The sequence below is a fragment of the Vibrio sp. Isolate22 genome (assembly GCF_022398115.1).
In the GTDB taxonomy this organism is placed as follows: domain Bacteria; phylum Pseudomonadota; class Gammaproteobacteria; order Enterobacterales; family Vibrionaceae; genus Vibrio.
Window position 1 is genome coordinate 1 of the sequence record NZ_JAKEUW010000011.1, and the last position, 57,671, is coordinate 57,671.

Sequence of the window (57,671 nt, forward strand, 5' to 3'; positions counted from 1 at the left end):
ATACTCATGGATAGCCTCGGCTTCAAGACCGCAAAGGCATTTAGCCTCAGAGTTAGGTTTAAGAGTCAGTGTAATAAGTGATGCTGTCTGGTGAGACTTTACTATTTTAAAGCCTTCCCAGAATGAAGATAGGAAAGTATGATTCGGCATGAAAACGGTAGTTTGTGTATGATTTTTGTTTGGCGACTAAACCATATCACTTACTACCGTTTTTGTTTTTAGTTCCCGCTAATCCGCGATGAACCTTTTAAAATTGTATCGTTAGAAGTCTGGCTAAACCATTTTCAGTGCGTGATGTCGAGTGAGTTGCTTGTGTAGCGCGTCTTTGAGCTCCATGCGTTCTACTTTGAGGTTGTGCATGCTGTCGTCATCAATCGGACTGCCTGATATTTCTAATTCACGGATGTCGTAATCAAGCTGATGGTACTTTTGCATGTCTGCTTTGAACTTTTCGTCGTCGTGGTTGAGTTGAACAATGTCTAATTTTAGCTCTGGGAAATCTAAGATAAAGGCATGGTTTTCATTGAGCATTGGCACTTCCTCTTTCATTAAATTAACTTCAGTATAGAACCTATTTTTGAAGATAAATGTGGTTCAAAACACAAAGCGAGATTAGGATCAAAAAAGGGCATTAGCGTGCCCAATTGGATTCGCTGATGCCCTTTGTTCTATCAGTTGCGTTGACCGCTATAACGTTTCTCCTAGGAGATTATTTCGCTTTTTTGCCAGAGCGTTGTTGCTCTTTGTATGCCAACTTTTCTTTCTTACGTTGCTCGATTAGGTGAGCAGCATCACCACCTACGTGAGTTTCGCCGCGTGCATTTGATAGCTGAACTTGTTTTTCACGTTCACGGAAACGCGCTTTCTGCTCGTCCGTGTGTTTATCAAAACACTTAGGGCAGCTTACGCCTTTCTCAAAGTGTTCAGAGGCTTTGTCTTCCTCTGTGATTGGTAGACGACAAGCGTTACATACATCGTAGCCACTCTTTTCTAGCTGGTGGTTAACGGCAACACGGCCATCAAACACGTAGCAATCGCCTTCCCACATACTCTCTTCTTCAGGTACTTCTTCTAGGTACTTTAGAATGCCGCCTTCAAGGTGGTAAACCTCCTCAAAGCCTTGCTCTTTCATGTAGGCCGTTGATTTTTCGCAACGAATACCACCTGTACAGAACATCGCGACTTTCTTGTGCTTCTTAGGATCTAGGTTGTCTTCAACGTACTGAGGGAATTCACGGAAAGTTTCCGTGTTTGGGTTTACCGCGTTTTTGAATGTACCGATGTCTACTTCGTAATCGTTACGAGTATCAACCAAGATCACATCTGGATCTGAGATAAGGTCGTTCCATTCGTTTGGCTTAACGTAAGTACCGACAACATGGCGAGGGTCGATGCTTTCGACACCCATGGTTACGATCTCTTTCTTTAGCTTTACCTTGGTGCGGTTGAATGGTTGTTCGTCGTTGAACGACTCTTTGTAAACAACATCAGCTAAGCGAGTGTCTTGCTTGAACCATTGAAGAAGAGCGTTGATAGATTCGCGCTTACCTGCAACGGTACCGTTGATACCTTCACTTGCGAGTAACAAAGTACCGCGAATGTTATTGGCTTCTAGAAGCTCAGTTAGCGGTTGGCGAATTTCTTGGTAATTATCAAGTGCTACGAATTTATACAGAGCACATACAACATATTGAGACATGGTTTTTCCTTTCTGCGAGCTGGAACGTAAATCCAGAGCGGTTGCCTATTCTGATCATAGCTGGACATTGAAGCCTAGCTCGTCATGATGGCTTATTAAAATCCGCCGCAGTATAACTAAGGCGATGTAGGACAAAAACCAACCAAGTGTAGGGCTATTTATCACCTGTTTTATTGTGGATTTATGGTTTGAGGAACGAAAAAGCCCTGCTGTACAAATACAGCAGGGCTTGGTATCGAATCTGTCTTACTTTATCAGCGATTACGCTTGGTTAAGTACTTCCGCTAAGCGTTTCACCGCTTCAGTCAGCTCTTCAGGGTTAGCGTTAGTGAAGTTTAAGCGCAGTGCAGCTTTTGCTCCCTCCGGCTTTGGATAGAATACTGGGCTTGGTACAACCGCCACACCATTTGAAAGTAGGGTCTTAGCCAGTTCAAAAGTATCGCACTCTGGAATCTCAACCCAAATGAACATCCCGCCATCTACTGCTTTTAATACACAGTCAGCAGGCAGCTGTTTTTCTAGTTCTGAAAACAGCACTTCATAGCGAGACTTGTACAGTGAGCGGATGCTTTCCATGTGTACGTTAAAGTCTTGGTGTTTTAGAAGGCCAAGCAGTAGGGCTTGCATCGGAACGCTTGAGTGCAAATCTGCGCCTTGCTTCACTTTGATCAGTGGCTCAAGGTAGCTGCGCTTGCCCGTTACCGCACCGATACGTAAACCAGGTGATGCAATCTTAGAGAATGAACGAAGAACGATAGAGTTATCAGGGCAGAAAGACGAAACCAACGGCAGCTCAGTGCCAGTGAAACGCAACTCTCGGTATGGTGCATCCTCGATGAACGCGACGTTGTATTTGATACACAGCTCAGCCACTTTTTGGCGAGCCTCTGTGGTCCAACATACGCCCGTTGGGTTATGGAAATCTGGCACCGCGTAGAACATTTTTGGTGATTGCTCAGCAAAGCACGTTTCTAGTTCATCTAGGTTAGGTCCAAATTCAGTTTGAGACACAGTCACAATGTTTGCTTGAACCAAGCCAAACACTTGCATCGCACCTAAGTAGCTCGGCGCTTCCATTACCACTACATCATTCGGATCAACATATGCACGAGCAATCAAATCTAGACCTTGCTGAGAGCCTGTACAGATCATCGCTGTGTGAGTTTCTGGCAATTGGTAGCTTTGTGTTAGGTGATCAAGTAATGGGCCGTAACCCGCTGTTGAGCCGTATTGGAAAACTTCAGGCATGTTCGCTAGGTTTTCTAGCGTTGGCTTCATTAAATCGATCGGGAAGGTTTTCTCATCCGGCAGGCCACCTGCTAGTGAGATGACGTTTGGATCGCTTGCTGCAGCGAGGATCTCTCGAATATATGAAGATTGAATTTGTTGTAATGACTGTGCGATTTCCATGTGTTGTGTCTCGTCGTTTTTCGTTTTTATTCTATCGCTTGATATTATACGGCAATTGTAAAAACTAGCGTGTCCATTTATGCTCTTGAACATGTCCATTTATGCTATTTAAACGATGTCACGTCAACATATATCTAGAATCAATGATGTTCTTTTCCATATTCATCAAGACATCAGCCAGCCGTTGTCTGCTAAAGAGCTCTCTGAGATAGCAGCCTACTCAGAGCAACACTTTCATCGCACCTTCAAAAGTGTGGTGGGGGAGTCGCTGCACCAATATATCCGACGCACTCGGATGGAGTATGCCGCTAATCAGTTGATGTTCGATACCAGCTCGTCGGTGGTTGAGATAGCCAATAAATGTGGTTTCAGTTCGGTGTCTTCGTTTAGCCGAGCGTTCAAAGCGACCTTTAATATGTCTCCGGGCGAGTGGCGCAAACACGATTTGCAGATCGCCGAAAAGCCTTATTTGAAAGATCCTGAGGTGGCGGCTGGTTATCAAAATGTCGCACAGCGCAAGCTGCCCGAGCCTAAAATAGTGGAAACACCAGAGCGCATGGCAGCCTATGTTCGACACACTGGCTATAACCGTTCTATTCGTAATGCGTGGTTGATATTGAAAGCGTGGGCGAATGCCGAACAGCGTGATTTTTCGACCCAGTTTGGTTTGCACCATTCAAATCCTGCTTGGGTTGAGATGGATCAGTGTCGCTATGTGGCGTGTATCGCGATCAGTGAACCGATCAAGTATCGCAGTGTGGTTAATCAGATGGTGATTCCCAGCGGTTTGCATGCTGTGTTTCGACTCAATGGCCGCTATGGAGAGTTGCTACCACAGATCAGCATGGTATTAGAAAAATGGTTACCTACATCAGGTTTCAAGCAGCGTTCAACACCAGCCTATGTGCACTATCATCAGAATCATTTCTTGAATAGTGATGAAGTGTTCGAACTCGATTTCTATCTTCCGGTGAGTTTTTACTGATCGATGGTTGTGCTGTTTTGTTGAACCAGACTTTGCTCTTTTGTTGAGACAAATTAGCACGACTAATAGCTGCCAACGATTCTATGCAGGTGGGCTAAGATAGACACGCTTTGTTGATAATGTACCCCATTAAAAGATGACAACGTACGGATTAAACGATAGCATCACTTTCTTATTGCAAATAGTTCTTAATATCACCTGCTAGTAAACATGACTATTACTCACAAAGATTATCTGAAAATCGCTTTTCCTTTCATTATCTCAACGGTTACTCAGCCTCTACTCGGTGCGGTGGATACTGCTGTCATTGGGCAACTTGGTATTGCTGAGTTGATCGGTGGCGTCGCGATTGGCACCATCATCATGAACACCATGTATTGGTTGTTTGGCTTTTTTCGTGTCAGCACCACAGGGCAAAGCGCGATGGCGTTGGGCAAAGGGGATCGTTCGGAACTCGCGGGCAGTTTGATGCGCCCATTTGTGCTGTCTGGTTTGGTGGGTTTGATCTTTATTTTGATACAACCTCTGATCTGGCAAGGGGCGATGTGGGTGATAGAGCCTGAAGTGAACGTGGCTGAACAAGCGCATATCTACTTCAGTATTTTGATTTATGGCGCGCCTTTTGTGCTGCTCAACTACACCATTATTGGATGGTTGATGGGGCAGGCGAAAGCCAAAGAGGTCCTTTACACACAAGTGTTTGGCAACGTGTTAAACATTGTTTTGGATGCGGTGTTCGTCCTGTATTTCGATTTAGGTGTTGCGGGGGTGGCATACGCAAGTTTGATTGCACAAATCACCACCTTTGCGATTGGTATGACGCTGGTTATGAATACGAGCAATATCTCGATCTCTGAGTTCTTGCAAGGTTCGAAGATGACCAAGAAAGACCTATCGACAATCATCTCATCGAATACCGACTTATTGTTACGCACTATCTGCATCTTGGTGTTCTTCAATATGATGGCGCGCACCGGTTCTAAACTGGGTACTGATGTTCTCGCAGCAAACGCGATTTTGATGCAGGTAACTTTTATTGTTAGTTACATGTTCGACGGCATTGCCAATGCATCGAGCGTGTTTGCGGGTAAAGCTGTGGGGCAGAAAAATGCTTCCATGCTTGATCGTGTGTTAAGGCTAAACTTCCAATGGACTGCGGGTTTTATTGCTGTACTAACGCTACTGACTTTGTTGTTTAAAGATCTGATCGTTTTCTTGTTTACCGATATTCCGGCGCTAGTTGCTTTATACTATGAGATGGCACCGTGGCTGATTGCGTTTCCGCTGTTGGCTGGGTTTGGTTTGACGGTTTACGGCATCTTTACTGGAACAGGCACAACCCGTCCGGTTCGTGACTCGAGTATTGCTACTTTGTTGGTGTTCTTGGTTGTCCAGGCACTAGCAGTTGGTGCATGGGGCAATCATGGTTTGTGGTTAGCGTTTACTCTGTTCTACCTTGGGCGTATTGCTTTCCTGTACCCGTTCATCACTCAGGTTAAACAGAAGTGTTACTCGGCAAAAGAGAGCCTTAATGGGGCGATGAATTAACTCTATCTAAAGTCACTTCAAAAACTTTATGAAGGCGCTTGTCTATCTTTACACAGTAAAATTAGACGGCGCTTTTTTGTACCTGATAGATAGTTAAAATTGGTCAATCAAACAGCAAAAAAACTGCGATACAGTTCAATGTTCTCTTTCCATCACCTTAGCTAAATGATAAGGTTGTTATGTTATAACATCTGTCTATGAGTATTTGCGTGAACGCCCCACTTTTGTCTGTTGACCAGTTAACAATCAAAACTTCTTCGAGAACCCTTTTCCAAGATATCTGCTTCGATGTATATCGAGGTGAATTGTTAGCGATCATGGGACCTTCAGGAATCGGTAAGTCGATGCTTTCGCGTGCGATTGCGGGGTTCTTGCCCGAGACTGTTGAGGCGGATGGTCATATTACTTTTGCTGGTGAGAGTGTGTGTGATTTACCGATGTTGCAAAGAACTGCAGCACAGAGACCAGCGGTTATCTTCCAAGATGCCCTTCAAGCGCTCAATCCTCTTGTCTCCATTGAAGGTCAGCTTACGTTGGCACTAACGGGAACTCGTACTAAGCCCAAGTCAAAAGACAAAACCAAGATCACCGAATTGTTGATTCAGTTGGGCTTTCCAAACCCAGAAACTATTTTGCCGTTATACCCAAGCCAAATCTCCGGAGGCCAGCGCCAGCGTGTGTGTATTGCGATTGGCTTGTTGAGTAACGCCGATATCATCATTGCCGATGAACCGACTAGTGCGTTAGACCCGGTAACAGAGCAAGAGATACTTAAGCTGATTCGTGAGAATGTTAAGCAGCGCCAGATTGGCGGCTTGCTTATTACTCATGATCTACACAGCGCGTTAGCGTGTGACAAGTTATTGGTGATCGATGATGGCGGTGTGGTGGCTTATGGAGCACCGAAACATGCGCTTGAATCGAGTTCTCACGCGTTCTGTTGTTCATTGAGAGATCTCATCGAATGAGCTCGACCTTTTCACTAAACTCAGAAGTCTCGCCATCAATGCCTGTGATTGATTCAGAAACACTTACACCGATTGAGATTAAGTTCGAGAACGTCGGAGTGCACTATTACTCCATTCCTCGTTGGTTAGGTGGTCAGGCGTTCAAAGCGCTACAAAATGTCGACCTTAATGTTGAAGACAAAAGCCTAGCTATTGTTGGACGTTCTGGGGCGGGTAAATCGACACTGATTGAACTGCTATTTGGGCTGAAATCGCCGACCGTTGGTGATATCAGCCTATTTGGGCATTCATTGCCGATTCGAAATAGCAAAGTGCAAGCGGCGGTATGTCGCCTTATCCAATTGGTGCCACAAGAGCCACACACTAGCCTCAACCCTTACTATACCGTTCGACAGATCTTAGCCGAGCCGCTGAGCAATCTAGATGTTTCTGGCAATCATCAAAGCATCATTGAAGAGACGCTGTTGGACGTTGGCTTACCTGCGTCTTTGTTATCGCTCAAGCCAAATCAGCTCTCTACGGGCCAAGCTCAACGTGTTGCGATTGCTCGGGCGCTTGTCGTTAGACCCGCAGTATTAGTTGCCGATGAGCCAACTAGCAGCCTTGATCCGGTGAATCGCCAGAGGCTACTCGACTTATTGAATTCATTGAAAAAGAAACGCGATATGCGCCTAATTTTGGTGACACATGATCTAGGCGCAGCACAAGCGCTTTGCGAAGAAATTCTGGTCCTTGACCATGGCCAAATGGTCGAGCATGGACCGACACCTCAAGTGATGAGCACACCTGCTCATCCAGTGACTCAGATGCTGATCGAATCTCAGCCTCTATCGAAATCTACTTGTTAAACACAACCTCATTAATTAATAAAATACAGCTATAGAGAAAAACAACTATGCGTTTTAATTCAATCAAATTGGCTTGCGCACTTGCGCTAGCGCTGCCTTTGACAGGCTGTTTTGACTCTCAACCAGAGTCGAGCGAAGCTGCGGTCAAATCTGAAATCCGTGTTGCGATGATGCAGCCACCAAGAACGGGCCTATCGCCACTTTCTGATGATGCGTTTAAGTTATCGCGTTGGAGTACGGCTGAAACGCTAGTTAACCTGAGCCCAACTTCAGAAGCTGAGCCAATGCTGGCTACGGACTGGAAACAGGTAGACCCCCTGACGTGGCAATTCACGATTCGTCAGGACGTTAAATTTCACGATGGCTCTACATTAACCGCAGAGTCTGTTGTGAACTCGCTGCAGAAAGCACTTGAAGCTGCGCCTAAGCCTCGCATTCTTGATGGTGTAGACCTGGAAGTGAAAGCGTTGGACAACTACCGCGTTGAGATCAAAACCAGCTTTGATGATCCTCTTTTACCAAGCCGTCTATCAAGTCCTCAGCTCGCGATTCTTGCAGCAAGCGCTTACCAAGAAGATGGTCGTGTAATCCCAACTGGTGCAGGTACTGGCCCATTTGAGTTGACTGAAATTAACGGAACAACAAGTGCTAAACTCCAACGATTTGATGGCTACTGGGGCGAAAAGGCGAGAATTGAATCTGTGATTGCAGAGTATGTTCCAAATGGCTTTGCACGTGCTGCTGCTCTAAGAACAGGTACTGCAGACGTCGTTGAAGCCGTGCCAGTTTCACAAATCGCGACCATTGACTCGAGCCTGCTTTATGAAGTGGCAATGCCTCGTACCAACACGCTTTACCTGAACAACAAGTCGGGTGTATTTAGCGATATCAACCTACGTAAAGTTGCAGCAGCGGCTGTGGACCGTGAGCAAATCGTGAAGACTGTGTACGAAAATCACGCGGACATCGCACAAGGTCTTCTAGGTCCCGCTCTTGCTTGGGCCGCGCCGATTCGACCTGAAGGTCAGGCAGTAGACAAAACGCTAAAAGCTAACGGTGAGAGCATTGTTATCGGTACCTTTACTGACCGTGCCGAGCTTCCAGAAGTAGCTGCACTACTTAAACAGCAACTTGAAGCGGCTGGTTTTAAAGTTGAGCTGGATATCCGTGAATACGCTCAGATTGAAAACGATGCATTGTCTGGCAAGTTTGATGCGTTCATCCTTTCTCGTGCAACCGTTTTGGATTCTGGTGACCCAGTGGCTTACATGATGAGTGACTTTGGCTGTAAGGGTTCATTTAACCTTGGTCAGTTCTGCTCTCAAGAAGTAGACAAAGCATTGACTCACGCAGACCTGCAACCACTAGGTGCACTGCGTCAGCAAGCGATCATCGAAGCTGAGCAAAAAATACTTAATGACTTCGCAGCTATTCCACTGCTTCACGAACGTGTGATTCAAGGTGAGAGCGAACGTGTAAGCAATGTAGTTCGTGACCCAAGTGAGCGTCGCTTAGTTGATCAAACGACTCAAGTTAACGCGGCAACACAGGTTAACTAAATAAATGTTATCTGCTGAAACTCTGCGTCGAACCTTGTTTATCTTGACGCCTTGGCTATCAAGAATCGCTTCACTGATTGTGGTGGTGATTCTTGTTGGCTTGATGCCTGACATTGCCGGCATCGACCCAAGTCAATCCATCCTGCGAGCGAGGGCGGGGCAACAACACCTGCTTACGCCTGAAGCTTTAGCCGCAGTGCGAGCTGATTTACAGCTGGACCGTTCGGCAAGTGAGCGCCTAATCGACTGGGTTGGCAGTGCCTTCTCTGGAGATTTAGGTACATCATGGATAGATGGTTCTTCGGTTGCATTAGGCCTACAAAAAACAGCGGCTACGTCTCTGTTTTTGATGTCTAGCGCACTGGTGATGACTTTCGTACTGTGTGGTGCAGGCCTACTTGCTACCTTGCGCAGTTGGAAGAAGGGCAAATTAGGGCAGAGTTACAGCAGTTTAAGCACCGTATTAATATCCTTGCCAGAGTACGTGGTGGCTTCGGTATTAATACTGGTGTTCTCAATCTGGTTAGGTTGGCTACCACCTTATGGTTGGCAAGGCTGGCAAGACATCTGGCTACCGAGTTTAGCGCTCGCACTGCCTGCTAGCGGCCTGTTTAGTCGTTTACTCAGAGACAGTTTACAACGCGTTCTTAATGAACCTTGGGTGATCACTTGGCTCAGTGCTAATGTTCACTCCAACCAAATTATTCGCTTTGCGCTGAAAAGAGCGTTGAGCAGCTTAATCCCACAAATAGCGATGATCGTGATTGGTTTAACTGGTGGCGCAGTCGCGGTTGAGCTGATCTTTTCGATTCCCGGTATCGGACGCATGATTCTTGGTGCTGCTAAAGCGCAAGATCTACCAATGCTGCAAGGCGGCTTATTAGTATTGTTGCTGTTTTCGATTGCAGTAAGCAGCATCAGCCTGTTTGTTCAGCAATTGATTCTGGGCCATAGCCTGAAAAGCGGCAAGCTCATCAGCAGCCACTCTTCGTTTCGTTTTACCGAGAGCCGCGCCAAGCGTGTCACTGCTTTTGCGATCTTCTCATTCCTAATTGCTATCGTGATTTGGGCTGCATTCCGAGATCCATACACCAGTCAATTTGCACGTTTGGCATCACCGAGCTGGCAAGCACCTTTGGGGGCCGATGGCATTGGGCGAGACCTGTTAGCGAGAATCGGTTCTGGTATGGTCGCAACCTTCCAAGCGGGTATTTTGGCAACCTTCTTGAGCTTAGTGACCGGCATTATCATGGGCTTCAATACTCGCTTTAGCCAAGGCCTTATCGAGATCACTAAGGGTATTCCTTACATCATTGCTGGCCTGTTGGTTGCTGGCTTAACAGGGATGAATCCAAACAGCGCATTAATTGCGATTGTACTGGTGTCTTGGGCGCCATTAGCGGCGCACTGTTCTAGTTTAATCGTGGAAGCTAAGGCTCAGCCCTATACGCACCTCGCGCCATTGTGGGGCACCAGCAAGCTGAGAATCTTCCGCTTCTACTTGCTTCCTTATGTGTTACCGCCGCTACTAAGACATGCGTTGTTGAGGTTACCAGTCATCACTCTAAGCTTGACCTCACTGAGCTTCATCGGACTTGGGGCAAAACCACCAACACCGGAATGGGGTTTAATGATTGCAGAGAACTTGCCATATATTGAACGTGCACCACTAGCGGTAATGGGACCAATTATTGGGCTTATCCTGCTGGGTGCGGCTATCAACATGATGTTTGATGACTAAAGAGTCAGCAAGGGGCTTGAGTTTTCGGTTGGGTATTTATGTTGTAACCTTAGGCCTGCTTTTAGAACTGCTCGAAAGTTCAATAGACCCTATTAAAGTGTAAAGGATTCAACATGTATCTCGTTTTGTATTGCCACAATATTGGTATGACCGACTTTTCTTTCTTTGAGACGGAAGATTTCGACAAAGAAGAGGGTTATATCGTGCGAGGAAAATGGCCGAACGAAAAAGCGTTCCGTGATTACTTGAGCAAAGAGTTTGGTGATATGAGTGAGTTCCAAGTGATTGACCTAATCGCCAAAGGTGCAGAGGCAGAACACTACTCGCCAGAAGAGTTGATGCGCTTAGCTCTCTAACTGTAAGCTCAATAACATGTTTCAAATCGAACAAACAAATGGCAGCCTGATTGGGCTGCCATTTTTCGTTTTAAACTAGAGCACATTGCTCGCAGTAGGAGTGAAGCTACTGCGCCACTTCGTCCACTAAATACAAGATCGATTGATATGGAATACCACTGTGGTGTGATAAACCTATCTCACAGGTTCGGCTGTTACTGAAACCACGAGTGCAGTTGCTGGGTACTTGTTCTTTAAGTGGGTGTACTGCTGCTTCATTCAGTTCTGGTGTAGTGAAGCCTTTGTCACCCGCCCAGCCACAACATTGAATATGCTCTGGAACAATCACTTCTTCGGTACAGGCCTTCGCAAGGTTTAACATCGCCCCTTCTAAGCCCATTCGGCGGGAGCTACAAGTGACATGCAGCATCACGGTCTCTTTAAGTGGTTCAAGCGTCAGATGCTCTAGCAAGTATTGATTCACAAACCCTGTCGGCTCTAGTACTTCTAACGGCTTGGTGAACTGCTCAATACTGCGTTTGGCGCATGGACTGGTGTCCATTAATACTGGGTATTCACCCTGACGACTCGCTTGCCACAAGACTTCTTCGAGCTGTTGTGCTTTCGATTGAGCTAGATCGTTCATCCCTTTACTGTCGTAAGGCATACCACAACACTGGTCGTCTAATTTCTTAGGCAGGATGACTTCAAAACCAGCTTTGTTGAGCAGAGACATGGTTACTTCAGTAAGAGGACGTTGGTCGCCCGCATCACTCTGTTGCCCCATGGTTCGGCTGGCACATGAAGGAAGGTAAACCACTTTTTTAGTGTTATTCGACGTTGCGGCTGTCATTGGTGAAGCCGTGAGCGAGTGACTGTTGGACTGCGGCATCTCTGGCATCCAAATCGGTGTCGCGCCTTTGGTCACAGAGCGCAGGCCATTAGTTAGTTTGCCGACGGTGTTTGCACCCAAGACTTTACTCGCTACTTGGTTGGTCTTGAGGCCTGCTTTGGTCAGCTTCGTGGTGGTCGAGAAATGATCGGCTGTCCACTTAGCAATTGGTGTGAACTTCTCATACTTGGCAACACGAAGCTTCTTCACCAAGTCACCCGTATTAATGCCTACCGGACAACGCTCAGCACACAGGCCTGTTGCCGCGCAGGTATCAATACCCTGGTATTCGAAGGTTTTCTCTAGTTCACTGGCTTCTATCTCTTCACCTGCAGTTCGGCGGCGTTGCAGTTCTCGGTACAGCACGATGCGTTGGCGAGGTGATAAGGTGAGTGTACGAGACGGACAAACAGGCTCACAGAACCCACATTCAATACAGCGGTCGACAAGGTCGTCGGCAGCGGGCATTGGCTTTAAGTCTGTGATGTGGGAGTTTGGATTGTCGTTGATGATAACGCCAGGGTTGAGCAGTCTTTCTGGATCGAACAGCGCTTTGATCTGTTGCATCAAGGCGTAGCCATCTTTACCCCATTCCAATTCTACGTAAGGTGCCATGTTGCGGCCCGTGCCGTGTTCCGCTTTCAGAGAACCTTGATATTTCACGGCGACAAGCTCGGCAACGTCATCCATGAAACCACCATAACGGTCGATCTCTTCTTGGCTATCAAAACCTTGGGTAAACACAAAGTGCAGGTTGCCTTCTAGGGCGTGACCGAAAATAATTGCTTCACTGTAGTCGTATTTATCGAACAGCTCTTGCAGCTCTCGAATACCATTCGCTAGGTTTTCAACTGGGAAAGCAACATCTTCAATGATGACGGTCGTACCGACTTCACGCACTGCACCAACGGCTGGGAACATGCCTTTTCGAATGCCCCACAGGGTAGCGACAATCTTCGGATCGGACGTGAAAGGAACAGATTCAATAATCGTGTAATCAGCCAATGCATCCAAAATTGATTTACATTGTAAATCTAATTCCTGCTGGGAGCTGGCGTGTGATTCTACCAAAATAGCCGCTGCTTCTAAATCCAAGTTTGGCATAAACGCAGGCATACCCGGCTTATCCGCGACAGAACGCAGCGCTCTACCATCCATTAACTCAACAGCAGCAACCGGAGTTTTGGACAGTGTAGTTACGGCTTTACTTGCTTGCTCGATGTCGGCAAACACAAGCAGAGCTGAGGCTTTATTTGGGTGCTCAATCACCGTGTTGTAAGTGATCTCGGCGATGAAGCCTAGCGTGCCCTCTGAACCAATCATCAGGTGTTTGATGATTTCGATAGGGTCGTGGTAATCGACCAATGCATTGAGCGCGTAGCCCGTAGTGTTTTTAAGGCGATACTTGTGGCGGATTCTGTCGGCGAGTTCTTGATTCGAGCTGGTTTGACGATGCAATTCAGCAATACCATCAAACAGCGTTTTGTGTGACTGCTTGAATGATTCAACGCTAGTACTGTCTGCTGTATTGAGTAGGGTGCCATCGCTTAGGACGACTTTCATGCTTTCGACAGTGCGGTAGGAGTTTTGCGCGGTACCGCAGCACATGCCGCTGGCGTTGTTTGCGGCGATACCACCGATTTTACAGGTGTTGATTGAAGCTGGGTCGGGGCCGATTTTACGTTGAAATGGGGCAAGGTATTTGTTGGCATCGGCGCCAATCACACCGGGCTGAAGAATGATTTGATTGCCGTTATCGACGATCTCATGGCCACGCCAATCGTCGGTCAGAGTGATAAGTACAGAATCTGAAACCGCTTGTCCTGAAAGACTGGTACCTGCCGCGCGGAAGGTAAAATGAATGCCCAGTTCACGACAGCTTTGGATGGTGAATATTACTTCGTCTAGGTTTTTAAGCCTTAGAACCATTTTCGGCACCAAGCGATAAAAACTCGCGTCGGTGCCGTAAGCCAGTCGCTTTGCCTCTTGCGTGACAATGCGTTCCGTTTCTATTTTTTGAGCCAGTATCGCCTCAAGCTGCTGATAAGCCTTCGGGTCAATTACTCGCTCATGGGATGTGTTTGCTTCCATCTTTGCTTCCTTGTGCTTCTTATTTGGCACTGATTTGTTTTTTTGTTTTATTTTCCAGTGCTTAAACGGTGTCACAACGGCAGTGGAATTGCTGTGACACCGATTGAACTTCAGTCTAAGTAGACCAAAGCATTACAGTGAATCAACGGACTTAATCTAACCCCACCAAAGATTCACGAGTTAAGTCTTTGATTGTCTTTGCGCCAGTTAATGTCATGGCAACGCGCATCTCTTTGTCGTAAAGGTCGAGCAGGTTCTCAACGCCGGCTTGTCCTTGAGCTGCTAATGCGTATACGAAAGAGCGGCCAAGCAAGGTGCAGTCTGCGCCAAGTGCCATCATACGAACCACATCTAAGCCTGTGCGAATGCCAGAGTCGACCAGAATCTTGGTGTCGCCTTTAACTGCATCAGCAATTGAAGGCAGCGCTTTAGCACTAGATAGAACACCATCAAGCTGACGACCACCGTGATTTGAAACGACGATACCGTCTGCGCCAAATCTTACCGCGTCTTTTGCATCTTCTTCATCAAGAATGCCTTTGATGACCATAGGGCCGTCCCAGAAATCACGGATCCACTCTAGGTCTTTCCATGAAATCGACGGGTCGAAGTTATCACCCAACCAACCGATGTAGTCTTCCAGCTTGGTCGGAGAACCACGATAAGTAGAGATGTTGCCTAGGTCGTGTGGTTTACCCAGCAAGCCGACATCAACTGCCCAACTAGGATGACGCACAGATTGGAATACGCGGCGTACTGCTGCATTTGGTCCACTCATTCCGGAATGCATGTCACGGTAGCGTGCACCGGGTACGGGCATATCAACAGTGAAGACCAATGTGGTTACGCCTGCCGCTTTTGCACGCTCTAGTACGTTCTTCATGAAACCGCGATCTTTGAGCACGTAAAGCTGGAACCACATTGGACGCTCAATCTTAGGCGCGACTTCTTCAATCGGGCACACCGACACGGTCGACATGGTAAATGGGATGCCTTTGTTGTCTGCGGCTTTGGCGGCTTGTACTTCACCGCGTCGTGCATACATACCCGTTAAACCAACTGGCGCCAGTGCGATTGGCATCGCAAGCTTCTCGCCGAACAGCTCGGTTTCTAAGTTTAGATCCGACATGTCGTTGAGTACGCGCTGCTTTAGCGCAATCTCAGCAAGGTCAGCCGTGTTGCGGTGTAGGGTGTGCTCTCCGTAAGAACCACCATCAATGTAGTGGAAAAGAAACGGAGGTAATTTCGATTTTGCTGCGGCGCGGTAATCAGTCGATGCGGATATGATCATAATTTCAGTCCTAAATTCTTGGGATGTTGCTCTTCTTTGAGAGCTTGGTTTGGGCTGCTTTAATTCGGGAAAATGGCGTTAATACCCGTGGGTGTTGATGTGTTCTAGTGTCCATCCCGGAACTCATCAACTGTCTTATTAGACGGTGTTGCTGTCGGGGAATTGAGTATTAACGCCAAGTGCTTTGGTGACGACTTATGGCTTACATAAGTGCGTCTGTCATATTGAAACCGTAGATAACCACTAGACCGATGATGCCTGTCATCACCAAGTAGTAGAACGTTGGGATAACGGTTTTACGTAGTGTTGCACCTTCACGTCCTAGCAAGCCTACCGTTGCCGAAGCGGCTACTACGTTGTGAATTGCAATCATGTTACCAGCTGCTGCACCAACAGCTTGTAGGGCAACGACGACTGCACTTGAGATAGTCAGAGTTTGCGCTACTTCGAATTGGAACTGGCTGAACATCATGTTTGATACTGTGTTTGAACCCGCAATGAAGGCACCTAGAGCACCCACTGTCGCACTCAACGCAGGGAAAGCAGAGCCCACAAGGTCAGCGGCGAAGTTTGCTGTTGTTACCGGCATACTCGCGAGGTCAGCTGCATTGACGCCAGAGTTGATGAAGATACGAACCATAGGGATGGTGAACACCAGTACAAAACCAGCACCGATTAGTGTTTTGCTTGATTCACCGAACGCTTTTGCCAGTGGCGCTGCGCTGCGGCCTTGAATCAGAACAGCAACCAATGCCACGAATACTAAGATACCGCCCGGTAGGTAAAGAGGTTGAATCGCAGTGCTCACACCGGTTTCCCCAAGGATGTTGCTGAACGATAGGCTAACGCTCTTCAAGAGACCTTTAAACTCAGGGCTCACGCGGCTCGCAACCAAAGTCACAGCCAGCAGCACGTATGGTGCCCATGCCATCGCCATGCTCATCTTCTTATGGCCTTGATTGTTGTCATCAAGGTCAATTTTCAGAGAACCTAACCATTCAGCAGGCCATTTGTCTTCGCTCTCAAAGTCCCATTTTGATTTCGGTACTAGGAAGCCACGTTTTGCTGCTGTAACGACAATTGCTAGGCCAACCAGACCGCCAATTAGAGATGGGAACTCAGCGCCTAGGAAGACACCGGTTAGTGCGTAAGGGATAGTGAAAGCTGCACCAGCAAACAGTGCGAACGGTAGAATGTCTAAGCCTTCTGTCCAGCTTTTGTTCTTACCGAAGAAACGAGTCAGCATCATCGCCATCAACACTGGCATCATCACACCCACAGAGGCGTGAATCAGCGCCACACTTGAGGTGATTTGTTGTAGGTAAGCGTCCCAAGTAGAACCATGAGCAATCAGGCTTTCACCGATGTTGTGTGTGTCCAAGCCTTTGTTCACACCAACGATTATAGGTGTACCCACCGCGCCGAATGATACTGGTGTCGATTGGATCATCATGCCCATCAATACCGCAGCAAGCGCAGGGAAGCCGATAGCAACCAGTAGCGGCGCTGCAATAGCTGCGGGAGTACCGAAGCCAGATGCGCCCTCAATGAAGGAACCAAAACACCAAGCGATGATGATCGCCTGAACACGACGGTCAGCGGATATGTCCGTGAAGCCGTTGCGGATGGTGATGATAGCTCCGGTGTGTTTCAAAGTGTTTAATAAGAAGATGGCGCCGAACACAATCCAGAGAACCGACACGGTAATACCGAAACCTTGGAACACAGAGGCCAACACGCGAGTGCCAGACATATCCCAAGCAAATAGGGCAATAGCAACGGTTAATGCAAATGCCACTGGCATCGCTTTTTTCGCAGGCCAGTTCAGGCCGACCAGCAGAATCGCTGCAACAACTATTGGTGAAAAGGCCAATAGAGCTAGTAGAGTTTCACTCATGGGTACTTCCTCGTACTGTTTTCAAACGTTCATGTTTGAAGTAGATAACACGTTATGGGTTGTCATTTTTTGACTCGCTATTGGCCTCTAAACGGGAACCATTTGGGTGCGAATCTTGTAATTGGAATGACTCTTTTGTAATTGTTTTGTTAATTTGGCGTGAATTTACCCCTTTATTTTTTATTGATATAGGGAAATAATGAAAATAATTAATTCCAAAATTGGCATAATCAGATGCGAGCAGACGATTTGATCCTGTTTTCACAGGTAGTAGAACTGGGCAGTTTCAGTAAGGTGGCAGAGCAAAATAACCTTACAAATTCGGTAGTTAGTAAAAGAATTGCACGCCTAGAGGAAGAAATTGGCGTGCAATTATTATATCGAACGACGCGTAAATTGACCCTGACTGAGGCGGGTAAGGCAATTTTGCACGGAGCCAAAAATGTGAAGCAGGCGGCTCAAGAGGCTATGGACGCAGTTTCAGGCTTTGGTGAAAATGTCAGCGGTCATATCAAAATGTCAGTGCCTACTATCTCTGGAGATTTGATTCTGGCAGACGCCGTTGCCGAGTTTTGTAATATGCATCCAGGTTTAACGGTCGATATGTCACTGGACAATCGCTTTGTTGACTTAGTAGAAGATGGTTTGGACTTGGTGATTCGTACCGGTTACCTAGAAGACTCCAGCTTGATTGCACGACATATATTGGACTCACAATGGGTGGTGTGTGCCTCGCCTTCGTATATCGCCAAGAACGGTAAACCGATGCAGCCCAAGGACTTAGTTGAGCACAACTGCTTGCAATACGCTTATCAAACCACTGGAGCGAGTGAGTGGCAGTTTCTGCACAGTAAAGACGGTTGTACCGACAACGACAAATATATCGTGCGTGTCTCGGGCTCTTTCTCGACGGACAACGCGACCGCGTTAAGAAAAGCCGCCTTGGGCGGACATGGTGTGGCGTATGTGCCGCGCTGTCTGGTTTATCATGATATTCGCAATGGTCAGCTGGTGGACATATTCCCTGACTTGGTGGGCAAGAAGTTGGGTATTTATGCGGTTTACCCTTTTACTCGCCAGCCGCCCAACAAGATTAAGTTACTGATTGAACACATAAGAACGCGTTACCTGACGATTTCTCACTATTTTTAATAAGGATCACGATGAGCTATTTAAAAGAGTATCAATATCCAATCACCAATAAACAGATTGTCAGCGATGACTACTTTGGTCAGATAATCGAAGACCCTTATCGCTGGTTAGAAGACGACATAAGTGATGAAACCGCGCAGTGGGTAGCGAGCCAAAATGCAGTCACGTTTGATTACCTTGCTCAAATTCCCTACCGCGCAGAACTGCGAGAACGTTTAGCAAAAGCGCAAGACTACAAAAAGAGCTCACAGCCGTTTGTCCGAGGCGATTACACCTACTTCTATAAGAATGATGGCTTGCAAAACCACAGCATTCTCTATCGTCAGAAAGAGGGGCAGCCTACCGAAATATTCTTAGACCCGAACACCTTCTCGGAAGATGGCACCACATCTCTGGGCTCAGTGTCATTTTCGAAAGACTATAGCTTAGTGGCGTACAGTATTTCTGAGGGCGGCAGTGATTGGCGTAAGATCTTCGTGATTGACACCGAGACTAAGCAGCAGCTCGAAACGGAAATCAACGACGCTAAATTTACCGGAATCTCTTGGTTAGGCAATCGCGGTTTTTACTACTCCAGTTACGATAAGCCCGATGGTAGCGAACTTTCTGCTCGCACTGAACAGCACAAGCTGTACTTCCATGAATTAGGTACAGAGCAAGCCAATGACAAGGTGATCTTTGGCGAAAACAACGATGAGCAACACCGCTATGTGTCTGGCTACACTACCGAAGATGATCGCTACTTAATTATTCTTGGGAAAGAGTCCACGTCTGGTAACAGACTGTTTTATATGGATTTAAACTCACAAGAACAATCGTTGAACACGCTGATTGATCATGTGGATAGCGACACGTATCTCATCGATAACCAAGATGAGACCTTCATTCTGTACACCAATCTCGATGCACCGAACGGTAAGGTAGTGAGCTTTGACACACGTACTGAGCAGTGGCGAGATATCATCTCAGAAAAGCCACAGCCGTTAGATATCAGTACAGGTGGAGGGTACTTGTTCGCGCACTACATGGTGGACGTGGTATCCAAAATTGATCAGCTTGATTACCAAGGTAACCTAGTTCGAGAGCTCCACATGCCAGGATTAGGAACGGCCAGCGGCTTGGGTGGGAAAACAGAACAAACGCAGCTTTATTACACCTTTACCAACTATGTTACGCCGCCGACTATTTTCTCGTTTGATGTTGAATCTGGCAACTCGGAAATCTATCAGCACTCTGAGTCTCCGTTTGAGTCGGACAAATTTGAATCTAAGCAGATCTTCTATACCTCGAAAGATGGCACTCAGGTTCCGATGCTTATCTCTTATAAGAAGGGAATAAAACTGGACGGCAATAACCCAACCATGCTGTACGCCTATGGTGGCTTTAATGTCAGCCTAACCCCGTCTTTCTCGGGAACGGTGGGCAGTTGGTTGGAGTTGGGTGGCGTATACGCAGTTCCCAATCTGAGAGGTGGCGGTGAGTATGGCAAGGCGTGGCACAAAGCGGGTACTCAGCAGCAGAAACAGAATGTCTTTGATGACTTTATCGCTGCAGCAGAATTCCTAATCTCAGAAAACTACACCAGTAGCGACAAGTTAGCGATTCGCGGTGGCTCTAATGGTGGTCTGCTGGTGGGTGCCTGTATGACTCAAAGGCCGGAGTTATTCCAAGTGGCTTTGCCAGCTGTTGGAGTATTAGACATGCTGCGTTACCACACATTCACGTCTGGCGAAGGCTGGGCGTATGACTACGGTACCTCCGCACAAAGTAAAGAGATGTTCGAATACCTGCTTGGTTATTCGCCAGTTCACAATGTGCTACGTGGCGTCGACTATCCAGCAACACTGGTTACGACCGCTGATCATGACGACCGTGTGGTGCCTGCTCACTCTTATAAGTTCATTGCTGAGCTACAAGATAAGCATGACGGCGGTGCGCCTGTCATGATTCGTATTGATGTTAATGCGGGGCACGGTGCTGGAATGCCATTGAGTAAAGCTATCGATCTTACTGCAGATATTTATGCATTTACGCTATTCAACATGGGTGTTGAGTCTCTTGATACGCCGTAGAGATGTCTTGAATCAATTAAAATAGATATTTGACCATAACTAAAAAGCCTCAAAATTGATGATAGATTTTGAGGCTTTTCATATATATGAAAATCCGTCAAAACTGCACCGTATTTCCCTCATTTTCATACACTGTTTTCCGTGATAGACCCCGCCATTATTGATGAAATGAAAGCGATTTCAAGCTGATATTTCACGCACTTTTTATTCTAAGTTTCTGATATTAAATTAATAGTTTTGGGTATGGTTTTTCTAAAAGTTTCATGGCTCTTGACCTAATTTATCAGTGTGAACAGCGACCAACTTTTCAACGCTTTCATTGCTTAATATTTCCCTGTTCGATGAAAACTCAAAAAAATAATAGGGAATTACAATGCAAAAATTTAAGCTTTTGCCAATAACGGTCGCAGTGGCGGCTTCGCTTGCTTCAATCTCTTCTTTTGCTGCAGAAACGGATCTTGCCGCTCTGGAACAACGAATCCAAGAGCTGGAATCTCAAGTTGGTGATATCAAGTATGTTGATGATCAACAACAAGCGGTTCTGACTGCAGAAACCAATGTACCAGACGGTATCGTCTTCTCTGGTTATGCTCGTTACGGCGCTCACTACAAAAGTGGTGATGAGCGTTACGTAGACATCGGTACAACAGGTCGCTCTGTTGGTCGTTTAGGTAACGAAGCCAACGGCGGTGAAGTTCAGTTAGCTAAGCTTTTCCAGGCAGACAACGGCGCTATCTGGGACATCGTATTCATGGCTGACCACTGGGAAGCTGACGCATGGGCTGATGACGGCGGCCTAAGCATGAAAAAAATGTATGCTGGTGTAACCAACGTCTTTGAAAGTCAGCCTGAGCTTTACATGTGGGCTGGTCGTGACTTCCATCAACGTCCGCAACAAGGTTTGAACGATTACTTCTGGATGACACACGATGGTCAAGGTGCTGGTTTTAACAACTTAGACTTTGGTGGTGCCAAGCTAGACATGGGCTTTGTAGGCCAAGTGAAAGGCGGCCTTGTAAATGACAATGGTCGATACGCTGTGACTGCAAAACTGCATAGCATCAACGCTGGTATCGGTAACCTAGATCTTTACGCAAACTACGGTTTTGCTTCTGATGAAGCTGATACTTCTACTACGACTGAGTATGTATATAATCCTCTTACAGACAAAATGGAACCAGTGGTAACACCGGGTCAAAAAGTCAGTGATGAAACAGCATACTTAATCGGTGCGACTTTAGGTCTAGGCGAGTCTAACAAGTTAGTTATGAAGTATGGTGATGGTGCAGACTCATCTGTATTTGAGCTGAAAGGTGATTACCAAACCTTCTACGCAAGTTTGGAAGGTAGCTACGCAGCATCTGAGCAATTCATCATTGATTACTTAGTGTCGTACAAAGACAACTCTGGTTCTGATCTAGACCGCGAGAACACGGAATACGCTGGTATCGTTCGTCCACAATACCAATGGAATGATGCTCACTCTACATGGTTAGAAGCGGGCTACGGCATGGTTGATTACGATGACGACGGTGAAGAGAACGCATGGAAAGTAACGCTTTCTCAAAACGTTTCTCTAGGTGGTTTACCTTGGAGCCGTCCAATGCTTCGTTTCTACACAACAGTGGGTGATGTAGAAACTAAAGGCAACACTGTGAAGACAACGAATGTAGATACATTGTCGTTCGGTGCAATGTTTGAAGCTTGGTGGTAATCACTGATATAGAAACAGCGGCTCTTTGAATCCGGCATATTTTCAAAGAGCCATGCTTTCGAATATCCATGCGTTTCAATAGTACGTAAATACTGTCCATTTTAGCCCTAAAGGCAGATTGATTAGGGCACGTTATATAACTCCATTCTTGGGCACATTCTTTGTGCCCTTTTTTTCGCTACTAGATCAAGGATCCACTATGAGACTTTCTTCCATCGTGTCTCGAGTTTACTTAGGTTTCTTCGTGCTGATTGTGAGCATGCTAGGTTCCGCATGGCTAAGTATCAGTAGCAATAAAGATATTACTACTCGAATTGAAAACATCACCCAGCAAGCTACGCCACTTATGCTTCAATCTTCCACCTTGACCATTCGGTTTCTGGACATTAATCGCAGCATCACGCCGTATTTATCCGCCAATTACATAGATGAACTCGAACCACTGAAACTGACCGTATTGAATAACATTGAGCAATATCAGCAGCAATTGAATTGGTTCGAAGGCAAGGGCTCAGTTGGTTCACAAATGGAAGCCATGCTTAACAACATCACTCAAACCGGCGTGTCGACTATCGATAAGATAGAGCGAGTATTGGAACTTTACGTTGAGTATTTGGATAGCAAAGATCTCGGCTCGATGGGGCAAGCGCAATTTCAATCTGTGGTGGGGCAGCTTAATAATACCTTGGTGAATCAACTCGCGAGTGCGGATTCAGAGCAGACTCAAAAAGCGGTCGAAGCTCTGTTGGTGCAACTAAGCCTGATTGCGGCAGAGGCTAATGAGGCATTCTCATTACAAACGTCATCAGAAGTTCGCGGGGTAGAGCGACGCCTACAAAGTCGCAAAGAGCGATTCGAACAAGCGGTAACCGACTTAGATAATCTGGACTCATCTTTACTACGTCGCAGTCAACAGTCTTTATCACTGCTCGCTTCACACGCATTTTCATCTAGCGGCTCGGTATCTACTCATAAAGCAACCGTGAAACTTGATGAATCTATTTCTCTCCAAAATCAGGAAATTGAACAGCTGATTGATGCGCAGCTGAGTCACTTTGATGAGCTTTCTCTATACGCAGAAGATACCGCAACACGCCTGTATCACGAATCGATGGACTCTTCACAGCAAGCCCTTGTGATGCAGGGGGTTATTGCACTTGCTTCCGTACTTATTGCTCTGCTGATCGGGTTGAATATCGCCAAAGGAATCCGTAAACCAAGCAAGTTGTTGCAAAGTGCACTAGACCAAGTTGCCAATAAAGACTTGAGCACGATGGTGCAATATCAAGCCAATAATGAGTTCGGCTCAGTGAGCGACAAGGTCAACTTAGTGATCAGTCATCTGACTGAAATGATTGAGAACATGCGCCAATCGTCAACGCGCTTAAAAGAAGCATCTTTGGAGAACCAAAGTACTAGCCGCTCTTTGAGTGAGGCTATGCAAGACCAAACCAATCAGACCGTGATGGTAGCAACGGCCATGGAGCAAATCGAGTGTTCGGTGACAGAAATAACTCAAGCAGCTAACCAAACGTTAACTCTGGTGACCGAAGCGGTGTCGAGTTCTAATTATGGTCAGCAGACGATGGACAAAAGCGTCGAGTTGATGAGTAGCTTGGAACGCAAATTAGCAGAATCAACAACGACCATCGGCCAGCTTGAAAGTGATAGTGCCAGTATTGGCTCGATTCTGGACGTGATCTCTGGGATATCTGAGCAAACCAATTTGTTGGCATTGAATGCGGCTATCGAAGCGGCGCGAGCGGGTGAACAGGGGCGAGGCTTTTCTGTAGTTGCCGATGAAGTTCGCGTGTTAGCAGCCAAAACCAATGCCTCGACGCAAGAGATACACAACAAGATTGAACAGTTGCAAACCAGTTCTAAGCTTGCGGTTGAGCAAATCAACCAATGCGTAGCGGGGATGGTTCAATGTGTTGAACAAACCGGTGAGGTGAATGGCTCAATATCAAAGGTGTCCACTCTGTTAAACGAGGTAGAGCAAAGAAGTCACCAGATTGCGACAGCGACTACCGAGCATCAAGTGGTCGCCTCTCAAGTCACACAAAACATCAGCCTGATACACACCTTGGCAGAAGACAACTCTCAACGATCTCAGGTTCTGTTTTCTCATGGGCAGCAGCTTGAAACCATGTCGCAGCAGCAATTCTCACTAACTCAAGAGTTTAAGCTTGCGGAACAACCTGCCTGCGATCGTTAGCGTCCTTTGGTCTTCTCACATCATTTCACGCCCAGCTTTTGCTGGGCGTTGTTCTTTTAGTTTCGAGCTGCTTTTTGATCTGAACGGTAATTAACCAAATGTCATCCTGATAATATTAACAATAATCTCATGAAACAGTTTCATGGCATCAAGCCAATCTGTAAGCGCTTTCAAGATTTCCAAATCCTGCCTTTTTACCTCCAAGTTTAGTGTGATGACACTCACTTCAAGGAATACGTAATTTCTTAATAATCGTTTTGTAAGCGGTTACAAGCTAATGAAGTATCGAGGTTCGAGTGGCAACAATTAAACACGTATCAGAGCATGCAGGTGTGTCTCAAGCGACAGTGTCTAGAGTGATTAACGGCACCAGTAGAGTGAGCCACGACAAGAAGCTAAAGGTTGAAAAGGCGATCAAAGAGTTGGGTTATCGCCCAAACTCTATCGCTCAGGCTTTGGCTTCAAGTCGTACTGGCAGTGTGGGTGTTGTTGTTCCTGAACTGGGTGGCTCTTTCTACTCAGGCATTTTGCACTGCATAGAAGAAAACCTACGCCGCTTTGGTTACCACGCTGTTGTTACTGCGGGGTCTAATACTGAACAAGGGCAGCGCGAGTCGGTGGAGTTTCTGTTGGGGCGTCGTGTCGATGCTTTGATTCTTCATACTCAACTGCTCAGTGATGATTATTTGATTGAATTGGAAGAACAGGGGACCCCTGTGGTTTTAATTAACCGCTTCATCCCAGAAATGGCGATGAGTTGTATTGATATTGATAACGAAGTCGGGGGGCTACTCGCTACTCAATATCTTTTACAAAAGGGGCATAAAGATATCGCGTGTATTACCGGGCCTTTAGATAAAGCAGACGCTAGGGGGCGTTTGCAGGGGTATCGCAAGGCTTTGGAAGAAGCGGGTGTGCCATACGATGAAGCCTTAGTCTCTGAGGCGGGTTTTACCGAAGAGACTGGCATCAGTGCCATGAGAAAGCTCATCAACCGTAAGTGTCACTTCACTGCAGTGTTCGCTTCAAACGATCACATGGCATTTGGCGCATTCGAAGTTCTGCATAAAGAGGGGTTGTCGGTACCAAAAGACATCTCTCTTGTGGGCTTCGATAACACCATCTTCGCGCGTTATCTGACCCCTAGTTTGACCACTATTAATTTCCCTATTGAAGAGATGAGCATTGAAGCGGTTCAGCTCACTCTGCAAAAGCTAAAGAAAATTAAACATGACGTGAACTTTAAATTGCTGCCGACGTTGGTCACTAGAAACTCGGTATCGGATTTACTCGTTACCCTATAAAAAATATTAAGGATAGAACATGAAATTTAAGACCTTAGCGCTTTCATGCGCGGTTGCTTTAGGACTAGGTGCAACAGCTGTTAATGCTGCTGACAAAGAGATTCGTTTCGACGGCTTCCCAGATTTCGATAGCAGCCTGAAGGTATTACTGCCTGATTTCGAAAAGAAAACTGGGATCAAAGTGGATTACCTTATGAACAACCACGGTGACCACCACACGAAACTGACCACTAACTTAGCAACGGGTTCTGGCGCGGGTGATGTGATTGTTGTGGACGTTGAGAAAATTGGTCCATTCGTAAGTTCTGGTGGCCTAGTAAACCTGTCTGAAAACTACGGTGCTGATAAGTACCAAGAGCGATTCGCTCCATATGCATGGGCGCAAGGTAAAGGTGCTGATGGCGACATGTACGGTATTCCTGTCGACCTTGGTCCTGGTGTTATGTACTACCGTACCGACGTGTTTGAAAAAGCGGGCATCAATGTAGAAGACGCAATCAAAGACTGGGATTCATACATCGCAGCGGGTGAGAAGCTGAAAGAGCAAAACGTACAGCTTATCGCTTCAGCAGCCGACGTAGCACAAGCAATCATCTTTACTACAGTTCCTGAAGGCGAAGGTCTTTACTTCGATAAAGATGGCAACCCAGTTGTGACATCAGAGCGCTTTGTTCACGCGTTTGAAGTAGCAAAAGAGATTCGTGACAAAGGCTTAGATGGCCGCATTCTGGCTTGGTCTAACGAATGGTACGAAGGCTTCCGCAACGGCACATTTGCAACTCAACTTTCTGGCGCTTGGCTACTTGGTCACCTAAACAACTGGATCGCACCTGAAACCAAAGGTAAGTGGGCAGTAGAAAACCTTCCTGATGGTATCTACGGCAGCTGGGGTGGTTCATTCCTATCTATCCCAACGCAATCTGAAAACCCAGATGAAGCATGGGCGCTTATCGAGTACATGACGACTGACCGTGAAGTTCAACTTAAGCACTTCGAAACGATTGCAGCTTTCCCTGCGAACGTAACGACGTATGACGATGAGTTGTTCCAAGAAGAGATGGAGTTCCTAGGTGGGCAGAAAGCACGTCTTCTATTTGCAGAAGTGGCACAGAACATCAAGCCAGTATCTCCAGCTCAAGGCGACCACGTAGCACGTTCTATTATTTTAGAGAACGCATTGATGGAAGTGCTTGATGAAGGCAAGGACATCGAAACTGCACTTAAAGAGGCAGAGCGCCTAATTAAGCGTCGTACGCGTAATCTTTAATTTGGTTTTACTTTAAGTAAGTGAGGAAGCGTGGATAACGCGCTTCCTTTTTTAAGAGGTCGTTACTATGAATCATACAGCGAGCACAACGATAGAACCTTCGGAGCAAAGCCTTTTTTCTCGTCTGAATTTGAAAGCGCTTACACCGTATGGATTCCTTCTGCCGTTTCTGATCATTTTTTCTGTATTTGGGATCTTCCCGCTGTTGTTCTCTGTTTACCTGTCGTTCCACGAATGGAACCCAGTACAGGGCATGGATGCAATGGAGTTCGTTGGTTTTGAGAACTATCACATTGCCTTGACTGACCCATGGCTATGGCGTTCATTAAAGAATACATTGTGGCTAGCAATCACATCGGGCGTTGCTCAGCACTTAGTCGCTATTCCAGTGGCTTACATGTTGGTTTCAATGGGTGACCGTATGCGTCACTGGCTAACATCGGCGTACTTCCTACCGTTCATCACATCAACGGTCGCAGCGTCACTGATTTTCTTCAATATGTATTCTCCTAACTCAGGAATCATTAACCAGACACTAATGGCACTGGCTGATAGCACACTGTTTGGTTGGGCATTTGCTTGGGTTAACGATTTTCAACCAATCCGCTGGTTAGACGATGCCACTATGGTGAAGCCGTCTATCGCGATCATGGTTTTCTGGAAATACACAGGTTTTAACATCGTCCTTTACACCACTGGTTTAATGACGATTCCTAAAGACATTTTAGAAGCTGCACGTATGGATGGTGCCAATGCCTTCCGCCGCTTCTGGAACATCTCACTACCAATGATTCGTCCATTCATCTTCTTTGCAATCACCATGACCATCATCGGTAACCTGCAAATGTTTGAAGAACCGTTCGTTCTAACGCGTGGTACAGGTGGTACGGGTCAATCTGGTTTAACTATCTCTATGTACCTCTACAAAGTGGGTTGGGAATGGTTAGAAATGGGCACAGCGTCAGCAATTTCATGGCTTCTGTTTGCACTGATCGCGTCTTGTACTTTGGTTCAATTTTTATTCTTCGGTAAGAAAGGCTTAGGGGAACATTAAGATGTCGACATCAATTAAGACAAATACCTCACCACTAAGTGGCCTAATGCCAAGCGAACGCACCATGTACATCATGACTAAGATCTTGATGGTCATGCTCGGCATATTACTGATTGTTTCCGCAATCATTACGGTGTTCCCATTTGTGTGGTCTGCACTGCTTTCAACACGTGACCGTTCGGAGATCTTCGGCTCGGGCATCAGCTTTGCGATTGGCGATAGCCTAATGGTGAACTACGCAAAACTGCTGGAAATCATGCCGTTTTGGAAAGCGATGTTTAACTCGATTTACGTGGCTTTCTTAGGCACAACCATCTCGCTGCTGTTTTGTAGCATGGGTGGTTACGCGTTTGCTGTGTTTAAGTTCCGCGGTAAGAACGTGTTGTTCGGCATGCTGGTAGGCTCAATGGCGATTCCGCCAGTGCTTAGCTTGATCCCTTACTTCATGATCGTGAAATTCTTAGGCTTGCTGGATAACCACATGGCGGTATGGCTACCGTTCACAACCACGCCATTTGGTATATTCTTGATGCGTCAGCACGTGATTGCATCTATTCCTAAAGAGCTATTAGAAGCGGCGAAGTTAGATGGCGCAGGTGAATTCAGAACGTACTGGAGTGTGGTACTGCCACTGATGAAACCGGCATTAGCAACACTCGCTATCGTGCAGTTCGTCTTCTTCTGGAACATGTTTATGCAGCCTCTTGTGGTGCTGAACAACCCTGACAATTACGTCATCACACAAGCACTACGAAGTGTTCAAGGTATTCCGAATACGCCATGGGGCGCGGTAATGCTAGGTACCACAATTTCTATTTTACCACTCGTGATTACATACCTGTTCGCATCGAAACAGATGATCAGTGGTTTAACGTCCGGCGCAGTTAAAGGTTAGGTTTAAGGGTTATAACAATGAATAAATTTCAACTTCCAAGTGATTCAAAGTTACGCAGTAAGGAATTTGTATTCGGTGTCGCGACATCTTCATACCAAATTGAAGGCGGCGTTGAAGAGGGTGGTCGCACACCGTCTATCTGGGACACGTTTTGTAAGACACCAGGTAAGGTAGATAACGGCGACAGTGGTGATGTGGCGTGCGACCACTACCACTTGTGGCAACAAGATATCGAGATGATTCAAGGCTTAGGTGTTGATGCTTACCGCTTGTCAATTGCATGGCCACGTATCTTGCCGCAAGACGGTGTGGTGAATCAGCAAGGTCTAGAGTTTTACGAGCAGATCATCGATGAATGTCATGCTCGTGGAATGAAGGTGTTCGTGACACTTTATCACTGGGATCTACCGCAATACCTAGAAGACAAAGGCGGTTGGTTAAACCGTGAGACGTCTTACAAGTTTGCAGAATATGCAGAAGTGGTGAGTAACTACTTCGGCAATAAAATTGATGTTTACACCACATTGAACGAACCGTTTGTATCTGCGTTCTTAGGCTACCGTTGGGGCGAGCATGCACCGGGCATCAAGGGTGAAAAAGAAGGCTTCTTAGCCTCTCACCACTTAATGCTAGGTCATGGTTTGGCGATGCCGATTCTTCGCAAGAATGCACCTCATGCTAAGCATGGTGTGGTATTTAACGCGACTCCGGCTTACCCATTAACACCGCAAGATCAAGGCGCTGCAGACTACTGTGAAGCAGAGAACTACCACTGGTTCATCGACCCTGTACTGAAAGGTGAATACCCACAGCCAGTAGTCGACCGTCAAGCGATGAACATGCCGATGATTTTAGAAGGCGATCTAGACATCATCAGTGCACCGGTTGATTACATCGGTATCAACTACTACACACGCAATGTCGCTCGCTTCAATGAAAATGGCGACATTGAATCAGTAAAACAGACTGACGCAGAACACACTTACATCGGTTGGGAAATCAACCCACAAGGTTTAACCGATTTATTGGTAAGACTGGATGCTCGTTACGAAAACATGCCGCCTATCTACATTACTGAGAATGGCGCCGCAGGGAACGACGAGCGTGTTAACGGACAAGTGATGGATGACCAACGTGTTCGTTACTTCCAAGGCCACATCGAAGCGGTGCACAACGCCGTTGAAGCGGGTGTGAAAGTTGATGGCTACTTTGCGTGGAGTCTAATGGATAACTTTGAATGGGCATTCGGCTACTGCCAACGCTTTGGCATCGTCCATGTTGATTACACCACCCAAGAAAGAACACTGAAACAGAGCGCAATTGCGTACCGAAACATGCTTCAAGAGCGCGCTGAGGAGAACAGATAATGGCTAAAGTAGAATTCAAAAACATCAAGAAATCATTCGGTGATGTTGAAGTGGTTAAAGAGTTTGATTTTACGGTTGAAGACGGTGAGTTCGTGGTTTTCCTTGGCCCATCTGGCTGTGGTAAGTCGACCACACTTCGTATGCTAGCAGGCCTAGAAAGCATCAGCTCTGGTGACATCGTGGTCGGTGGCAAAGTGATGAACAAGGTCGATGCTAAAGACCGCGACTTAGCAATGGTATTCCAAAGCTACGCACTGTACCCACACATGACGGTTTACGAGAACATCGCTTTCGCTCTGAAACTGAAGGGCATGCCAAAGGCAGAGATTGACGTAGAAGTACGCAAAGCTGCAAAAATGCTAGAGCTTGACCCGTTACTAAACCGTAAGCCAAAAGAACTTTCTGGTGGTCAGCGTCAGCGTGTAGCTATGGGCCGCGCGATGGTTCGTACTCCGAAAGTGTTCCTGTTTGATGAGCCGCTATCTAACCTCGATGCCAAACTTCGTGGCGTGATGCGTGAAGAGATCAAACACCTACACCGCGAGCTGAAAACGACCACGATCTACGTTACACACGACCAGATCGAAGCGATGACGCTAGCAGACCGCATCGTGATTCTGAAAGACGGTTATGTTGCTCAAGTGGGCACACCAACTGAGGTGTTCCAACGCCCAGCTAACAAGTTTGTCGCGCAATTCATTGGTAACCCGTCAATGAACATGTTGGAAGCTAAGCTGATTGAAAAAGAAGGCGAATACTTCGTTGAACTTGGCGATGTTCATATCCCACTGCCAGAGCGTTTTAAGTCTCTGGCGTCTAAAAACCTAGCGCTTCACTTTGGTGTTCGTCCAACAGACATCCACCTGCGTGCTGAGCAAGTGGACCACGACCGTGTGCTGCCATTCCCTGTGAAAATCAAAGACAAGGAACTACTCGGTGCGAGCATTCTTCTGAAAACAGAAATCGGTGGTCAACCGCTGATGGTTGAGACCCAAGCTGCTGAAGTGGATGTGAAAGAACTGACACTTTACTTGGATTTGGATGCTTTCCACCTGTTTGACGCACTGAGCGAGAACTCGCTAGCGAGCTAGTCAATTTAAGTCAGCCAACGAGCTGATACCACTCTACTTACGACAAATTGTTTTGGCTCCTCCTGATTTGGGAGGGGCTAGGGATAGTGATGATGAAATTCGGATATTTTGACGATAAAAACAAAGAATACGTAGCAACCACGCCATGTACACCGATCAAATGGTGTAATTATGTTGGCACATTAGATTTCGGTGGCATTGTTGATAGCAACGGCGGTGTGTTGTTGTGTAAAGGTGACCCGGCACTGAACCGTATTACCAAGTACATTGCTCAGCTGCCAAACTCAGATTTCAAAGGCTCGACTATGTACCTCAAGGTGCGTGATGAAGCGGGCAATGTAGAAATTTTTTCGCCTTTCTACACACCAACATTGAAGCCGCTTGATAAGTTTGAAAACCACACAGGTTTGTCTTACACCACCATCATTGCAGAAGCGTTTGGTGTGCGTTGTGAAGCGACGTTCTTCGTGCCAAAAGCAGACCAAGTACTGCTGCAAGACATCAAGGTCACCAACATTTCAGACAAAGCGCTGCACGTTGATGTTGTGCCGGTATACGAATTCACTCACTTCGATGCACTTAAACAACTATTGAATGCGGATTGGGTTCCACAAACCATGACACTGAAAGCACACCAGCAAGAGTCGGGTCACACCGTGCTTGAGCAGTATGCCTTCATAAAGCGTGACTATGCAGTAAACCTGATGACAGCGGATCGCCCTGCGACGTCTTTTGACGGTGATCGCCAGTCATTCCTTGGTCAGTTTGGTTACGGTACATGGGCTGCACCACAAGCGTTAGAAAACGACGAACTTGGCAATACCGAGTGTCTGCGTGGTGACAACATCGGTGCGCTGAACCTGCGTTTAGGTTGGTTATCTCCAGAGCAGACGGAACGTACGGTTGTACAAATTGCACAAGAAGAGAGCCTAGAAGTCGCGCAACCTTTACTGGCTAAATACCGTGACCACCAAGTGGTTGATTCGGCATTCGCTGAACTGGCTGAGCATTGGGATTCTTACCTACAAGCGGTTCAGGTTGAAACGCCAGATCCAGCTATGAACTCGATGCTTAACGTACACAACCCACGTCAATGCCACACGACCAAAAACTGGTCTCGTTACCTGTCTCTGTATCAGCTTGGCTATGGCGCACGTGGTATCGGTTTCCGTGATTCTTCACAAGATACATTGGGCGTTATTACTCATATGCCAGAAGAGGCGCGTGAGTTCATTGAGCGTCTACTGTCTGTGCAAAATACCAATGGTTCTGCGATGCACCAGTTCTTCCCATCAACGATGGAAGCGAACGCTGGTGACTCACGTGAAGAAGAAGATCGCCCAGATTACTACGGCGATGATCACCTATGGATCATCTACGCAGTCACTCAATATGTGAAAGAGACAGGCAATGCTGACTTCTTGAACAAAGAGATTCCGTTCTACCAAAAAGACAAAGCGGGCAACCCTGTAGAAACAGGCACCGTTTGGGATCACTTGTGTCGCGCGATTAAATTTACTTACACCAATACCGGTGAGCACGGCCTACCGTTATTAGGTTTTGCAGACTGGAATGACACGGTAAACCTGCCAACAGGTGCTGAGTCGATGATGGTAGCTAACATGTACGGTAAAGCCCTGCTTGATATGTTGGACCTTTGTGAGCTGCGAGGTGAGGAACAACTAACAGCTCAGTTCAAAGAGCAATACCAACAAATGCAGAGCACTGTGAATGAATGTGGTTGGGATGGCGAATGGTTTGTGCGTTACTTTGATGAGCAAGGTATGCCGATTGGCTCTCATAAGAATGAACAGGGACAGATCTACACTAACGGTCAAAGCTGGCCTGTGATTTCTGGTTTCGCGACGCAAGAGCGTGCTACACAAGCGCTAGATTCGGTTTACAACAAGCTGAACACGACCAATGGTATCAAGCTTTCAACTCCTGGCTACAATGGTTTTGATCCACAACTTGGTGGCGTTTCGACATATCCACCGGGTGCGAAAGAGAACGGTGGTATCTTCCTGCATTCAAATCCATGGGTGATGATCGCAGAAGCGAAAATGGGTAATGGCGAGCGTGCTTACGAGTACTACCGTCAAATTAACCCGGCTTCTAAGAACGACGACATTGATACCTTTGAGTCAGAACCATACTGCTACCCGCAAAACATCTTGGGTGACGAACATAAACAGTTCGGTCTAGGTCGTAATGCATGGCTGTCTGGTACTTCATCTTGGACATACGTTGCAGGCACACAGTGGATTCTGGGTGTTCGACCTGAAATTGATGGCTTGCTGGTGGATCCTTGTATTCCGGCTGAGTGGCCTGAGTTCAAAGTCCGTCGTCAGTTCCGTGGTGCAACATACAATATTCATGTCACGAACCCGAACAACGTGTGTAAAGGTGTAGTTGAGATGAAGGTCAATGGTGACCTGATTTCAGGCAATAAAGCACCGGTATTTACATCGGGTGAGCACACGGTGGAAGTGGTTTTAGGTTAACAAAGAGAAGGGCGCTTTATGCGCCCTTTATTGCTCTTTCGATTAGCTTTTTTCGTTTTTTTTAGGTTGTAGTTTTTCGTTAGCAATGCGTTCTTTGGGGGGCTAGTTTCGTGTTCAGCAATTGCTTTAGTTTCGCTCAATTATTTTGGCTGATAGGTAGCTTGGCAATGCCAAGTGAAGGTTTGAGACTGGTTCGGGTTCAGCGTCAATAAGCCAATCTGGTTATTGAATGCATCGGCAGGGCAAGTCATGGGCTCTATCGCAATGCTCTGTTCACTCGTTGGAGTATACAGCTGAACAAATGGGTAGCTCGCGTCTTGTTGGTAGTGAATTGCGGCAGATGAATCTGAGCGTGTCAAAGTCAGTTGGTTAGTGGCAGTCGCTTCAAATTCAAAGCAGTGATTTAGGCTTTGATTTATCAGGTCTTCACTCAGAGAGGAACGATCAAAAGCACGCTTTTCACCATTGGGTAGGTCGTTCTCGTGTACGACCTCAGCGCAAGGCGACATGGTCAGTTCACACTGTTCTAGGTCATTGCCGAGCGAGAAGTAAGGGTGCCAAGCATCACCGAATGGGAAGGCGAAATCACCACAATTAGAGGCAGTTGTCGAGCAAGATAGCTTGCCTGTGATGTCGATAGTGAAGGCGACTTCAAGGTTAAAAGCAAACGGAAAACCTGGATGTAAAGACGACGTTTGATACTCAAGCGTCACACTGGCTGACTGATCATTGGCTACGCTGTTTGTGATTGAAAAAGGTTGGTTATAGAGAAGGCCATGTACGGCGTGATCAGACCAAGGAAAGTTAGCTGGGAGTTGATGGTTTTGGTTGTCGAAACTGTAGCGACCTAAGTTTAAACGGTTTGGAAAAGGAAATAATTTAGCACTGCGGGAAAAGAACGGATGTTGGTTGATCAGTTCATCATAATTCTGATAGCCACAAATAAAAGAGAATGGACTGTTATTCACAATGTATTTATTTATAACAGCACCAAACCCATTGATTATTTGAAGTTCTATACCATGCTGCTGATTTATTAATGTGACAGAGTCAATATTTCCAAATTTTTCATTTATAATTTTAAACATGTTGATGTCTCCATTTTTGAAAGATATTAACAAGAAGAAAAAAATATTCAATGGCGGTTTTAACATGAATAATAAAATTCCATATTCAAGCTATTCAGGAAATTCAGAACACTTGTGTAAAAAGGGCGACGCAGTTGAATTTATTCAACCTTGGTACACGCCAATTTCTACGACACCAGAAAATACAGGTATGGCGATCGGTGGGATCGGTAATACCTTTACACTGACGCCAAATGGTAACACGCCAAACTTCAGTTTTATTCCAGGAATATTTGTCGACTGTTCAGAGCAAGTTATTAATTTTAATGATTTTTATGCGTCGGTGATGAATGTGCCTGCCATTGAAACGCTTCAGGTTCTTAATGAGCAAGAGCTTAGCGTTCATCTGAATTTTTACCCAGCGCTATTCGATGGAAAGAAGATAGATAAAGAAAATATTTCGAATGCGATTAACCTCATTCGTGCCGCATTAGAAAATGGTAATTTCTATAAAGAAAATAAAGATAACTTTATAAAGTGGAATGTCGAGTTTTCTAATAAGACCCAATTATTAATTGAATCCGATTCATCGTCGATTGATTGTCAATTATATGTAGCCTTAGATTTCTTTAATGGTTTATTAATAAATGATACAACGAGACAGCTATCACTAACTGCGGGAAATAATAGTGATATAGAAAGTGTTAATGGTAGCGATATAGAATATAAGGCTTTATATCCATTAGCTGAATATAAATATAATAGTTTTGATGGTATTAATATAAAGCGAAAGGTAGTCTCGCCGATCGTTAAAGAGGATAAGCGTCTCTGTTCTTTGCCAATGCACTGGAATCACTTCCAGATTACTAATGAATCACATCAAACACGCGTGATTACGCTTGCTCAACCTCTACAAAACCTGATCGGTTCAACCTACCGAAAAGGTCGCGATGGGATTCAAGATTCGGCGTGTACCTTATCTCAAAACCCGATTGCTCAGCAGCATCAAGCGGTGAAGGTCGATGGTGAAAGCCGCGGTTTTACTGGTGTTCAGCTCACTAGTCAGTCCCCTTATCAAAGTGACATTGAGGGTGAGGTGGTGTTTGGTGTTCAAGCCGAAAACCGTTTGACTGAATCTGGCAAGGTATCGGTGTCTGTTAAGCCAACGCTCTATACTTCGAAAGTGACCCAGCAAACCGAGTTCGCATTGAAAACCGGCCGCACTAACGCTGAATTCCAAACGGGCATTTACACAGGGCGCGAAGCATTGAGCGCATTAGTTGTGGTTCAGGTTGAACTGGAGCCGGGTGAGTCTGTAGACCTGCGTTTTGCTCAAGTGATGGCACATAGCAAAGTGATGCTTAATGGCTGGAACTCGGACAAGGCTTATACGCAATTCTATCCTCAAGCGAAGCCTGCCCTGCCGATGTTAGAAGATGTCTTGCCAAAGCTCGAAATCATTGAGCAGAAGATTGTTGAGCAACAGACCGCTTTCCTAGAGCAAGCTCAAAGCAAGATATCACAGCCTGAATCAGCACTGCGCTATGCGACGATGGCGATGAATTCACTATCATTCCTTTCTGAATCAACAGTATGGGATAAAGAAGATAAATTCCTGGTGAAAGAGTGTGTTGATTACCCATTCTTTAATTCACTGGATGTGTATTTCTACGGCTCATTTTCATTGCTCTATTTGCTACCTGAACTTGATGGCTGCGTGATGAAAGAGTTCTCAAAAGCGATTTTGGCTGAAGACTTTACTCAGCGCCGTTACTGGGAATATGAAGCGACACCGAATGCTGAATTGATTGATGAAAAGTACCAAGGTGTGCGCGCGATTCGAGGTGCAGTCATCCACGATTTGGGTAGTCCGTTCGACATTCAGCCTGACGCGTATAGCTGGCATAATGTTAAGGAATGGAAGGACTTAGCACCGAAATACATTCTGATGGTGTACCGTCACTACCAAAAAACACAAGATATGTCAGTGGTTAAAGAGTGCTGGCAAGCCGTAACAGAGAGCATCGATTTCTTGTCGAACTTGATTGCTGAAGGTGACGATTTACCGCTAACCCGCGGTACTGACGACACCTTTGATAACCTTGCGTCTCACGGTATCTCTATTTACTGTGCGAGCCTCTGGGTTGCAGGCCTTCAAGCTGCAAGTGAGCTTGCAAAATTGATGGGCGAACACGATCTAGGCGCGGGTTATCTAACACGTTCGAAAAAGGCATTAGCAACAGTTGAGCAGAGCTTGTGGGATGAGAAAGAGGGTTATTACCACTTCTTCGTAACGCCAGTCCAAGCTAAGCACCTTACCGGTGAAGGCTACCAAGCTTTGGAAACTCTGGGGTTGGTTTTAACGGGGGATGCGATTGCCGATAAGAATATGCTTAACGATTATCTAAACCAAACCGATACTTCAATAAACCTCGGTAAGGTAGCTCAACGTGTCTCCAAGAAACGTTTGTTGAGTGAAACGGCACCTCAAGCTTTCACACAAGAATATCTAGATTTGATACCCGATTCAGACAATAGCTTTGGTGATGCATTGCTTGCCGATAGCTATCTCAAACTGATTGGCCTAGAGGGTATTTTCCCGCAACAGCGCATTCAGCGTGCATTGGACTATGTTTATAAACATAACTTCGAGATTAACAGCCCTAAACTTGGGGTGGCGAATATGACGCTCGCCGATGGTTCGCCACATGAGGCTTTTCAGGCGCAAGACGTGTGGATTGGCGTGCAGTTTAGTGTCGCGACAGCGTTAAGTTTAGCGGGTAAGTCGCAGCAAGCGGAAACATTGATGGATACCGTGTATACCGCGCTGTATGACTATTCAAAAATTCCATTTGCCGCACCAGAAGGGTTCAACTGTTCTGTCTCATTTGATGAGAAAGATCTTTCAGAGTCTTTTAAATTGTCACAAAGTGATGCGAAAAAGTGGATTAATGCACTTAAATTGCAAAACTGTGTGCTGTCTGACGGTCGGGTTAGTCCTAGCTTGACGAAAGACAATGATAAATTTGTTAATATGGTTAAAGGTGAAATTTCAGCGGAGCAAGCTACGGTTCTTCACAAGTGGCTTCTGAGCACAGGTTTGAAATATACCGCAGGTCGCTACTTCCGACCGGGGATGATTTTCGCCTACTTATATTAATTAAATAGTATGAGTTTCAACTTGAGCAATGTTGAGTTGAAACTGATGGGGAGCTTTAGGGCTCCCCTTAATGTCACTGGGTTAGGGTATCGAGATGCGCACTAAAACTAAAAAAACCACCGTATACGATGTAGCGAGGCTAGCTGGCGTTTCGCCAAGCACGGTCTCTCGTTTTCTTAATCGAACAACCTATGTGTCGGATGATAAAAGCCAGAACATCGAACAGGCGATCAAAGACACCGGCTACAAACCGAATTTTCAAATGCAGGAAAACATTAATCGCCGTTCACTCACGATTGGTGTATTGGTGCAGCACCCTGATAGCCCTTATACCAGTCGTATCCTTAACGACATGGAGAAAACCCTGATAGCCCAAGGCTATTCGTTGGTGATAGCTACCGGGCATTGGCAAAAAAAGCTTGAGATACACGCCTTAGAGTATCTAGCTAAGAGTAATGTCGATGGCATGATCATCGTGACAGGCAGTATTACTAAAGAGGACATTGCCAAGTACGCGCCAGACACCCCAGTGGTTGCGGTGGGCTATGACATGGTTGCGGATAATGTTCGCTCAATTAACATTGATAATGTGTTGGGTGGTTACATGGCAACCCTCCACTTGCTCCAACAGGGGCACGTGAATATTGCTCATATCAAAGGGCTTTCAAGCCAACCAGACGCAGGTAATCGTTTTGAAGGCTATAAGAAAGCGCTTCAAGAAGCGGGCATTAAGGTGATGCCAAAGCTCGTCAAGCAAGGGGATTTCAGTAGTGAAACTGGCTATGAGAAAACCGTGGAATTAATCGAGTCGAAGATTCATTTTTCTGCTCTATTTGCCGCCAATGATCAAACGGCTTATGGGGCGATTAAGGCGCTCCACGATCACGGCTACAAAGTGCCAGAAGATGTGTCTGTAATAGGGTTTGATGACTTGCCTACGTCGAAGTATTTCACGCCAGCATTGACGACTTTGAGACAGCCAATTGAAGAGATTGGTGAGGTGTGTGCTCAGTCTATTTTGAACTTACTTTCAGGTGAAAGACATGAAGCGCGACTACCACCGATTGATTTACTTGTTAGAGAATCGACTAAGTCTCTGTATCGTTAGTTGATGGTGAAGTGATTGAATCATAGGGAGTGATATTTAGAGACACATTATTTCCCTTCAGAAACGAAAAATGTCGCATCCATGCGACATTTCTCTTTTGGCGGCCAAACCAGTTTTGCTATATCCATTCTAGAGTGCAATCCATTAGATGCTTTTTCAGAATGTACTTATAAGACGCTGTTAATCTTGATTAGTTCCCTTTAAGCGGCATTTTTTTCCGAATTATTTTCTAAATCGAATGACGCTGCGATGAGTTTCTTGGTGTAGTCGTTTTTCGGCGCATTAAAAATCTCTTCAGCTGAGCCTTCTTCCATCACTTCACCCTTCTGCATCACAAGTACACGATCTGAAAGTGCCTTCACTACCGAAAGGTCATGGCTAATGAACAGGAAGCCAATATTGTGTTTAGTTTGGATGTCTTTGAGCAGGTCAATCACGGTCAGCTGTACTGAGCGATCGAGTGCTGAAGTCGGTTCATCCAACAAAATGAAAGATGGCTCAAGAATCAGCGCACGAGCAATCGCAATACGTTGTCTTTGTCCGCCAGAGAATTCATGCGGGTAGCGGTTGATTGAGTTTGGCTCTAGGCGAACTTCAATCAGTGCTTTACGAGCTCTTTCTAAACGTTCTTGTTTTGACAAGTGAGGTTGATGCACCGTTAAGCCTTCGGTGATGATTTCGCCAACTGTCATACGTGGTGACAAGGAGCCATAAGGGTCTTGGAACACCATTTGAACATCTTTTTTCAGGCTATGGCGCTGTTTGTCGTTGAGTAAGCTGACATCTTGTCCCTTATAAACAATACGACCTGAGCTTGGCAATAAGCCGATTAACGCACGTCCAAGGGTTGATTTGCCAGAGCCAGACTCGCCCACAATGCCGAGGGTTTCACCTTGTTTTAGGTTCAATGAGATGCCTTTCACCGCTTCAAAGTACTGGTTTTTTGACTTAATGAAGTGCGGTTTCACCAAGAACTTAACGCGAATATCTTCAGCAGACAGAAGCTCTGGAGCTGCGGCGCTTACCGGATCTTTCGCTCCTTTAGGTATTGAGTTAATGAGCATTCGTGTGTAGTCATGTTTAGGACTATCGAACAGTGATTGAGTCATCCCTTCTTCTACGAGCTCACCTTTACACATCACTAGCACGCGGTCGGCGAAGTGTTTCACCACACCTAAGTCATGAGTGATGAACAAAATAGCCATTCCCATCTTGCCTTGGATCTCTTTGATAAGAGAAAGCACTTCAGCTTGAACCGTTACATCTAATGCAGTTGTAGGCTCGTCGGCAATCAGAATATCCGGTTCATTAATCAGTGCCATTGCAATCATGATGCGCTGCAACTGACCACCCGAAAATTCGTGAGGGTACTTGGTGTATGACTTTTCTGGCATTGGCAAGTGCACAAGATTAAACAGCTCTATCACACGCTGTTTAGCTTGAGACTTTGATACTTTACGGTGACACATAATGGCTTCTGCCACTTGAATGCCGACGCGCAGATATGGGTTCAAAGATGTCATCGGTTCTTGAAAGATCATGCCTATTCTATCGCCACGAATCGACTGCATTTCACGCTCTGATTTTTCGAGAACAGATTCTCCCTCAAACTCAATTTGAGACTGCGGATCAATAATGGCGTTATCTGGAAGTAGACGCATCAGTGCGTTAGAAGAGACAGACTTACCAGAACCTGATTCACCAACAATGGCCAAGGTTTCGCTAGATTTAAGGGAAAAGTTAACCTTTTTCACCGCATCAACGATTCCATCGTTGGTTTTGAAGCTAACGGAGAGGTTATTGACTTTAAGAAGAGCCCGGTCCGACATGATATATCCTTATCAATTTAAGACGTTTGGTGAAGATTGAACTTCTGACGTTGTTTTTAGTTGCCCAAAATGGTGATGAGCACGTTGAATTTGTTCTAGCTCTAGCATCCAATGCGAGCTGCGTTGAGCACTGCAAAAAGCGATCAGGTGATTGAGTAGATCTTCACTCTGCTTTTCCAGTAACCCGTGGGTGCGTTGAATCAGCTCTGTGCTCTCAAGAGAGATAAATTGCATTAACGCATAAGACTGATTCAATGTATCAAAGGCTTGCTTGTGCTGACCTAGGCGGTTGAGAATCTCAGATTGAGCCACGCTTGCATCTCTGAGTCCCGCAAGTAGACAGGCAAATTGGCAAGGCTTGATATCGCTTTGGTATGCCGCATCTTGAATGTGGTGAGGAAGAGAATTGAGAACATCACCATAAAGGCGCTGTGCTTCCGGCCAGTGACCTTGCTCCATTAACTGTTCAGCTTTTAGGTAGTGCATCCAGCATCGTTCAATTTCCATATCCACATCCTCGATTTATAATATTTTAAAATGTTAATGATATTTATTATCAATTGCAAATTAAAATCATTCAGATGTTGGGTTTGGTGATTTAATTAGCTTGTTATTCGTAAAATTGCATTAAATTGTGTGTTATTTGTTCGGTTGAACAGCGATGTAGCGTAAGTCACTAAATTTATAGGCAATTACATCTACACTGAATTTATCTACACCCAAGAAATAAAGGACTAAGGAGGCGGCGATGGCGATTCAAAGACTCAATACAGAACAACTGTATCAGGTAGCAGAACTCGAAAAGCTACCATGCAAGTCGACCAAAGAACTGGCTCCAATTGACGAAATCGTCGGGCAAGAACGCGCGCAAAAAGCCGTTGAGTTCGCGATGTCAATTAAGGAAAAGGGTTACAACATTTATGCGATAGGACGCAATGGTTTGGGCAAGCGCACCATGATCTTGCGTTATCTCAACCGACACACTCATGAAGTTGAGGAGCTTTTTGACTGGTGTTACATCGCGAATTTCGAAGATATTCGCACACCTAAGGTATTGAAACTTCCCCGTGGCGTGGGCAGTAGCTTAAAGCAAGATATTGAAAAGTTGATGCGTAAGCTCATTAAAGCGATGCCACTCGCGTTCGATAATGAGATGTACTTTAGCCGTGCTGATCGATTAAAGAATCAGTTAGCAGCCAAGCAACAAGCAGCATTAGAAGCGATCAGCCAAGAAGCGAAAAAGAACGGTGTGAACCTGACGATTACCACTCAAGGTGATTACCAATTCGTAGCGATGAACGGCGATGAGCTTCATACCGAAGAGAGCTTTGATCTGCTGTCACCTGAAGAACAAGACCAGTTCGATAAAACTATCGATGCGCTGGAAGTTGGGCTGCGAACTATTTCTCGTGAACTGACGGAACTTGAAGAGACGTATACCGAGAAAATTCAAAAGCTTAATGATGATACGGCGCGAGATGTGATTACGCACTTCATCAAGCAATTGAAGAAGGATTACAGCCAATACCCAGACATTAAAAAGTACCTAACCGCACTGCGTAAAGACATCGTCGATAACGCTGATATTTTTTTAGAAGAGAGCACTGAGCAGGCTGAAGTTGCGACGGCTTCTTTGGATAAGAAAATGCCGCGTCGTTACAAAGTGAACGTGATTGTGAGCCAAAAGGAAGACACTCTACCTATAGTGGTCGAGGAGAATCCGAACTATCACTCTCTGTTTGGTTATGTAGAGACGGCAACCTTCAAAGGCACCGTATTTACTGATTTCTCATTGATTCGCGCAGGTAGCTTACACCGAGCGAACGGTGGTGTGCTGTTGATGGACGCAGTAAAAGTGCTAGAACAACCTTACGTATGGGAAGGCTTGAAACGTGCGCTGCGTTCTCGTCAATTGAGCTTCACGTCTTTAGAGAAAGAGGTGACGTTAACGGGAGCGGTATCGCTCGACCCAGAACCTATTCCTCTGGACGTTAAGATCATCTTGTTTGGTGATTACCGCACATACCAGCTACTGCAACATTACGATGCGGAGTTTGGTGAGCTGTTCCGTGTGACGGCCGACTTTGAAGATGAGATGAAGCGTACTGCTGATTCTGAAATGCATTATGCACGCTTCATTTCGAGCATCGTCCATGACAACAATATGCTGCATTGTGACCGCAAGGCGATTGCTCGCATCATTGAGCACAGTTCTCGTCAGGCGGGTGACCAAGGTAAGTTGTCACTGCACTCAGCACACATAGCGAATTTGCTTCGTGAATCCAACTACGTGGCGAGAGGTTCGAAGTCGAATCTGATTCGTGCATCGCACGTCGACCAAGCGTTATCGAACCAACAGATGCGTGTCGGACGATTGCAAGACAGCGTAATGGAGACTTTCACCAATGGCACAACGTTGATTCATGTCGATGGGGAAGCAGTTGGACAGGTCAATGCTCTGTCTGTATTGAGCACCACTGATCACATGTTTGGTGCGCCAAACCGAATCACGGCAACCACCGCTTATGGTGATGGTGAAGTGATTGATATTGAAAGAAACGTAGACCTTGGCGGCAGTATTCACTCGAAAGGGGTGATGATCTTGTCGGCATACCTATCTTCAGTGTTTGGTAAGACGGCTAAAGTCCCGCTTACCACTAACATCACCTTCGAGCAGTCTTATGGTGGCGTTGATGGCGATAGTGCGAGTATGGCGGAGTTCTGTGCCGTTGTATCTGCATTCTCTAAGCAACCAAACCGTCAAGACATTGCGATTACTGGCTCGATGAACCAGTTCGGTGAGTCTCAGCCAATTGGTGGCGTGAACGAGAAGATCGAAGGCTTCTTTGATGTATGTGAAATCAAAGGTCGTTCTAATGAGCAAGGGGTTATCATCCCGCGCTCTAATGTTCATAACTTGATGCTGCGTAGCGATATTGTGAAAGCGGTGGAAAAGGGCGAGTTCAATATCTGGGCGATTGATCATGTGACAGAGGCGATTGAGCTATTCACAGGCAAACCGGCAGGTGAAGCGAGTGATGAGGGAAGCTACCCAATCGATACTATCTTTGGTATCGCGCAAGCTAAACTCAACGCACTGCGTAAATAGCTTAACGCTTTAAGTAAATAACCGTTAACCATAAACGAAACAGCCATCGATATTATCGATGGCTGTTTTTTTTATTCTTACAAGCTCTAGCGCTTAAGCGTTACGCAAACGAAGTTTGGTGCCGTCGAACTTCAGCTTACTGAGTAGGTTCTTGGCATTGGCCTTACCGATATCATCAAATTCGACACCATAACGCGCATAGTGCGTTGATCTTTGCAGATTACACACAATCCCTCGAAGTGGCGGAATCAGCGGACCATTGTAGTTCTCAGGCGTAATTTCGATAGAGACTCGATCAGCTACCTGAATTGGACGAGAGGTTGGTGATGTAACAAAGCGACAGCCACTCTTTGAGAGGTCTCTAATCTCGCAGTTCATGCGTTGATCATCAAAGATCACTCGAGAGCTTAGGTTTACTTCATAGCGCGTTTCTTTACGCAGCTGTGTCACTTGCATGGTACTTGGCGTGGAAAGCACGATGATAGGAAAGGGTTCGCCAACGGTGTGGTGAATCTGAGACCTAAAGTGGATTAGAGCGCCTTCGCCTCGCAGAGAGTAGGCACGAGCCGTCATCCAAAAACCTTCCTGAAAGAAAAAGCGTAGGTCATCACTAGAGACTTCCGGCACCTCAATAAGGATACAGTTATCACTGTGAGTGCCGATAAATTTGGTGGTAGCGAGAAACTTGGTACCAACAGGTGTCGAGACATTTAACGTCAGCTCACTGCCATGCTCAATCATAGCCAGCGCATCGGTACTATTAATGGTGGTGACGGTTCGATTTCGAGGATCTTGCAGTGCCTGATTATGCTCCAAAGGCTTCTTCAGTGGTGCGTTCATTATAGGTTCTCCATGTGCCAACATGCGTCTGTTAGATATTGATAACTTGCCAACAAGGGGTTATTACGTGCTAGATTTAGTAGGCGTACTAACGCAATTTATAGAGTGTTTTTAATTGGTTTGAATTTTATTTATAACCACACGCTATAATAATATTTTCTTTGTTTGTAAGTACTTAGTTTTATTTATATGCACTTGCGTTAGTCTATTACAAGGAATTCATACTTCAAACTTTAATTGTTTGTCGTATCCATTATTTGCAGGAGTTGAGAATGCAGGCAGTTAAATGGGATAAAGATGCGAACCAGATCACGGTTGAGTTAGAGCCCGATCAGTTTGCAGTTGTTAAGTATAAAATGGATGACGAGGTACTGCATATCACCTCAACTCGAATCCCTGATGAACTGCAAGGTAAGGGCTTTGGTAAGGTGATGATGGAGTCGGTACTCCCTGAAATTGAGCGAGCGGGTTACACAATCGTTCCGGTATGCAGTTATGTTGTTCATTACATGAATAGACAGCCACAATGGTCACACCTTTTAGCTGACAAGGCGTAGCAACGAGTTATATGTCTCAATCAATATCTTCAAAACAGTCTATCGAATCCGATGTTAATCTCAGCCAGCAACTTCCTGAGCTTTATCAAAAAATAGCCACGTCACTCGGTTGTCATAAAGGGTTCGATATTCACGTGATTCAACGCTTGTGGGGTGGCTATGGCGAGTTAGTGCGCTTAGTCTTTACAAATAGTAGTGATGCTGGGTTCAACAGCGTTATCGTTAAACATGTCGCGTTGCCCGATAAAACTGAACACCCGAAAGGATGGAACACTAAGCTGTCTCATCAGCGCAAAGTGCACTCCTATCAAGTAGAGGCGGCATGGTATCAATCGTTCACTCAGCAATGGGATGAGCGCTGCCCCGTGCCTGTGGGGTTGCAATGTGAATTAGCAGACAACGAATGGCTTATTGTGATGCAAGACTTAGCCGATAGCGGTTTCCCATTAACCTCTCAGTTTGATGTACTGGCCGCTTTTGATGAACCAGCTTCAGGCGAGCGGCATCATGCTTACACGCCTGTTGAGGTTATACAGCGTAATGCTTGCTTAAAATGGTTAGCTAACTTTCACGCAAAGCACATCAACATCAATCAAGCACAGTCGGTATCCTTGTGGTCAGTCGGTACTTATTGGCATTTAGACACACGTCCTGATGAGCTAAATGCCTTGGCGGATTTACCTTTGAAACAACAAGCGCAATGTATCGACCGGTTATTGAAAGAGTGCCCGTATCCCACCTTAGTGCACGGCGATGCTAAGCTCGCAAACTTTTGCTTTGATCCTGAAAGTGAAAACGCGGCTGCGGTCGATTTTCAATACGTTGGCCATGGGTGTGCAATGAAAGACGTTGCCTTGTTCATGAGCAGCGCGATTAGGCCTCGAGATTGCCAAGAGTATGAAAGTGAGGTGCTAGATACTTATTTTCAGCACTTGAAAGAGGCGCTTGTATACTATCAACCACAGCTCTCATTTGAAGACGTTGAACGCGCATGGCGACCACTGTTTTATGTTGCGTGGGCTGATTTCCAACGTTTCGTAAAAGGTTGGAGTCCGGAGCACTGGAAGATTAATCCTTACACTGAGCAGCTGACTCAAGCGGTGGTTCAGCGGTTGGAAATGTCTAAGTAAGCTTCTTCACTCAGCAGACCAAATAAAAACGCCCAATCATTGATTGGGCGTTTTGGGTTATTGAACGACTCTCTAGTTTGTCAGGCTGCTGGGCATCGCTGTACGGGCTGCTACAAGCTGATTAGCAAGTTTGAGCTTACTGTTAAAGCCTGCTTTGTCGATATCTCCCATGACTCGTGCTGGTTCCAATTCACCGCTAGCGGGTGAGTAAAAGAAAATGGCTGGTGGGCCAAACACATTCTTATTGTTGAGCCATGCCATTTGTTCTGGCGAGCTTTCTGTCACATCTAGCTTGATGGTCTGCCACTCTTTGAGTTTTTGGCTGATTTGTTGATCGTTGAACACGTTAGTTTCAATTACCTTACAAGAGACACACCAGTCTGCATAAAGGTCGACTAGTACTTTTTGCTCAGCGTTGGCTGCAGCTTGTAATTGCTGCTCTAAGTAAGTGACTGAATCGGTTTTCTCAAAAGATGTGATGGTAATAGGCTGTGCGGACTCTCGGTTCGCAAGCGGGTTGAGAGGATCGGAATTTCCTAAGAAATAACCTACAAATAGAATCAATCCATAGCTTAGTGGCAACAGCGCAGAAAACTTACGAGTACGAGCCCAGCCTGGTTGTGCCGTTTCTAGCGCGCCGAAGTGCACACCCGTACCAATAGCAAGGAGCGCCCACAAAATCATAATGATTGATGGGTCAACGAAGCGGCTTAACAAGACGATAGCCACCGAGAGCAGCAATACACCAAAGACTTGCTTAACCGATACCATCCACGCGCCACTTCTTAACAGTAAGCGTCCGCCGCTAGCACCGATCGCGATAAGAGGAACACCCATACCCAGAGCCATGACAAACAGGGTAGCACCGCCAAACACCCAGTCTTGAGTGGTGGATACATAAAGCAATGCACCTGCTAGTGGTGCACTCACACAAGGCGAAACCACTAGGGCAGATATCGCGCCCATCGCAAATACGCTAGCAATTTTACCGCCGCCCAATTTGTCTGAACCACTGTTGAGTTTCTGCTGCAGTGCAGCAGGGAGCTGAAGTTCATAGAAACCGAACATGGCTAACGCCAGTAAAATGAACACGGCGGCAAAAATGCTGAGCAGCCAAGGTTGTTGCATCGCTGCTTGTAAATTGATGCCTTTTGCTAATGTGGTGACCAAAATCCCTGTCATGGCATAACTGGTCGCCATACCAAGAACGTACGAGCTAGAAAGCGCTGCACCTTTCTTGCCTGTCATCGCTTTTTCACCACCTATGATGCTGGCTAAGATAGGAATCATAGGCAGCACACACGGCGTTAGAGACAGGCCTAAGCCAAGCAAGAAGAACACAAGTAGTGCCTGTAATTTGCCTGCTTGAGAGAGAAACGACGACAAGCCATTAGTATCATCACTAATCTCACCTAGTGTTTGAACCAGAGAGTTTGATGGTTTCTCAGAAGCGACGTCTGCCAATGCCTTGAGCGTAGGTAAATCCAACTCTAGTTTTTGTGGCAGGTAACAAAGCCCTTTGTCTGCACAGCCCTGATAGCGGACGGTGAGCTTGCCACTTCCGGTGTAAGGCACGGTAACGATAAGTGGATCGTGAAATACCACTACATTGCCAAAGTTAGGGTCTTGTTTTTCTTCACCTGGCAGAGAGTATTGAGGAGCTAGTGTCGATAATGAGGACTCTTCTTTAAACGAGAAGCGAGATTGGTAAAGATAGTACCCCGGGTGTGTATCAAATCGGATAACCGCACCTTGGTCTGTGGCTTCCCATGTAACAGGGAAGGCTTCTTCAACCGGAAGAAACTCGCTGTCTTGAGCATGCAAAAAGCTGCTAAACAATAGAATTAACGTGAGTAGGTAGTTTTTCATGAATGCAAAAACTCCGTGCTTTGGTGAATGTGTAATTGATCGTCGATGTAAATAACGGCGCTCTCTTCTGGTACTGAAATGTTCGGGTTGAGCGTCAAGGAAGTGCTAAGTACACCCGCTTCCAAAGTGGAGGAAGCTATTGCCGTAACAGACAGAATCTTCTTTTCTACGTCTTGCTTCGACAAAATATGAGACGTGGTTTTATCGCCGAACTGCATCTGACGTTCACTGTGGGCTGATGTGGTCAGCGCCGCGTCGGTAATCGGAACAGCAAAAAAAGGTGTCTTGTTGTCTCTTGGATCCAGAACTGCAATATTGAATGGCGAACCATCTGGCTTTGTACCCAATGCATAGATATCGCCGCCAAAATTCACCAACATTGAGGTTGCACCAAGTCTCTTGCCTATCTTTACTGCTTGGTCGACCGCGTACTCTTTGATTACGCCACCAAAATCGAAGTGAGTGCGTGAATCAGGAACGTGTAGCTTTGTCCTTTGTAAGTCGACTTCACTTTGTAGATCGACTGTTCCTTCTCGATCCATTGTATCTTCTAGACCTATTGCCTCTTTTAGCTCCCAAGCTTGTTTACCTAGCGCGGAAGAGAGGGCTTGAAAGGCATGGCTGTGTGACATCTTCGGCTTCTGCTGTAAAAGATGTTTGATGCTGCCAACAGTGGTATCAAACGTGTCGAATGTTAGTTGGCTTAATCGGTCGAGATGCTCAAAAACTTCCGCAGACTCTGAATCGAGTTCTACTTCACTGGTTGTACGCTGATTAATATGTCGCGTTAGCCATGAATCATCGCTGTAGAAGTTATATTTGTCTTCTAAGCGATGTGTATTCTGCTCTATCTCATCAGCGATGTCTTTTGCGCACGCCTTTGGGAAGTGGGTCAAATCAAGCGATAAGATCTGTACTTCGCAAGGTACTGTCATGGCATGAAAGCGATGGACAAAGGGCAGCTTAGAATTCATACGTTGCTCCAACCGCCCACCACTGCGCTTCAAACCCATTGCTTTGTTCGTAGTACGCTGCAAGTGCATTTAAGCGCACGGTTTTATGGACCTTAACGCTCGCACCAAGCTCATAAGCATTCGCGGTGAAGTTACCTAGGCGAAGGTCAGAAGTCGCGTAACCTGTCGAAGCAAAAGAAGGGTCTGCGCTGCTAGGGTCGCGATAGAAATCTGCCGCATCTTGCGTATACCAGAAATAACCTGGTGCTAGGGTTAGCCACTCACTGACACGCCAAGATAATTTGCCGCCAATTTGGTGAGACATCACGCCCCAGTCATCCATGAACCATTTGTAACGTGGTCGGATTTTGATGCTATCGGACAGCGAGTAGAAGGTTTGGATATTGATGCCGCCAGACAGTCGGGTATCTGGTCTAGAGTCTTGCCCCAAGAACACTTCGTCATCATCGATTTTGCCATCGTCATTAATGTCGACTTCACGAAGAACCGTCAAATAGTGGTTGCTCAAGTAACCGCTACGGTAGCCTGCATAGGCGGTAAAAATGCTGTACAGATTTGGTGTAAAGGTTTGAGATAACCCTGCTTCTAAGCTGCCAGTGAAGATATCTTCCCAGCTCTGGCTATTAGAAGAGCCAATAACGTATTTGCCAAATGCCTGAGTTTGGTCGAAAAGAGCAGAGCCCCCCAAGCTGTACGAACGGTTTTTAGTGCTATCAGCATAAATCAAACCTTTACCATTGATACCAATGCTTTCGTAATCTTCTTCTTGAGATACATTGCCACCAAAGGTCCATTCATTACGCAGTCTGTCACGGTAGGTGGCACTCAAGCTGAGTGCTTTTCTTGTGTCCTCTAGGCCGACCTTCTGAACCTCATAACTGTCACGGTGAGGATCGTAACCCGCACGGATGACTTCGTTAGTTTTGTCTTGAGCTTGCTGAGTTTTTAGGGCGCGATTTATTTTGTCGGCATCCGAAGCTGGAGGCGTCGTAGGGCCCCATGCTGGAGATGCACCTGAAACACTGTCGTAGCTTATTTCTGCGTTTAGGGTCCAATCTAAGCCGATACTTTTTTCAATCGAAACCATGGTGTCCTTAGCCGAAACTCTGTCGTCGTACTCTTCATAGTTCAGGTAATGCACAGAGACATGATCTTCAGCTAATGCCACATTAGCCACTGCCGCTGCACTTAGCAGCGTAATTGGTAGTTTTTTCATTTTGTTCTTATTTTGTTTTTGAAGTACTGAATATTTCTTTATTGATTGAGTGTTTTTGTCGATTGAGTTTTTGAGGGCGATTTACTCGTTAGTTACAGCCGCAGCCACCGCCGCCAACACCGCTGCCACCCACAGAGCCTTGTTTGTATGCGAAGACTTTTTCAGAGAACACATCGAATTCCGGTACTGGACCGCCCGGTTTCATCTCTTTTTGAGCTAGGGTTCCTTTTTCCCAAGGTTTTACCGGCTCAATGCCAAGAAATTCATCGACGAATGCCAACGCTGAAGGCTTGTTAGTTTCTTCTGGCGCTTTCTCTTTGATAACCAGCTGCTTTGCCTTTGGTGCAACCATGTCGATGTTGCGTCTTGTTGCGCTTTTGGGAGTTTGGTTTGAGTGCGTGCCGCCACTGGAGTAAACCGTGCTGGAGATGATCTCTTCTTCTACGATGGGACCATCGCTATTAGTGCTGTTATTACTGGTTTGCTGTTCGACGGGCTTTTTTCCTAAACCACTAAGGTCGAGTTCAAGAGCGGCGTTCGTGGTCATTGGAATAGCGAGCAATCCAACAAGGGTGGCTTTCATCAACATTACAACTGCACTCCCATTTTCACTAGGTCATCAGTAATGACGTCGCCAATGTGGTTGATTGCGCCAAAGCGAATCTTGATAACCTTGCCTTGGTAGATGTAATAAAGGGCAGGCATACCGATAGGCTTAAATTCAGCGATCAATGCTTGCTCTGGATCGTTGACTACTGGGAATTCCAATCCGAGTTGTTTTTGAAACTCAAGGCCAACTTCAACATCCTCATCGACATCAACGCCTTTGAACGTCACGCCAGTGCCTTTAAGCTCTTTGTAGAGTTGGTTTACTTCTGGAAGCTCTTCACGGCAAGAAACACACCACTCAGCAAAGAAGTCGACGATGGTGAGCTCCTCGTTGTTGAGTTGCAGTTTCTTGATAACGTCTTGCGATAAAGAGTCACCTTCTTGATAAGCCATTGCAGGCAAGGAAAGGCACAGCGCCAATAACGCTAGGGCTCGTGTAAACATGTTGTTCTCCATATTGTTTTTAATTTTTCTGTTTTAAATTCAGATATTTTTAATCAAACGCTTTGTTTGAATTAGCGAGTGAGGTGGATGCTTGCCGAGTATTCAACCGCCAAAATGTCGGAGAAGTACTTGTTAAGTTGTGTCGTATTGGTGGCACTGAATACGCGCAAAGGGTTTCCTGCACAGTTCTCGAATTGAGTAATTCGAGATGGGCTGACGCCATAGCCGATGAAATTCATTTCAATGCCGTACTGCTTGATAGCCGTAGTGCAGAACCCAGCGTTTACCAGTTGGGTGAACGCGTCTCCTTCGTCAGCACCATCGGTGAATAACACCAGTTTTCTTCTGGTTTCGGGTACAGTGCTAACCTTCATTCCCCATGCTTGTTGCCAACTTGGGATAAGCTGCCTCACTCCCCAAACCAAACCTTGATAAGAGCGAGTCCCCCCGTTTGCAGTTAGGCTGTTTATCGAGTTTTGGACGCGGGAAAAGACGTTGGTCAATGGCAACATTGGTGAGTCTTGATTGCAGTCGCTTAACCACTTACTTGGCGGTGTAAACTTCACAGGTCGCTCAGAATGCAATGTCGCGAGGTTATCTACGGTTAGCGCCGCAGAGAAATCACCATTACGATAGCTAAGTCCATCGATACAGTAGATTCCGGCCGCTTCTTTGGATAACCAGGGCGGGCGATGTGTTGCCACCCCAGAATCGAAAGGAACGATCGAGATGCTTACTGAATCCAAATCGTTAGCGTTATTGCTCTGAGATTGAATCGTATTCAATGCGTTGGACAAAATAGATTTTAGTGACGACATGTTTGAGCCCATGGAGCCAGATACGTCGAGCACTAGCACCAACTCTGTTGGAATCGCAGAGTGTTTGCTCTCAACCACCCCCTTAAAGCCACCACCTGTTGCCGTCACCTTTTGGTCGTACTGTTCACGGTTGAAATGAGGCAGTAGAGGACTAACGGAGTAGCCTAGGCTAATTCGACACTCTTGGTTTTTCGGTGTTAATCCACTTACACCTTTCAGTGTCGGGTGATAGTAATCTTGGTACGCGCGCATCATTCTCAGAGTCGCCTCATCAGCAAAAGCACAAGCTAATGCGGCAGAGTCGGCGGCTTGTGCGGCTCGATTAGAAACCATTACTTGCGCCGATATCATCAAAGTGCCGACGGCGATAAATAGTGCAGGGGTAAGCAGTGCTAAGAAGGAAAGGGTGATCGAACCTTTTTGCTGACGGGCCAGGCCGATAAACATTGAGTTAACCATAGTGCTTACCTACCACTACTGATGAGCTTTTTAAGCTTTTTGGAAGAGCGAGCCGTTCGTAGCTAAATGGTGTCTCCACGCATAAGGTCAGTTGAACCAAGGTGGACGGTCTTCCATCCAACGCAGGATCGCCGCTGCCCACAACGAGCATGTCCGTAAGCTGTTCAATCGGTCGACCACTTTGGCAGTCGCTTCCCGCATACAGATGTTTGTATTCCCACGTTGAAGTAGCAATATCAAAGACACGACTTTCAAGTAAAAGCCCAATATCGCTACTGGGAATGCTACTCGGCAGGTAACTTTCAGCGAGTACGATCAATGGACCTTTTAGAGTCTCGGGTAAACCATTCTTACCTTGCTCAGGTTTAAGTTGAGTCGAAGAAATCGCATTCACTAGATTGTAGGTAACATTGTCTAACTGAGTCTGTAGACTGAATAAACGGTAGATAGCAACGAACCCCCACAGAATGATCATCATCGCGAGTACGACAAACGGGAACTCAACTGCGGCTGAGCCCGCCTGTTTTTTGGTGTGTGTGTGATTAACCGTCATAACTCACCAATACCTTTCTTTCCAAGGTTGTCATTTGGCCGGTACGTTCTAAAAAACGAGTTGAAAGGCTAGGCAGTAGAGCGAATGAAAATGCGTAAGACACCGTGTATTCCCCCAATACTGCTTTGCTTATTGGTGCCGCCTTCCTGTTAACTAAGTCCGGTAGGTTTTCAACGTACAAAGGTTGAGATAACTTGATCTTGCTGCGATCGAGCAGTGGGAACTTGTCGATAGTGTCGATGAAAACTTGGTTTGATATGGGACCAACTGGTCGAATTTTTACTTCTCGCGCTCCTGCATGAACGGCAACATCGAAGATGATGTTGACTAGCAGCAGGCGGCAGATCTCAAAGACCCCTATTATCAGCAATAAAAACGGTAGGGTGATCATTAGAAACTCAACGCTATTCGCACCTTTCTGACGAGAGAGCATTATTGTTCTCCTCGATCAGCGTGAGCGGCTAGGGCTTGGTAATACAAGCTATTGTTAGCGTATTCCGGTTGCGACAGATGCTCACGAGCGATCGCTTTTGCAGACTCGCTGTCGCCAGAAAGTGCGTAAGCCAACGCAAGGTTAAGCTGGAGTTTTACGCTAGCTTCGCCTCTGACAAAGATCGGGTGCAGAATACGAATCCCTTGCTCTGGTTTACCATCGAGTATCCACGCCATAGCGAGGTTGTTTCGGTATTCGTTGCTTGAAGGCATTAAGCTAAGCGCATTTGAGTAACACTCTCTGGCTTTGGAATACTGCTTATTGAGCGAGTAACTGACTCCTAAGCTATTTTGAGCAACGTCATCGGAAGCATCCAGCCGAACAGACTCTTCAAGAGCGGAGGTCGCTTGTTCAAGCTCACCTAAAGCTAACCATGAACGGCCTAATTCACGGTAAATCGCATTGGATTGATTAAGCTCGATACCACGCTTTAAGTAATGCAGTGCTTCGTCATAACGACTGGCTTGATTAGCTGCGGAGCCCATCAGCAACAGTAACTGCGGGTCATTAGGGTTCGCTACCAACATTTTGCGATAGAGATCCATGGCGCTCTCTGGCTTACCATTCATTAACGCAACTTCTGCCACTTTCATGTTTTCGGCGGTATCTTTTTCAACGTGGTTGGTTGATTGACAGCCGAACAATATCAGCGACAAAAAGAATAACGGGATGGTTCTCATAAGCCCCCCAGAGTTTGTGTAAGAGATAACATGATTGGCACGACGATGATGCCCACCACCGGTAGCATGATGAAGACCACCAAAGGGAATGACATCTTGGCTGGTATTTTTCCCACCCACTCTTCCAGCTCTAAGAAGTGGTATTGACGACTATCCGAAGCGATCAGTTTGAGGGCATCAGCCATAGGCGTACCGTATTGCAATGCTTGGTTCATGGTAGTGACAACGTTGTTGATGTCAGACAGTTGTACACGTTTGTCTAGGTTGTTGAGTGCCGTTTGTGGAGAGTCGAGAACAGAGATTTCTGTTGCGGTTAACAGCCATTCTCGTGACAAGGCAGGGGAGATCGAACGCATCTCTTCACCAACGCAGCGAAATACCGCTTCGAGTGTTAAGCCTGATGCAACACACACTACCATTAGGTCGACAGCATCGGGTATTACTCGGCTGATCTGCATTCGAACTTGGTTCACACGCCATTCAAGAATGCGATCGAATAGAATGCCGACCACGATGCCGATAGCGATACACTCTGCCGCCGAATTCATCGTTAGCACTGGAATGCGACTGGCATACCAAGTACCAGCACCTACGGTCATTGTGATTAATCTAAGCCCTAAAAAGTACATCTCTGCATTTGGGTTAAGCCAGCCAATCAGAACCAGCTTTTGACGTCGAGATTTCTCACCTTGGAAACGCCACTTACTCGACGTGTTTTTATACTTTGAGGAATAGCTTGATACGCGATTCAGTCGCTCAGCCACAACGTCTCGTTTGAACGAAGATAGGTGTGCGATCAGCGTGAGAAGAACAGCTAATCCCAACAACAACATGGCAACATACATCATGATGAGAACCTCTTATTGCGAGTCAGAGCATTCAAAATTAAGGTACCGATACTGATGCTGATTAGTGCATAGGTCAGAACTCGTTGGCCCAGTTCAGTGTTAAACAGCTGCTTAATCATGTAGGGCTCAATTAAATAGATGCCACCCAGCAACCCTATGGGTAAGACAGAGAGAAATAACGCTGTGATACGAGGCTCTGAGGTTAAGCTCTTCACCTTCTTTCTCATCGCTCGGTTGTCATGCATGGTTCGGCTTAAGCTATGAAGAATGTCGCGCAGTTGACCACCATTCGACTGGTTAAGGATCAATGCAACAGAGAAGTAACGAAAGCTGCTGTACGGAAGACGAATGCACGCATCGTCGAGACTCTGGCGAAGACTAAGGCCAAGCGCAAGATTGTCGCGAAGGTAAGAGAACTCGCGTCCTAGCAAGCCAGGTTGCGTCTGTGCCACTTGATCAATCGCTTGTGGGATAGATAACCCTGCTGATACCGCTCTAGAAATCAATCCAAGGACGTTGATGATGTCTTTTTCAAACTCTTCTACTTGTCTCTTTCTGCGATAAAACACAATGGCACAGGTACATATGAGCCACAGCCCCAGTGCTGAAAGTAATCTAAGGTAGACTGGAAGCTCCGGTACAAACAGGTAACCAGCAACTGGAAAGCCAACAACCATTGAGGCGATAAAATACTTATCCCAAACAGGCAGCAAGGCATTTATTCGCAGGAAAAAGGCATGCAGTTTGTTGGCGCGCTGGTGGCTCGACTTTTTGATAGAAACGTCTGTAGGGCTTACTTTGTAAGCATTTGATACCAATGACAGGCGTTTATTAACAATGGCTTGTTTTGAGTTGAGCTTTATTAGCCAAACCGTAACCAGCAGCGCAGAAATAGTAAGAACAACAATCATCCGGCTTCAAGCTCCATTGCCACCCTTAGTTGAGCGTCTAGCTGGTGATATTTCGCTTTTTCGTTGAAGCTTGGCACGCACTTGGCACTCTTATATTCACCAATTAGGTTACCTTGCTGGTCTTCCGATAGCGTTTTAAAGGCGAACAGTTCTTGAGTGACGTATTGCTCGCCCTCTAATCCTTGTACCTCGGTTATTGAAACAATGCGTCGCTTGCCATCGCGCATTCGTTCTACTTGGATAACCACATCAATGGTGTCGGCGATTTGGCGACGTAGTGAAAAGAGAGGCAGCGTTGCCTGGCTCATCATTAGCATGTTCTCCATGCGCACCAGTGCATCTGTTGCAGAATTGGCGTGAAGTGTACATAGCGAGCCTTCGTGGCCTGTGTTCATTGCTTGCATCATCTCAAAGGCTTCATCGCCACGAACTTCGCCTAAAATGATGCGATCTGGTCGCATACGTAGGGCATTTCGTACTAACTCTCTTTGAGTAATCGGCGTTAAACCTTCTGCATTGGCTGGGCGAGTTTCTGCACGCACCACATGGGGTTGTTGCAGGCGCAGTTCTGCTGTGTCTTCAATGGTGATGATGCGCTCTTGAGGCGAGATGCTGAAAGACATCGCGTTAAGCAGGGTGGTTTTACCTGCACCGGTACCACCCGCGACAAGAACGTTGAGGCGAGAGCGAACGATAATATCAATAAGCTTAATCATCGAATTCGACATCGCACCAAACTGTGCCAATTGGCTCAGTGTCAGCTTCTTTTCATTGAACTTACGGATAGATATGTAGGTTCCATCAAGCGCGAGCGGCGGGATCATGACATTGACACGGCTGCCGTCGTCTAGCCTTGCATCGACTAATGGATTCGATTCATCGATTCGGCGACCTACTTTGCTCACGATGCGTCGCGCTAAGTTGAGAAGCTGCTCTTCATTACGGAATTGGACCGTGGTTTTTTGCAGTTTGCCTGAACGCTCGACGTAAACTTCACGGTAACCATTGACCATGATGTCAGTGACCGTTTGGTCTTCAATCAGTGGTTGTAGTGGTCCCAAACCTAGAAATTCATTTAAGAGCTGTTCTACAGAA

45 protein-coding genes (1 of these 45 running past the window's edge) are annotated in these 57,671 nt (G+C 46.2%); 23 read left to right on the forward strand and 22 right to left on the reverse strand.

Annotation, left to right across the window (positions count from 1 at the left end; genetic code table 11):
* Positions 1–273: 273 nt before the first annotated feature.
* The 3 genes from L1D55_RS08525 to L1D55_RS08535 all read right to left on the reverse strand — a co-directional run bounded on the left by L1D55_RS08525 (position 274) and on the right by L1D55_RS08535 (position 3,109).
* Positions 274–531, reverse strand: a complete 258-nt coding sequence (locus L1D55_RS08525; RefSeq protein WP_004737050.1) for a YdcH family protein — start codon at positions 529–531, stop codon at positions 274–276.
* A 178-nt stretch (positions 532–709) separates the two neighbouring features.
* A complete protein-coding gene (locus L1D55_RS08530) occupies positions 710–1,699 on the reverse strand; it encodes a rhodanese-related sulfurtransferase (protein WP_239917134.1) in 990 nt (329 codons plus the stop codon).
* Between the two features lie 261 nt (positions 1,700–1,960).
* Positions 1,961–3,109, reverse strand: coding sequence for a PLP-dependent aminotransferase family protein (locus tag L1D55_RS08535; protein ID WP_239917135.1), 1,149 nt, complete (start codon positions 3,107–3,109; stop codon positions 1,961–1,963).
* A 115-nt stretch (positions 3,110–3,224) separates the two neighbouring features.
* Here L1D55_RS08535 and L1D55_RS08540 point away from each other — a divergent pair, with 115 nt between their 5' ends.
* The 7 genes from L1D55_RS08540 to L1D55_RS08570 all read left to right on the forward strand — a co-directional run bounded on the left by L1D55_RS08540 (position 3,225) and on the right by L1D55_RS08570 (position 11,114).
* Positions 3,225–4,094 (forward strand): helix-turn-helix domain-containing protein, encoded by an 870-nt coding sequence (locus L1D55_RS08540; protein WP_239917136.1) that lies wholly within the window; start codon positions 3,225–3,227, stop codon positions 4,092–4,094.
* A gap of 210 nt (positions 4,095–4,304) precedes the next feature.
* The gene (locus L1D55_RS08545; RefSeq protein WP_239917137.1) at positions 4,305–5,642 is read left to right on the forward strand and encodes an MATE family efflux transporter; all 1,338 of its coding nucleotides are present in this window, start codon (positions 4,305–4,307) and stop codon (positions 5,640–5,642) included.
* A 209-nt stretch (positions 5,643–5,851) separates the two neighbouring features.
* Entirely contained in the window at positions 5,852–6,610 is a 759-nt protein-coding gene (locus L1D55_RS08550) for an ATP-binding cassette domain-containing protein (protein ID WP_239917138.1), read from the forward strand.
* Positions 6,607–7,458, forward strand: a complete 852-nt coding sequence (locus tag L1D55_RS08555) for an ATP-binding cassette domain-containing protein (RefSeq protein ID WP_239917139.1) — start codon at positions 6,607–6,609, stop codon at positions 7,456–7,458. Before L1D55_RS08550 ends, L1D55_RS08555 begins: the two co-directional genes overlap by 4 nt.
* A 47-nt stretch (positions 7,459–7,505) precedes the next feature.
* Complete coding sequence (locus L1D55_RS08560; protein WP_239917140.1) at positions 7,506–9,017, forward strand: ABC transporter substrate-binding protein; 1,512 nt, start codon at positions 7,506–7,508, stop codon at positions 9,015–9,017.
* A 4-nt stretch (positions 9,018–9,021) separates the two neighbouring features.
* Positions 9,022–10,758: an ABC transporter permease subunit gene (locus tag L1D55_RS08565; protein ID WP_239917141.1), complete on the forward strand. Its 1,737-nt coding sequence runs from the start codon at positions 9,022–9,024 to the stop codon at positions 10,756–10,758.
* A 113-nt stretch (positions 10,759–10,871) separates the two neighbouring features.
* Positions 10,872–11,114 carry a hypothetical protein gene (locus L1D55_RS08570; RefSeq protein ID WP_171367543.1) on the forward strand — a complete coding sequence of 81 codons (243 nt, stop codon included), beginning with the start codon at positions 10,872–10,874 and terminating at the stop codon, positions 11,112–11,114.
* Between the two features lie 106 nt (positions 11,115–11,220).
* Here L1D55_RS08570 and L1D55_RS08575 read toward each other — a convergent pair whose 3' ends face one another.
* From L1D55_RS08575 to L1D55_RS08585, 3 genes are all read right to left on the reverse strand, one after another.
* Positions 11,221–14,076 carry an FAD-binding and (Fe-S)-binding domain-containing protein gene (locus tag L1D55_RS08575; RefSeq protein WP_239917142.1) on the reverse strand — a complete coding sequence of 952 codons (2,856 nt, stop codon included), beginning with the start codon at positions 14,074–14,076 and terminating at the stop codon, positions 11,221–11,223.
* Between the two features lie 151 nt (positions 14,077–14,227).
* Positions 14,228–15,367, reverse strand: a complete 1,140-nt coding sequence (gene lldD / locus L1D55_RS08580) for an FMN-dependent L-lactate dehydrogenase LldD (RefSeq protein WP_239917143.1) — start codon at positions 15,365–15,367, stop codon at positions 14,228–14,230.
* Between the two features lie 202 nt (positions 15,368–15,569).
* Complete coding sequence (locus tag L1D55_RS08585) at positions 15,570–17,264, reverse strand: L-lactate permease (protein WP_239917144.1); 1,695 nt, start codon at positions 17,262–17,264, stop codon at positions 15,570–15,572.
* A 234-nt stretch (positions 17,265–17,498) separates the two neighbouring features.
* Between L1D55_RS08585 and L1D55_RS08590 the strand changes: the two genes are divergently transcribed.
* The 11 genes from L1D55_RS08590 (at position 17,499) to L1D55_RS08640 (ending at position 33,902) form a co-directional block, all read left to right on the forward strand.
* On the forward strand, positions 17,499–18,416 hold the full coding sequence (locus tag L1D55_RS08590) for a LysR family transcriptional regulator (protein ID WP_239917145.1): 918 nt from the start codon (positions 17,499–17,501) through the stop codon (positions 18,414–18,416).
* A gap of 11 nt (positions 18,417–18,427) precedes the next feature.
* Complete coding sequence (locus L1D55_RS08595) at positions 18,428–20,488, forward strand: prolyl oligopeptidase family serine peptidase (RefSeq protein WP_239917146.1); 2,061 nt, start codon at positions 18,428–18,430, stop codon at positions 20,486–20,488.
* Positions 20,489–20,861: 373 nt separating this feature from the next.
* Positions 20,862–22,202, forward strand: coding sequence for a carbohydrate porin (locus L1D55_RS08600; RefSeq protein ID WP_239917147.1), 1,341 nt, complete (start codon positions 20,862–20,864; stop codon positions 22,200–22,202).
* Between the two features lie 199 nt (positions 22,203–22,401).
* The gene (locus tag L1D55_RS08605) at positions 22,402–24,420 is read left to right on the forward strand and encodes a methyl-accepting chemotaxis protein (protein WP_239917148.1); all 2,019 of its coding nucleotides are present in this window, start codon (positions 22,402–22,404) and stop codon (positions 24,418–24,420) included.
* A 296-nt stretch (positions 24,421–24,716) separates the two neighbouring features.
* A complete protein-coding gene (locus tag L1D55_RS08610; protein WP_128163344.1) occupies positions 24,717–25,724 on the forward strand; it encodes a LacI family DNA-binding transcriptional regulator in 1,008 nt (335 codons plus the stop codon).
* Positions 25,725–25,743: 19 nt separating this feature from the next.
* Positions 25,744–26,991 (forward strand): extracellular solute-binding protein, encoded by a 1,248-nt coding sequence (locus tag L1D55_RS08615; protein WP_128163346.1) that lies wholly within the window; start codon positions 25,744–25,746, stop codon positions 26,989–26,991.
* Positions 26,992–27,058: 67 nt separating this feature from the next.
* On the forward strand, positions 27,059–28,045 hold the full coding sequence (locus L1D55_RS08620; RefSeq protein WP_105023945.1) for a sugar ABC transporter permease: 987 nt from the start codon (positions 27,059–27,061) through the stop codon (positions 28,043–28,045).
* 46 nt (positions 28,046–28,091) lie between these two features.
* A complete protein-coding gene (locus tag L1D55_RS08625; protein WP_017061568.1) occupies positions 28,092–28,940 on the forward strand; it encodes a carbohydrate ABC transporter permease in 849 nt (282 codons plus the stop codon).
* A 17-nt stretch (positions 28,941–28,957) separates the two neighbouring features.
* Entirely contained in the window at positions 28,958–30,307 is a 1,350-nt protein-coding gene (locus L1D55_RS08630; protein ID WP_105058727.1) for a GH1 family beta-glucosidase, read from the forward strand.
* Positions 30,307–31,398, forward strand: a complete 1,092-nt coding sequence (gene ugpC, locus L1D55_RS08635) for a sn-glycerol-3-phosphate ABC transporter ATP-binding protein UgpC (RefSeq protein ID WP_105058728.1) — start codon at positions 30,307–30,309, stop codon at positions 31,396–31,398. Before L1D55_RS08630 ends, ugpC begins: the two co-directional genes overlap by 1 nt.
* Before the next feature lie 89 nt (positions 31,399–31,487).
* Entirely contained in the window at positions 31,488–33,902 is a 2,415-nt protein-coding gene (locus tag L1D55_RS08640) for a glycosyl transferase (protein ID WP_239917149.1), read from the forward strand.
* A 140-nt stretch (positions 33,903–34,042) separates the two neighbouring features.
* On the opposite strand, the gene L1D55_RS08645 is transcribed toward L1D55_RS08640, so the two are convergent.
* Positions 34,043–34,990 carry an aldose 1-epimerase gene (locus L1D55_RS08645; protein ID WP_239917150.1) on the reverse strand — a complete coding sequence of 316 codons (948 nt, stop codon included), beginning with the start codon at positions 34,988–34,990 and terminating at the stop codon, positions 34,043–34,045.
* A 64-nt stretch (positions 34,991–35,054) separates the two neighbouring features.
* Between L1D55_RS08645 and L1D55_RS08650 the strand changes: the two genes are divergently transcribed.
* Together L1D55_RS08650 and L1D55_RS08655 are read left to right on the forward strand one after the other, a co-directional pair.
* Positions 35,055–38,129 carry a GH116 family glycosyl hydrolase gene (locus L1D55_RS08650; RefSeq protein ID WP_239917151.1) on the forward strand — a complete coding sequence of 1,025 codons (3,075 nt, stop codon included), beginning with the start codon at positions 35,055–35,057 and terminating at the stop codon, positions 38,127–38,129.
* A 94-nt stretch (positions 38,130–38,223) separates the two neighbouring features.
* Complete coding sequence (locus tag L1D55_RS08655; protein WP_171367532.1) at positions 38,224–39,237, forward strand: substrate-binding domain-containing protein; 1,014 nt, start codon at positions 38,224–38,226, stop codon at positions 39,235–39,237.
* A gap of 200 nt (positions 39,238–39,437) precedes the next feature.
* On the opposite strand, the gene L1D55_RS08660 is transcribed toward L1D55_RS08655, so the two are convergent.
* Both L1D55_RS08660 and L1D55_RS08665 read right to left on the reverse strand, forming a co-directional pair.
* A complete protein-coding gene (locus tag L1D55_RS08660) occupies positions 39,438–41,066 on the reverse strand; it encodes an ABC transporter ATP-binding protein (RefSeq protein ID WP_239917152.1) in 1,629 nt (542 codons plus the stop codon).
* Positions 41,067–41,078: 12 nt separating this feature from the next.
* Complete coding sequence (locus L1D55_RS08665; protein ID WP_004740701.1) at positions 41,079–41,573, reverse strand: hypothetical protein; 495 nt, start codon at positions 41,571–41,573, stop codon at positions 41,079–41,081.
* 241 nt (positions 41,574–41,814) lie between these two features.
* Here L1D55_RS08665 and L1D55_RS08670 point away from each other — a divergent pair, with 241 nt between their 5' ends.
* Positions 41,815–44,175, forward strand: coding sequence for an ATP-binding protein (locus L1D55_RS08670; protein ID WP_128163360.1), 2,361 nt, complete (start codon positions 41,815–41,817; stop codon positions 44,173–44,175).
* Between the two features lie 93 nt (positions 44,176–44,268).
* Here the strand turns inward: L1D55_RS08670 and L1D55_RS08675 are convergent, their stop codons facing one another.
* Positions 44,269–45,015, reverse strand: coding sequence for a flagellar brake protein (locus L1D55_RS08675; RefSeq protein WP_239917153.1), 747 nt, complete (start codon positions 45,013–45,015; stop codon positions 44,269–44,271).
* Positions 45,016–45,287: 272 nt separating this feature from the next.
* Between L1D55_RS08675 and L1D55_RS08680 the strand changes: the two genes are divergently transcribed.
* Entirely contained in the window at positions 45,288–45,572 is a 285-nt protein-coding gene (locus L1D55_RS08680; protein ID WP_239917154.1) for a GNAT family N-acetyltransferase, read from the forward strand.
* An 11-nt stretch (positions 45,573–45,583) separates the two neighbouring features.
* The gene (locus L1D55_RS08685; protein WP_239917155.1) at positions 45,584–46,702 is read left to right on the forward strand and encodes a phosphotransferase; all 1,119 of its coding nucleotides are present in this window, start codon (positions 45,584–45,586) and stop codon (positions 46,700–46,702) included.
* A 72-nt stretch (positions 46,703–46,774) separates the two neighbouring features.
* On the opposite strand, the gene dsbD is transcribed toward L1D55_RS08685, so the two are convergent.
* The 12 genes from dsbD to L1D55_RS08745 all read right to left on the reverse strand — a co-directional run.
* On the reverse strand, positions 46,775–48,571 hold the full coding sequence (dsbD, locus tag L1D55_RS08690; protein WP_239917156.1) for a protein-disulfide reductase DsbD: 1,797 nt from the start codon (positions 48,569–48,571) through the stop codon (positions 46,775–46,777).
* Positions 48,568–49,545, reverse strand: coding sequence for an FAD:protein FMN transferase (locus L1D55_RS08695; RefSeq protein WP_239917157.1), 978 nt, complete (start codon positions 49,543–49,545; stop codon positions 48,568–48,570). Before L1D55_RS08695 ends, dsbD begins: the two co-directional genes overlap by 4 nt.
* Entirely contained in the window at positions 49,535–50,761 is a 1,227-nt protein-coding gene (locus L1D55_RS08700; protein ID WP_239917158.1) for a DUF3570 domain-containing protein, read from the reverse strand. The genes L1D55_RS08695 and L1D55_RS08700 overlap by 11 nt, the downstream gene beginning before the upstream one ends.
* 88 nt (positions 50,762–50,849) lie before the next feature.
* The gene (locus tag L1D55_RS08705; protein WP_239917159.1) at positions 50,850–51,350 is read right to left on the reverse strand and encodes a DUF4266 domain-containing protein; all 501 of its coding nucleotides are present in this window, start codon (positions 51,348–51,350) and stop codon (positions 50,850–50,852) included.
* Positions 51,350–51,814, reverse strand: coding sequence for a TlpA disulfide reductase family protein (locus L1D55_RS08710; protein WP_239917160.1), 465 nt, complete (start codon positions 51,812–51,814; stop codon positions 51,350–51,352). The genes L1D55_RS08705 and L1D55_RS08710 overlap by 1 nt, the downstream gene beginning before the upstream one ends.
* 71 nt (positions 51,815–51,885) lie before the next feature.
* Positions 51,886–53,091, reverse strand: coding sequence for a VWA domain-containing protein (locus tag L1D55_RS08715; protein WP_239917161.1), 1,206 nt, complete (start codon positions 53,089–53,091; stop codon positions 51,886–51,888).
* Positions 53,084–53,644: a tight adherence pilus pseudopilin TadF gene (gene tadF, locus L1D55_RS08720; protein ID WP_239917162.1), complete on the reverse strand. Its 561-nt coding sequence runs from the start codon at positions 53,642–53,644 to the stop codon at positions 53,084–53,086. The genes L1D55_RS08715 and tadF overlap by 8 nt, the downstream gene beginning before the upstream one ends.
* Positions 53,634–54,077, reverse strand: a complete 444-nt coding sequence (locus tag L1D55_RS08725; protein ID WP_239917163.1) for a TadE family protein — start codon at positions 54,075–54,077, stop codon at positions 53,634–53,636. The genes tadF and L1D55_RS08725 overlap by 11 nt, the downstream gene beginning before the upstream one ends.
* Complete coding sequence (locus tag L1D55_RS08730) at positions 54,077–54,817, reverse strand: tetratricopeptide repeat protein (protein WP_239917164.1); 741 nt, start codon at positions 54,815–54,817, stop codon at positions 54,077–54,079. Before L1D55_RS08730 ends, L1D55_RS08725 begins: the two co-directional genes overlap by 1 nt.
* Complete coding sequence (locus L1D55_RS08735; RefSeq protein ID WP_239917165.1) at positions 54,814–55,665, reverse strand: type II secretion system F family protein; 852 nt, start codon at positions 55,663–55,665, stop codon at positions 54,814–54,816. The genes L1D55_RS08730 and L1D55_RS08735 overlap by 4 nt, the downstream gene beginning before the upstream one ends.
* The gene (locus L1D55_RS08740; protein WP_239917166.1) at positions 55,662–56,576 is read right to left on the reverse strand and encodes a type II secretion system F family protein; all 915 of its coding nucleotides are present in this window, start codon (positions 56,574–56,576) and stop codon (positions 55,662–55,664) included. Before L1D55_RS08740 ends, L1D55_RS08735 begins: the two co-directional genes overlap by 4 nt.
* Positions 56,573–57,671 carry the 3' portion of a CpaF family protein gene (locus L1D55_RS08745; protein ID WP_239917167.1) on the reverse strand. 248 nt of this gene lie beyond the right edge of the window, so only the last 1,099 of its 1,347 coding nucleotides appear in the window; its start codon lies beyond the right edge, outside the window — the gene reads right to left on this strand; it ends in the stop codon at positions 56,573–56,575. The genes L1D55_RS08740 and L1D55_RS08745 overlap by 4 nt, the downstream gene beginning before the upstream one ends.

What these genes read in the sequence shown, in the direction of transcription:
- L1D55_RS08700 (WP_239917158.1), bottom strand. Translation starts at nt 50,761, where the DNA reads ATGAAAAAACTACCAATTACGCTGCTAAGTGCAGCGGCAGTGGCTAAT.
- L1D55_RS08640 (WP_239917149.1), top strand. Translation starts at nt 31,488, where the DNA reads ATGATGAAATTCGGATATTTTGACGATAAAAACAAAGAATACGTAGCA.
- L1D55_RS08650 (WP_239917151.1), top strand. Translation starts at nt 35,055, where the DNA reads ATGAATAATAAAATTCCATATTCAAGCTATTCAGGAAATTCAGAACAC.
- L1D55_RS08680 (WP_239917154.1), top strand. Translation starts at nt 45,288, where the DNA reads ATGCAGGCAGTTAAATGGGATAAAGATGCGAACCAGATCACGGTTGAG.
- L1D55_RS08675 (WP_239917153.1), bottom strand. Translation starts at nt 45,015, where the DNA reads ATGAACGCACCACTGAAGAAGCCTTTGGAGCATAATCAGGCACTGCAA.
- L1D55_RS08525 (WP_004737050.1), bottom strand. Translation starts at nt 531, where the DNA reads ATGCTCAATGAAAACCATGCCTTTATCTTAGATTTCCCAGAGCTAAAA.
- L1D55_RS08670 (WP_128163360.1), top strand. Translation starts at nt 41,815, where the DNA reads ATGGCGATTCAAAGACTCAATACAGAACAACTGTATCAGGTAGCAGAA.
- L1D55_RS08560 (WP_239917140.1), top strand. Translation starts at nt 7,506, where the DNA reads ATGCGTTTTAATTCAATCAAATTGGCTTGCGCACTTGCGCTAGCGCTG.
- L1D55_RS08565 (WP_239917141.1), top strand. Translation starts at nt 9,022, where the DNA reads ATGTTATCTGCTGAAACTCTGCGTCGAACCTTGTTTATCTTGACGCCT.
- ugpC (WP_105058728.1), top strand. Translation starts at nt 30,307, where the DNA reads ATGGCTAAAGTAGAATTCAAAAACATCAAGAAATCATTCGGTGATGTT.
- L1D55_RS08605 (WP_239917148.1), top strand. Translation starts at nt 22,402, where the DNA reads ATGAGACTTTCTTCCATCGTGTCTCGAGTTTACTTAGGTTTCTTCGTG.
- L1D55_RS08615 (WP_128163346.1), top strand. Translation starts at nt 25,744, where the DNA reads ATGAAATTTAAGACCTTAGCGCTTTCATGCGCGGTTGCTTTAGGACTA.
- L1D55_RS08705 (WP_239917159.1), bottom strand. Translation starts at nt 51,350, where the DNA reads ATGTTGATGAAAGCCACCCTTGTTGGATTGCTCGCTATTCCAATGACC.
- L1D55_RS08715 (WP_239917161.1), bottom strand. Translation starts at nt 53,091, where the DNA reads ATGGTTAACTCAATGTTTATCGGCCTGGCCCGTCAGCAAAAAGGTTCG.
- L1D55_RS08710 (WP_239917160.1), bottom strand. Translation starts at nt 51,814, where the DNA reads ATGTTTACACGAGCCCTAGCGTTATTGGCGCTGTGCCTTTCCTTGCCT.
- L1D55_RS08630 (WP_105058727.1), top strand. Translation starts at nt 28,958, where the DNA reads ATGAATAAATTTCAACTTCCAAGTGATTCAAAGTTACGCAGTAAGGAA.
- L1D55_RS08540 (WP_239917136.1), top strand. Translation starts at nt 3,225, where the DNA reads ATGTCACGTCAACATATATCTAGAATCAATGATGTTCTTTTCCATATT.
- L1D55_RS08590 (WP_239917145.1), top strand. Translation starts at nt 17,499, where the DNA reads ATGCGAGCAGACGATTTGATCCTGTTTTCACAGGTAGTAGAACTGGGC.
- L1D55_RS08655 (WP_171367532.1), top strand. Translation starts at nt 38,224, where the DNA reads ATGCGCACTAAAACTAAAAAAACCACCGTATACGATGTAGCGAGGCTA.
- L1D55_RS08595 (WP_239917146.1), top strand. Translation starts at nt 18,428, where the DNA reads ATGAGCTATTTAAAAGAGTATCAATATCCAATCACCAATAAACAGATT.
- L1D55_RS08620 (WP_105023945.1), top strand. Translation starts at nt 27,059, where the DNA reads ATGAATCATACAGCGAGCACAACGATAGAACCTTCGGAGCAAAGCCTT.
- L1D55_RS08695 (WP_239917157.1), bottom strand. Translation starts at nt 49,545, where the DNA reads ATGAATTCTAAGCTGCCCTTTGTCCATCGCTTTCATGCCATGACAGTA.
- L1D55_RS08660 (WP_239917152.1), bottom strand. Translation starts at nt 41,066, where the DNA reads ATGTCGGACCGGGCTCTTCTTAAAGTCAATAACCTCTCCGTTAGCTTC.
- L1D55_RS08625 (WP_017061568.1), top strand. Translation starts at nt 28,092, where the DNA reads ATGCCAAGCGAACGCACCATGTACATCATGACTAAGATCTTGATGGTC.
- L1D55_RS08585 (WP_239917144.1), bottom strand. Translation starts at nt 17,264, where the DNA reads ATGAGTGAAACTCTACTAGCTCTATTGGCCTTTTCACCAATAGTTGTT.
- L1D55_RS08665 (WP_004740701.1), bottom strand. Translation starts at nt 41,573, where the DNA reads ATGGAAATTGAACGATGCTGGATGCACTACCTAAAAGCTGAACAGTTA.
- L1D55_RS08740 (WP_239917166.1), bottom strand. Translation starts at nt 56,576, where the DNA reads ATGATTGTTGTTCTTACTATTTCTGCGCTGCTGGTTACGGTTTGGCTA.
- L1D55_RS08535 (WP_239917135.1), bottom strand. Translation starts at nt 3,109, where the DNA reads ATGGAAATCGCACAGTCATTACAACAAATTCAATCTTCATATATTCGA.
- lldD (WP_239917143.1), bottom strand. Translation starts at nt 15,367, where the DNA reads ATGATCATATCCGCATCGACTGATTACCGCGCCGCAGCAAAATCGAAA.
- L1D55_RS08645 (WP_239917150.1), bottom strand. Translation starts at nt 34,990, where the DNA reads ATGTTTAAAATTATAAATGAAAAATTTGGAAATATTGACTCTGTCACA.
- L1D55_RS08685 (WP_239917155.1), top strand. Translation starts at nt 45,584, where the DNA reads ATGTCTCAATCAATATCTTCAAAACAGTCTATCGAATCCGATGTTAAT.
- L1D55_RS08730 (WP_239917164.1), bottom strand. Translation starts at nt 54,817, where the DNA reads ATGAGAACCATCCCGTTATTCTTTTTGTCGCTGATATTGTTCGGCTGT.
- L1D55_RS08530 (WP_239917134.1), bottom strand. Translation starts at nt 1,699, where the DNA reads ATGTCTCAATATGTTGTATGTGCTCTGTATAAATTCGTAGCACTTGAT.
- L1D55_RS08600 (WP_239917147.1), top strand. Translation starts at nt 20,862, where the DNA reads ATGCAAAAATTTAAGCTTTTGCCAATAACGGTCGCAGTGGCGGCTTCG.
- dsbD (WP_239917156.1), bottom strand. Translation starts at nt 48,571, where the DNA reads ATGAAAAACTACCTACTCACGTTAATTCTATTGTTTAGCAGCTTTTTG.
- L1D55_RS08725 (WP_239917163.1), bottom strand. Translation starts at nt 54,077, where the DNA reads ATGCTCTCTCGTCAGAAAGGTGCGAATAGCGTTGAGTTTCTAATGATC.
- L1D55_RS08555 (WP_239917139.1), top strand. Translation starts at nt 6,607, where the DNA reads ATGAGCTCGACCTTTTCACTAAACTCAGAAGTCTCGCCATCAATGCCT.
- L1D55_RS08570 (WP_171367543.1), top strand. Translation starts at nt 10,872, where the DNA reads ATGTATCTCGTTTTGTATTGCCACAATATTGGTATGACCGACTTTTCT.
- L1D55_RS08735 (WP_239917165.1), bottom strand. Translation starts at nt 55,665, where the DNA reads ATGATGTATGTTGCCATGTTGTTGTTGGGATTAGCTGTTCTTCTCACG.
- L1D55_RS08545 (WP_239917137.1), top strand. Translation starts at nt 4,305, where the DNA reads ATGACTATTACTCACAAAGATTATCTGAAAATCGCTTTTCCTTTCATT.
- tadF (WP_239917162.1), bottom strand. Translation starts at nt 53,644, where the DNA reads ATGACGGTTAATCACACACACACCAAAAAACAGGCGGGCTCAGCCGCA.
- L1D55_RS08575 (WP_239917142.1), bottom strand. Translation starts at nt 14,076, where the DNA reads ATGGAAGCAAACACATCCCATGAGCGAGTAATTGACCCGAAGGCTTAT.